Annotated in this window: 50 protein-coding genes and 1 pseudogene (1 of these 51 only partly in view); 38 read left to right on the top strand and 13 right to left on the bottom strand. The window is 68.7% G+C overall.

The window, feature by feature from the left end; all coding sequences use genetic code 11:
- From ACUDCK_RS00750 to ACUDCK_RS00740, 3 genes are all read left to right on the top strand, one after another.
- Positions 1-145, top strand: partial view of a LysE family translocator gene (locus ACUDCK_RS00750; protein WP_049070507.1) — the 3' end only. It extends 485 nt beyond the left edge of the window; the window shows 145 of its 630 coding nt (coding positions 486-630); the start codon falls outside the window, past its left edge; its stop codon occupies positions 143-145.
- A 111-nt stretch (positions 146-256) separates the two neighbouring features.
- Positions 257-1,864: a peptide chain release factor 3 gene (locus tag ACUDCK_RS00745; protein ID WP_175167279.1), complete on the top strand. Its 1,608-nt coding sequence runs from the start codon at positions 257-259 to the stop codon at positions 1,862-1,864.
- A 37-nt stretch (positions 1,865-1,901) separates the two neighbouring features.
- A complete protein-coding gene (locus ACUDCK_RS00740; RefSeq protein ID WP_006386994.1) occupies positions 1,902-2,588 on the top strand; it encodes a hypothetical protein in 687 nt (228 codons plus the stop codon).
- A gap of 84 nt (positions 2,589-2,672) precedes the next feature.
- On the opposite strand, the gene bfr is transcribed toward ACUDCK_RS00740, so the two are convergent.
- Together bfr and ACUDCK_RS00730 are read right to left on the bottom strand one after the other, a co-directional pair.
- On the bottom strand, positions 2,673-3,149 hold the full coding sequence (bfr, locus tag ACUDCK_RS00735) for a bacterioferritin (protein WP_006386993.1): 477 nt from the start codon (positions 3,147-3,149) through the stop codon (positions 2,673-2,675).
- A gap of 426 nt (positions 3,150-3,575) precedes the next feature.
- A complete protein-coding gene (locus ACUDCK_RS00730) occupies positions 3,576-4,490 on the bottom strand; it encodes a DMT family transporter (protein ID WP_175167280.1) in 915 nt (304 codons plus the stop codon).
- A 113-nt stretch (positions 4,491-4,603) separates the two neighbouring features.
- On the opposite strand from ACUDCK_RS00730, the gene ACUDCK_RS00725 reads away from it, so the two are divergent.
- Positions 4,604-5,524 (top strand): LysR substrate-binding domain-containing protein, encoded by a 921-nt coding sequence (locus ACUDCK_RS00725; protein ID WP_064522601.1) that lies wholly within the window; start codon positions 4,604-4,606, stop codon positions 5,522-5,524.
- Here ACUDCK_RS00725 and ACUDCK_RS00720 read toward each other — a convergent pair.
- Positions 5,494-5,775, bottom strand: coding sequence for a (2Fe-2S)-binding protein (locus ACUDCK_RS00720; protein WP_049070497.1), 282 nt, complete (start codon positions 5,773-5,775; stop codon positions 5,494-5,496). The genes ACUDCK_RS00725 and ACUDCK_RS00720 overlap by 31 nt on opposite strands.
- A 120-nt stretch (positions 5,776-5,895) precedes the next feature.
- Positions 5,896-7,323, bottom strand: a complete 1,428-nt coding sequence (rpoN, locus tag ACUDCK_RS00715) for an RNA polymerase factor sigma-54 (RefSeq protein WP_443609987.1) — start codon at positions 7,321-7,323, stop codon at positions 5,896-5,898.
- Between the two features lie 16 nt (positions 7,324-7,339).
- Here rpoN and ACUDCK_RS00710 point away from each other — a divergent pair, with 16 nt between their 5' ends.
- The 3 genes from ACUDCK_RS00710 to leuA all read left to right on the top strand — a co-directional run bounded on the left by ACUDCK_RS00710 (position 7,340) and on the right by leuA (position 11,260).
- On the top strand, positions 7,340-7,987 hold the full coding sequence (locus ACUDCK_RS00710) for a hypothetical protein (protein WP_054504383.1): 648 nt from the start codon (positions 7,340-7,342) through the stop codon (positions 7,985-7,987).
- A 194-nt stretch (positions 7,988-8,181) separates the two neighbouring features.
- Positions 8,182-9,159, top strand: a complete 978-nt coding sequence (locus ACUDCK_RS00705; RefSeq protein WP_064522604.1) for a tripartite tricarboxylate transporter substrate binding protein — start codon at positions 8,182-8,184, stop codon at positions 9,157-9,159.
- A 391-nt stretch (positions 9,160-9,550) separates the two neighbouring features.
- Positions 9,551-11,260 carry a 2-isopropylmalate synthase gene (gene leuA / locus ACUDCK_RS00700; protein ID WP_054504382.1) on the top strand — a complete coding sequence of 570 codons (1,710 nt, stop codon included), beginning with the start codon at positions 9,551-9,553 and terminating at the stop codon, positions 11,258-11,260.
- 161 nt (positions 11,261-11,421) lie between these two features.
- On the opposite strand, the gene ACUDCK_RS00695 is transcribed toward leuA, so the two are convergent.
- Positions 11,422-12,750, bottom strand: coding sequence for an amidase (locus ACUDCK_RS00695; RefSeq protein WP_445659284.1), 1,329 nt, complete (start codon positions 12,748-12,750; stop codon positions 11,422-11,424).
- 317 nt (positions 12,751-13,067) lie between these two features.
- Here ACUDCK_RS00695 and ACUDCK_RS00690 point away from each other — a divergent pair, with 317 nt between their 5' ends.
- The 6 genes from ACUDCK_RS00690 (at position 13,068) to ACUDCK_RS00665 (ending at position 19,109) form a co-directional block, all read left to right on the top strand.
- Positions 13,068-14,081 carry a LacI family DNA-binding transcriptional regulator gene (locus ACUDCK_RS00690; RefSeq protein ID WP_054419491.1) on the top strand — a complete coding sequence of 338 codons (1,014 nt, stop codon included), beginning with the start codon at positions 13,068-13,070 and terminating at the stop codon, positions 14,079-14,081.
- A 36-nt stretch (positions 14,082-14,117) separates the two neighbouring features.
- Positions 14,118-14,915, top strand: a complete 798-nt coding sequence (locus ACUDCK_RS00685; protein ID WP_175167282.1) for a phosphodiesterase — start codon at positions 14,118-14,120, stop codon at positions 14,913-14,915.
- Positions 14,916-15,038: 123 nt separating this feature from the next.
- A complete protein-coding gene (locus tag ACUDCK_RS00680) occupies positions 15,039-16,094 on the top strand; it encodes an ABC transporter ATP-binding protein (protein WP_175167283.1) in 1,056 nt (351 codons plus the stop codon).
- Between the two features lie 33 nt (positions 16,095-16,127).
- Positions 16,128-17,423, top strand: coding sequence for an ABC transporter substrate-binding protein (locus tag ACUDCK_RS00675; RefSeq protein ID WP_054504378.1), 1,296 nt, complete (start codon positions 16,128-16,130; stop codon positions 17,421-17,423).
- Positions 17,424-17,436: 13 nt separating this feature from the next.
- Positions 17,437-18,312 (top strand): carbohydrate ABC transporter permease, encoded by an 876-nt coding sequence (locus tag ACUDCK_RS00670; RefSeq protein WP_026384938.1) that lies wholly within the window; start codon positions 17,437-17,439, stop codon positions 18,310-18,312.
- Entirely contained in the window at positions 18,309-19,109 is an 801-nt protein-coding gene (locus ACUDCK_RS00665; RefSeq protein ID WP_006386977.1) for a carbohydrate ABC transporter permease, read from the top strand. Before ACUDCK_RS00670 ends, ACUDCK_RS00665 begins: the two co-directional genes overlap by 4 nt.
- Positions 19,110-19,173: 64 nt before the next feature.
- Here ACUDCK_RS00665 and ACUDCK_RS00660 read toward each other — a convergent pair whose 3' ends face one another.
- Together ACUDCK_RS00660 and ACUDCK_RS00655 are read right to left on the bottom strand one after the other, a co-directional pair.
- On the bottom strand, positions 19,174-19,491 hold the full coding sequence (locus tag ACUDCK_RS00660; protein WP_006386976.1) for a hypothetical protein: 318 nt from the start codon (positions 19,489-19,491) through the stop codon (positions 19,174-19,176).
- 81 nt (positions 19,492-19,572) lie between these two features.
- Positions 19,573-19,917 carry a DUF1840 domain-containing protein gene (locus ACUDCK_RS00655; protein ID WP_054433931.1) on the bottom strand — a complete coding sequence of 115 codons (345 nt, stop codon included), beginning with the start codon at positions 19,915-19,917 and terminating at the stop codon, positions 19,573-19,575.
- 308 nt (positions 19,918-20,225) lie between these two features.
- Between ACUDCK_RS00655 and argS the strand changes: the two genes are divergently transcribed.
- From argS to ACUDCK_RS00630, 5 genes are all read left to right on the top strand, one after another.
- Positions 20,226-21,926, top strand: coding sequence for an arginine--tRNA ligase (gene argS, locus ACUDCK_RS00650; protein WP_049070481.1), 1,701 nt, complete (start codon positions 20,226-20,228; stop codon positions 21,924-21,926).
- Positions 21,927-21,935: 9 nt separating this feature from the next.
- On the top strand, positions 21,936-22,652 hold the full coding sequence (locus ACUDCK_RS00645) for an SPOR domain-containing protein (protein ID WP_049070479.1): 717 nt from the start codon (positions 21,936-21,938) through the stop codon (positions 22,650-22,652).
- Between the two features lie 86 nt (positions 22,653-22,738).
- Complete coding sequence (locus ACUDCK_RS00640) at positions 22,739-23,371, top strand: thiol:disulfide interchange protein DsbA/DsbL (protein WP_054504376.1); 633 nt, start codon at positions 22,739-22,741, stop codon at positions 23,369-23,371.
- Between the two features lie 162 nt (positions 23,372-23,533).
- Positions 23,534-24,745, top strand: a complete 1,212-nt coding sequence (locus tag ACUDCK_RS00635; protein ID WP_175167284.1) for an ABC transporter substrate-binding protein — start codon at positions 23,534-23,536, stop codon at positions 24,743-24,745.
- Positions 24,724-25,683, top strand: coding sequence for a hypothetical protein (locus ACUDCK_RS00630; RefSeq protein WP_058665462.1), 960 nt, complete (start codon positions 24,724-24,726; stop codon positions 25,681-25,683). The genes ACUDCK_RS00635 and ACUDCK_RS00630 overlap by 22 nt, the downstream gene beginning before the upstream one ends.
- A gap of 4 nt (positions 25,684-25,687) precedes the next feature.
- Here ACUDCK_RS00630 and metC read toward each other — a convergent pair whose 3' ends face one another.
- Both metC and ACUDCK_RS00620 read right to left on the bottom strand, forming a co-directional pair.
- Entirely contained in the window at positions 25,688-26,881 is a 1,194-nt protein-coding gene (gene metC, locus ACUDCK_RS00625) for a cystathionine beta-lyase (RefSeq protein WP_420867709.1), read from the bottom strand.
- 81 nt (positions 26,882-26,962) lie between these two features.
- Entirely contained in the window at positions 26,963-27,661 is a 699-nt protein-coding gene (locus ACUDCK_RS00620; RefSeq protein ID WP_175167286.1) for a nitroreductase, read from the bottom strand.
- Positions 27,662-27,738: 77 nt separating this feature from the next.
- Here ACUDCK_RS00620 and ACUDCK_RS00615 point away from each other — a divergent pair, with 77 nt between their 5' ends.
- Positions 27,739-28,365, top strand: coding sequence for a LysE family translocator (locus ACUDCK_RS00615; protein ID WP_049070470.1), 627 nt, complete (start codon positions 27,739-27,741; stop codon positions 28,363-28,365).
- Positions 28,366-28,467: 102 nt separating this feature from the next.
- On the opposite strand, the gene ACUDCK_RS00610 is transcribed toward ACUDCK_RS00615, so the two are convergent.
- On the bottom strand, positions 28,468-29,535 hold the full coding sequence (locus tag ACUDCK_RS00610) for an MBL fold metallo-hydrolase (protein WP_175167287.1): 1,068 nt from the start codon (positions 29,533-29,535) through the stop codon (positions 28,468-28,470).
- Positions 29,536-29,608: 73 nt separating this feature from the next.
- Between ACUDCK_RS00610 and ACUDCK_RS00605 the strand changes: the two genes are divergently transcribed.
- Together ACUDCK_RS00605 and ACUDCK_RS00600 are read left to right on the top strand one after the other, a co-directional pair.
- Positions 29,609-29,992, top strand: coding sequence for a MerR family transcriptional regulator (locus tag ACUDCK_RS00605; RefSeq protein ID WP_049070466.1), 384 nt, complete (start codon positions 29,609-29,611; stop codon positions 29,990-29,992).
- A 10-nt stretch (positions 29,993-30,002) separates the two neighbouring features.
- Positions 30,003-30,335, top strand: coding sequence for a YnfA family protein (locus ACUDCK_RS00600; RefSeq protein ID WP_006386964.1), 333 nt, complete (start codon positions 30,003-30,005; stop codon positions 30,333-30,335).
- A gap of 169 nt (positions 30,336-30,504) precedes the next feature.
- Here the strand turns inward: ACUDCK_RS00600 and ACUDCK_RS00595 are convergent, their stop codons facing one another.
- Both ACUDCK_RS00595 and ACUDCK_RS00590 read right to left on the bottom strand, forming a co-directional pair.
- The gene (locus ACUDCK_RS00595; RefSeq protein ID WP_175167288.1) at positions 30,505-31,476 is read right to left on the bottom strand and encodes a Bug family tripartite tricarboxylate transporter substrate binding protein; all 972 of its coding nucleotides are present in this window, start codon (positions 31,474-31,476) and stop codon (positions 30,505-30,507) included.
- A gap of 46 nt (positions 31,477-31,522) precedes the next feature.
- On the bottom strand, positions 31,523-32,701 hold the full coding sequence (locus ACUDCK_RS00590) for a M20 aminoacylase family protein (protein WP_116791572.1): 1,179 nt from the start codon (positions 32,699-32,701) through the stop codon (positions 31,523-31,525).
- 245 nt (positions 32,702-32,946) lie between these two features.
- Here ACUDCK_RS00590 and ACUDCK_RS00585 point away from each other — a divergent pair, with 245 nt between their 5' ends.
- The 15 genes from ACUDCK_RS00585 (at position 32,947) to ACUDCK_RS00515 (ending at position 52,995) form a co-directional block, all read left to right on the top strand.
- Complete coding sequence (locus ACUDCK_RS00585; protein WP_006386961.1) at positions 32,947-34,125, top strand: isovaleryl-CoA dehydrogenase; 1,179 nt, start codon at positions 32,947-32,949, stop codon at positions 34,123-34,125.
- Between the two features lie 22 nt (positions 34,126-34,147).
- Positions 34,148-36,013, top strand: coding sequence for a bifunctional isocitrate dehydrogenase kinase/phosphatase (gene aceK, locus ACUDCK_RS00580; RefSeq protein WP_175167289.1), 1,866 nt, complete (start codon positions 34,148-34,150; stop codon positions 36,011-36,013).
- Positions 36,014-36,047: 34 nt separating this feature from the next.
- Positions 36,048-37,229 carry an acetyl-CoA C-acetyltransferase gene (locus ACUDCK_RS00575; RefSeq protein ID WP_064527688.1) on the top strand — a complete coding sequence of 394 codons (1,182 nt, stop codon included), beginning with the start codon at positions 36,048-36,050 and terminating at the stop codon, positions 37,227-37,229.
- A gap of 235 nt (positions 37,230-37,464) precedes the next feature.
- A complete protein-coding gene (locus tag ACUDCK_RS00570) occupies positions 37,465-39,072 on the top strand; it encodes a carboxyl transferase domain-containing protein (RefSeq protein WP_116791575.1) in 1,608 nt (535 codons plus the stop codon).
- A gap of 179 nt (positions 39,073-39,251) precedes the next feature.
- The gene (locus tag ACUDCK_RS00565; RefSeq protein ID WP_175167290.1) at positions 39,252-41,267 is read left to right on the top strand and encodes an acetyl/propionyl/methylcrotonyl-CoA carboxylase subunit alpha; all 2,016 of its coding nucleotides are present in this window, start codon (positions 39,252-39,254) and stop codon (positions 41,265-41,267) included.
- 128 nt (positions 41,268-41,395) lie between these two features.
- Positions 41,396-42,628 (top strand): MFS transporter, encoded by a 1,233-nt coding sequence (locus ACUDCK_RS00560; RefSeq protein WP_054515622.1) that lies wholly within the window; start codon positions 41,396-41,398, stop codon positions 42,626-42,628.
- Between the two features lie 126 nt (positions 42,629-42,754).
- Positions 42,755-43,525 (top strand): IclR family transcriptional regulator, encoded by a 771-nt coding sequence (locus ACUDCK_RS00555; RefSeq protein WP_020925677.1) that lies wholly within the window; start codon positions 42,755-42,757, stop codon positions 43,523-43,525.
- Positions 43,518-44,666 (top strand): thiolase family protein, encoded by a 1,149-nt coding sequence (locus tag ACUDCK_RS00550; protein ID WP_175167291.1) that lies wholly within the window; start codon positions 43,518-43,520, stop codon positions 44,664-44,666. Before ACUDCK_RS00555 ends, ACUDCK_RS00550 begins: the two co-directional genes overlap by 8 nt.
- Positions 44,663-45,004 carry a Zn-ribbon domain-containing OB-fold protein gene (locus ACUDCK_RS00545; RefSeq protein WP_175167292.1) on the top strand — a complete coding sequence of 114 codons (342 nt, stop codon included), beginning with the start codon at positions 44,663-44,665 and terminating at the stop codon, positions 45,002-45,004. The genes ACUDCK_RS00550 and ACUDCK_RS00545 overlap by 4 nt, the downstream gene beginning before the upstream one ends.
- 61 nt (positions 45,005-45,065) lie before the next feature.
- Complete coding sequence (locus tag ACUDCK_RS00540; RefSeq protein WP_175167293.1) at positions 45,066-46,037, top strand: tripartite tricarboxylate transporter substrate binding protein; 972 nt, start codon at positions 45,066-45,068, stop codon at positions 46,035-46,037.
- 38 nt (positions 46,038-46,075) lie between these two features.
- Positions 46,076-48,223: an acetate--CoA ligase family protein gene (locus ACUDCK_RS00535; protein ID WP_175167294.1), complete on the top strand. Its 2,148-nt coding sequence runs from the start codon at positions 46,076-46,078 to the stop codon at positions 48,221-48,223.
- A gap of 33 nt (positions 48,224-48,256) precedes the next feature.
- Positions 48,257-49,018 carry an SDR family NAD(P)-dependent oxidoreductase gene (locus tag ACUDCK_RS00530; protein WP_175167295.1) on the top strand — a complete coding sequence of 254 codons (762 nt, stop codon included), beginning with the start codon at positions 48,257-48,259 and terminating at the stop codon, positions 49,016-49,018.
- Positions 49,019-49,045: 27 nt separating this feature from the next.
- Positions 49,046-50,272 (top strand): acyl-CoA dehydrogenase family protein, encoded by a 1,227-nt coding sequence (locus ACUDCK_RS00525; RefSeq protein ID WP_006389424.1) that lies wholly within the window; start codon positions 49,046-49,048, stop codon positions 50,270-50,272.
- Positions 50,269-51,333, top strand: a complete 1,065-nt coding sequence (locus ACUDCK_RS00520) for a phosphotransferase family protein (RefSeq protein ID WP_175167296.1) — start codon at positions 50,269-50,271, stop codon at positions 51,331-51,333. The genes ACUDCK_RS00525 and ACUDCK_RS00520 overlap by 4 nt, the downstream gene beginning before the upstream one ends.
- Positions 51,334-51,342: 9 nt before the next feature.
- Positions 51,343-52,995: an acyl-CoA synthetase gene (locus ACUDCK_RS00515; RefSeq protein ID WP_175167297.1), complete on the top strand. Its 1,653-nt coding sequence runs from the start codon at positions 51,343-51,345 to the stop codon at positions 52,993-52,995.
- Positions 52,996-53,053: 58 nt separating this feature from the next.
- Here ACUDCK_RS00515 and ACUDCK_RS00510 read toward each other — a convergent pair whose 3' ends face one another.
- Positions 53,054-54,115: a YwqG family protein gene (locus tag ACUDCK_RS00510; protein WP_175167298.1), complete on the bottom strand. Its 1,062-nt coding sequence runs from the start codon at positions 54,113-54,115 to the stop codon at positions 53,054-53,056.
- Between the two features lie 93 nt (positions 54,116-54,208).
- Here ACUDCK_RS00510 and ACUDCK_RS00505 point away from each other — a divergent pair.
- Positions 54,209-54,499 (top strand): annotated as a pseudogene (locus tag ACUDCK_RS00505) (PLP-dependent aminotransferase family protein); the annotation flags it as partial.
- Between the two features lie 245 nt (positions 54,500-54,744).
- Entirely contained in the window at positions 54,745-55,650 is a 906-nt protein-coding gene (locus ACUDCK_RS00500) for a hypothetical protein (RefSeq protein WP_175167299.1), read from the top strand.
- Positions 55,651-55,750: the final 100 nt, after the last annotated feature.

The raw sequence follows: 55,750 nt of genomic DNA, 5'->3' as shown, positions 1-55,750 counted from the left end.
GGCGATGGGCGTGTACACGCTGCTGGCGGCGCGCGTGCTGCGCCTGCTGCGCGATGCCAAGCACATCCGCTGGATGAACCGCACCTTCGGTTCGCTGTTCATCCTGGCCGGCGTGTTCCTGGCGTCGTTCCGCCGCCATTCCTGAATTTCCACGCGCGGGGCATGCGCCAGCAACGGCGCGTGCCCCGCTTGTTTCGATGCACGATACCGGACCGCGCCGGGCTGAAGCCGCGGCGTCAGGTTGAATCCTCCGATCATGAACATCCCACAAGAAGTAGCGCGGCGCCGTACCTTCGCCATCATTTCCCACCCTGACGCGGGCAAGACCACGCTGACCGAAAAGCTGCTGCTGTTCGCAGGCGCGATCCAGATCGCCGGCAGCGTCAAGGCGCGCAAGGCCTCGCGCCACGCGTCCTCCGACTGGATGGAAATCGAAAAGCAGCGCGGCATTTCGGTGGCCTCGTCGGTGATGCAGATGGAATACCGCGACTGCGTCATCAACCTGCTCGACACCCCGGGCCACCAGGACTTCTCGGAAGACACCTACCGCGTGCTGACGGCGGTCGACGCCGCGCTGATGGTGATCGACGCGGCCAGCGGCGTCGAACCGCAGACCATCCGCCTGCTGCAGGTCTGCCGCGCGCGCAACACGCCCATCATCACGTTCATCAACAAGATGGACCGTGAAGTGCGCGAACCGCTCGAGCTGCTGTCGGAAATCGAAGGCCACCTGGGCATGGACGCCGTGCCGTTCTCGTGGCCGGTGGGCATGGGCAAGGCCTTCGGCGGCGTGTTCGATATCCGCCGCGACCGCATGCGCGTGTTCCGCCCCGGCCAGGAGCGCCGTTCGGACAACGACGACTTCATCGAAGGCCTGACCAACCCCGAGATCGCGCGCCGTTTCGGCTCGGCCTTCGACCAGGCCAGCGGCGAGATCGAGCTGATCAATGAAGCCGCGCCTGCGTTCGACCGCGACCAGTTCCTGGCGGGCAAGCAGACCCCGGTGTTCTTCGGCTCGGCCATCAACAACTTCGGCGTGCAGGAAGTACTGGACGCGCTGGTCGAGCAGGCCCCGCCTCCCGGCCCGCGCGTCGCGCTGCAACGCGAAGTGCAGCCCGAGGAACCCAAGTTCACTGGCGTCGTGTTCAAGGTGCAGGCCAACATGGATCCGGCTCACCGCGACCGCGTCGCCTTCGTGCGCGTGAGCTCCGGCCGCTTCGAGCGCGGCATGCGCCTGAAGGTCGCGCGCACCAACAAGGAAATGCGCCCCAACAACGTGGTGTCGTTCCTGTCGCAACGCCGCGAACTGCTGGACGAGGCCTATGCCGGCGACGTGATCGGTATTCCCAACCACGGCGTGCTGCAACTGGGCGACGTGCTGACCGAAGGCGAAACGCTGCAATTCACCGGCCTGCCGTTCTTCGCGCCGGAACTGTTCCAGGCCGTCGAAGTGAAGGACCCGCTGCGCACCAAGCAGTTGCGCACCGGCCTGACGCAGTTGGGTGAAGAGGGCGCCATCCAGGTGTTCCGCCCCGAGGCCGCCGGCGGCTCGCTGCTGCTGGGCGCGGTCGGACAGCTTCAGTTCGAAGTGGTGGCCCACCGCCTCAAGACCGAGTACGGCGTGGACGCCCGGATGATGCCTTCGCGCTACACAATGGCACGTTGGATTACCTCTGATAACCCCAAGGCGCTGCGCAAGTTCATGGATGCCAATGCCGCCCATATCGCCTATGATGTGGTCGATGCGGCGGCGTTTTTGATCAGTTCCCCCGCGCAGTTGCGCGTGGCCGAGGAACTGTATCCGGATGTGAAATTCCACGCCATGCGCGAGCACGGCGGCAAGGTTTTCGGAGACAAGGCGTAGACCCGTTCGGGTACCGCACGGCAGATTGAGGGTAGCAATGTCTTGGCGTTTATTATTCGCAACGCTCCTGCTGGCGCTTGGCGCGTCGGCGTGGGGCGGTATTCAATTGGGTGACTGGCTGGTGGCGCATGCGCCGCAGGCCGCGCCCGCGCCCGGCCAGGATGCGGCCGCGTCGCAGCAGCCCGTGCTCGATGCCAACGGGCGCCCCTACGTGGCGCAGCCGCCGCAGCCGCGCATCGATGGCACGCTCGGCGTGCCAGACAAGCCGGCCGACCGCGAGTGGGCCATCAATACCGTCTCGCTGTTCGACACCGTCAGCGATCCCGCCGTGAAGATCTCGCGCGAGCGCATCAGCCAGGACCAGGCCCGCGAAATCGCCGCCGCCTCGCAAGTGCCGCTGCCGCAAGGCACGTCAGACGTCAGCACGCTCGACCTGCAGGCGCCGGGCACCGGCACCGCCGTCAATGGCGGGCAGGGCCAGGCCCCGGGGCAGCAGGCGGCTGGCTATGGCAATACGCAAATGGTGCAGGCGCCGCCCCCGCCCAATTCGTCGCCCGCCCCCGGCGCGCCCGGCTGGCAGGATGCGCTCAAGCGCGAACTGGCCCACTGTGCCACGCAGGGCTTCTTCGAGCGCCCCTCGTGCTCGTGGGCGGCCCGCAACAAATACTGCGGTCCGAACCGGGCCTGGGGCACGATGGCCGAATGCCCGGCGCGGCCGCAATAAGCCGCATCGTCCGGATCGCGCCACCCGCGATCACCCAAAAAAATGGCGCCCCGAGGGGCGCCATTTTCATGCCGGGCCGATCGATCAATCGGGCACGGACATCTGGCTTTGCAGGTAGTTCTGCAGGCCGACCTTGTCGATCAGGTCGATCTGGGTTTCCAGATAGTCGATGTGCTCTTCGGTATCGTCCAGGATGTCCTGGAACAAGTCGCGCGAAACATAGTCGCGCACCGATTCGCAATAGGCGATGGCTTCCTTCACGGTGGCCTGGGCGCCTTGCTCCAGCTTCAGGTCACAGGCCAGCAGTTCCGGCACGTCCTCGCCGATCAGCAGCTTGTGCAGGTCCTGCAGGTTGGGCAGGCCGTCGAGCATGAAGATGCGCGCGATCAGGCGATCCGCATGCTTCATTTCGCCGATGGATTCTTCGTACTCGTGCTTGCCCAGCTTGTCGAAACCCCAGTGGTTCAACATGCGCGCATGCAGGAAGTATTGGTTGATCGCCGTCAGCTCGTTGGTCAGTTGCTTGTTCAGGAACTGGATGACGGTTTTGTCGCCTTTCATGATGGACTCCTTGCAGTCAGACGCGACGCGCACTGCATCGCGACAAGAAGCGCACGATGCCGCGAGTACGCAACCCCGGCAGACTAACATCGGCTGCGGGGCCGCGCCTAGCCTTGGCGCGCATTTGGTAAACCGCTTTACGAGCGCTACAAGAAAGCGACAGACGAATGAGAATGAGTATGCGTGCGCGATGTCCTGCGGGCAATGCATCGCGGTTTCGCGGGCTGGGCGGACACGAGCGGCACATTTGCCCCGGCATTTCAAGCACGCGGCATCGCGTGAATGGTGCGATAACGCCTTGAATCTATCGGACCGTTCCCACAGCGAGTCGCGTTGTGCGAACCCAACCCTGGCGACCGCATGTGCGTTGCGCGCGCAACGCACATGCGGCCATCGCAGAGCAAGGTGCGCGCGGTGTAACGGCGCCTAGGCGGCGCGCCGCGTCGCCAGCCAGATGCCGAACGCGATCGGCACGATGCCCAGCAGGTCGAGCCACGACACCGATTCACGCAGCACCACCCAGCCGAACAGCAGGCCCAGCGGCGGCATCAGGAAATGCAGCGCGCTGGCCGCGGTGGCGCTGGCGCGGCCCAGGATCATGAACCAAAGGTAGTAGCCGCCAATGGACACCGCCACGATCATGTAGGCCATGCTCCAGAACAGGCTGGCCGTCATGCGCGCGTCGCTGATGTTCTCGTGCAGCAGCGCCACCGGCATCAGCGCCACCGCCCCGGCCAGCGACTGGATGCCCGTCGCCATCCACAGGCCGGTGGTGGGCTTGAGGCGTTTGTAGAGCAAGGTACCAGCCACCAGCGCCACCAGGCCGCCCGTCACCAGCAAGGTGCCATGCAGGTCCTCCTGCATACCCGACAGGCGCGAGCGCAGCACCAGGGCCACCCCCGCCAGGCCCATGCACAGCCCGAGCATCTTGCGCCAACCCAGCCGTTCACCCAGCACGGGCCCGGCCAGCACCCCGATCAACAGCGGATTGGTGCTGATCAGCACCGCGGTGAATGCGGACGACACCGTCGTCATGCCACTCCAGCTCAGTCCCAAATAGGCCGCGTTGTTCAGCACGCCCAGCAACACCAGCGCCGCCAGGTCGCGGCCGGCGGGCCGAGCCCAACGGCCGCTGGCCGCGGCCACGCCGAGCATCAGGGCGCCGGCGATCAGGAAGCGGATGGTCAGCAGGGTCAGCGGCGGACAGTCGCGCACCGCGATCTTGGCCGCCGCGAACGCCGAGCTCCACAGGAAACAGAATGCCGCGATGGGCGCCCAGGCCACCCCCATCGGCGCGTCGGCGGGCAGGGCGGTGGCGGGCAAAGTCGATGACGCCTTCATGGCAGCAGGTCCGGGCAAAGGAAGATGAGCCCATTCTGGGCGCGGCCCTATCCATTGACAAACGCTTTATTTGGATCAAAAGTATTTGAAAAACCGATGCAAAGGCGCCTCCCATGCTCGATCTCGATCTATTGCACAGCTTTGTCTCCGTCGTCGACGCGGGCGGCTTCACCCGCGCCGGCGAACGGGTGCACCGCAGCCAGTCCACCGTGAGCCAGCAGATCCGCAAACTCGAGGAGACGCTCGAATGCACGCTGTTCGTGCGCGAAGGCCGCCAGGTCCACCTGACCGAGGACGGCGAACGCCTGCTGGGCTACGCGCGCCGCATGCTGGCGCTGTCCACCGAGGTGCGCGAAGCGGTCAGCGGCCGCAAGCGGGTGGAGGTGATCCGGCTGGGCATCCCCGACGATTTCGCGGCGGACACACTGACGGCCATCGTGGCGCAGTTCGCCCGCGCCCGGCCGGCGGTCAGGCTGTCGGTGCGCTGCGACCTGACCGTGGCCCTGACGCGCGGCCTGGAACGCGGCGACCTCGATCTGGCGTTGCTCAAGCGCGAACCCGGCGCCGGTCCGGCGCTGACGACCTGGCCGGAACACCTGCACTGGATCGCCGGCTCGCATGCGCTGCCCGCCAGCACCGAACCGGTGCCGCTGGTGGCTTTCCCGCAGGGCTGCATCTACCGCAACCGCGCCATCCACGCACTGGAACGCGCCGGACGGCGCTGGCGCATCGCTTACGAAAGTCCCAACCTGATGGGAATCCAGGCCGCGCTGGCGGGAGGATTGGGGGTGGCCTTGCTGGAACGCCGCTGCATCGCCGCCGGCCATCGGCTGGTCGACGACATGCTGCCGCCGGTGCCGCCGTCCGAACTGGCGCTATGCCTGTCGGAGCCGGCGCGCGAGCCGGTGCGCCAGTTGGCGGGGATGATCAGGGATTTTTGTGAAACGGAAACACAACGGCTTGCAGGGCTGGGCCTGCAAGCCGTGGCAGGTGGCGACGCCGCTCAGGCGACGGCGACCTGGATGACCGGATAGCTGCTGTTCGCCGCGGACGCGCCCGGCTCGGCCATGGTGGCCGGCGGGTTGACCGGAACGGCGATCGAGCGCACATCGCACACGCTGGAGCAGCGGCCGCCCGGCAGGTATTCGGCGGCGGTGGCCGCGCAGCAGCCGCAGCACGTGGCCACGCCCAGCTCGAACTGCAGGTCGGAAAGCGACGTCGCGCCCGCGTCCACGCTGGCGCGGACTTGGCGTTCGGTGATGGCATTACATACGCAAATGTACATGAGAATAATTATCGAGATTTATTCCTGCAATGGCAAGTACTCAGCGTAAATAATTTGCAACCATGCCGCCGCCTAACCCATTGAAATAAGGGACGTTTTTCCGCTGAAACGTCCCTTATTTCATCGCGCCGCGGCCTGCGCTTTGCGCAGCGCGGCCGGCGCGATCCGCAGCGCTTCGCGGTATTTCGCGACCGTACGACGGGCGATGACGATGCCCTGGTCGGCCAGCTTTTCCATGATCTGGCTGTCCGACAACGGCTTGGCGCGGTTCTCCTCGGCCACCATCTGGCGGATGAAGGTCTGCACCGCCGTGGCCGAAGTGGCGTCGCCGCCGTCGGTCGACACTCCCGCCCCGAAGAAGCGCTTGAGCTCCAGCGTGCCAAACGGAGTGAGCATGTACTTCTGTGTCGTGGCGCGCGAAATCGTGGATTCGTGCAGACCCAGTTCGCCCGCGATGTCCTTCAGGATGAGCGGCCGCATGGCCGCCGGCCCCTGGCTGAAGAAGGCGGTCTGACGGTCCACGATGGCCTGGGCCACCCGCAGGATCGTGTCGAAGCGCTGTTCGACGTTGCGGATCATCCACTTGGCCTGCTGCAGTTGCGCCTGCAGGCCGGCGTGGGCCGATTCCTTCTGGTTGCCCAACATCTGCGCGTACAAACCGTTGATCTGCAGGCGCGGCACGGCGGCGCTGTTCAGCGTCACCTGCCAGCCGCGACGGGTCTTGCGCACGATCACGTCGGGCACGGCGTAATCGGCCGCCGGCACCGTCCAGGCGCGGCCGGGCCGCGGCTCAAGCCGCAGGATCAGGGCGTGGGCGACGCGCAGGGTCGCCTCGTCGCAACCGACCGCCGCGCACAGGCGGGCATTGTTGCCGGTGGCCAGCAACGCCAGATGCTGGGCGCAGATGAGACGGGCGCAAGCCAGCGCCTTCGGGTCGGCGGCCTCCGGCAGCCGCGTCAGGTCCGGGTTGCGCAGTTGCAACAAGAGGCAGTCGGACATGTCGCGGGCGCCGATGCCGGGCGGATCGAACGACTGCAGCAGCGACAGCGCGGCGCGCAGTTCATCCAGGTCCGGCTCCATCTCGGCGGGCAGCCAGCCCAGGATTTCCTCCAGCGGCGAGCCCAGATAGCCGTTCTCGTCCAATTCGTCGATCAGCAACGCGGCCAGCGCGGCATCGCGCGGCGCCGCGCGCGTCAGCACCAGTTGGCCCAGCAGGTGTTCGCGCAGGGTATCGGGCCGGGCGGCCTCGGGGAGGCTGGAATCGTCATCGGGGTAGACCCCGCCCGAACCCGGCATTTCCTCCACCGGCGTGTCGCGTTCGGGCGCGGGCTCGTCGTCCTGCACCGACGATTCACGCTCGGATTCGGCCTGCGTTTCGGCCGATGAGGGTTCATCGTCGCGTTCCAGCAACGGATTATCGGCGAGCACCTGCGAGATTTCCGCCTCGAGGTCGAGCGTGGACAGCTGCAGCAACCGGATGGATTGCTGCAGTTGAGGGGTCAGCGTCAGATGCTGGCCGGGCCGCAGTTCTAAAATAGGACGGGTCATAGGTACAATATTTTGCATGATGAATCAGACTTCGCCCGCACGCGTTCGCCAGGATTGCCGACTTATCGGCCAGACCCTGCTCAAACTGGCGCTTCCCCGACTTCTCGTGCGCGCGATCGTGATCGCCGTTGCCGTGATCGTCTGGTATCTCGCCGCCTCCTGGATCCTGGATTTCGGCAAGCGCATCAACTACGAATTCCTGCATTCACTGGGCCAACCCACCATGGACATGGTGCAGAAGGTCAATCCATACATCTGGTGGGTCGTCGCCGGCATCTGGACCCTGATCGTCTTCTTCATCCTGCGCGCCTGGCTGTCGGCCAGCCTGGCTTCCGGCCGCGCCACCCCCGTGAGCACGGGCGTGCTGGCCGACCTGGCGCCACAGCTCTCGCAGGAGTCGCTGGGCGTACTGCGCTGGACGTGGGGCACCCGCGAGGAACCCTTCACCGTCGGCGACCTGCACCGCTCGCTGTCGGAAATCCGCCACAACCGCATCGGCAAGATCGCCATGGTGGCCGAACAGACCGACATTCTCGACGGCGCGGCCGCCAAGCCGTCGCGCGACGATCGCGATGACGGCCGCCGTAACGACGACCGCCGCGATGCCCGCGACAGCCGCGAACCCCGCTACATCGAGCCGCGCATCGGCGGCCCGGCCCGCTGAACCGGCGCGCACCGCCATCCGACCGATGATCCAGGCCGCCGCGAGGCGGCCTGGTTGTTTCAGTCCCCTGCCAGCCGGGCTCCCCTATACTGGCCCTCCAGGCTCGCGCAACCGCGGCCGCGCACCTTTAAAACCAGACCAAGCCGATTGCAGAGACCAGTCGGATGCGCGGCCAGCCCCTGGAGTTGCTTTACATGTTCCGTACCCCCGTCCGGTATGCCGCCGGCCTTCTGCTGGCCTGCTCGGCCGCCTTCGTCGCCGCCCCGGCATCCGCCGCCTGGCCCGACAAGCCCATCACGTTCGTCGCGCCCTTCAGCGCCGGCGGCGCCAACGACCTGGTCGCCCGCATCATCGCCAAGGCGGTGGGCACGACCCTGAACCAGCCCGTCATCGTCGAAAACCGTCCCGGCGCCGGCGGCGTGGTCGGCGCCGCGCACGTCGCGCGCAGCGCGGCCGACGGCTACACCTACCTGGTGGGCAGCAACGGCACCGTCACCAACAGCCTGATCCGCTCGGACCAGCCCTACAAGGACGAAGAACTGACCCCCGTCGCGCTGCTGTCGATCACGCCGTCGGTGATCGTGGCCAACCCGTCGAACCCCGCCAAGGACCTGAAGGACTTCGTCGAACGCGCCAAGCAGGCCAAGACCGACCGTATCACGTTCTCGACCGCCGGCAACGGCAGCACGCCGCATTTCGTGGCCGAGATGGTCAAGGAAGCCACCGGCCTGCCGGTCGAGCCGATCGCCTACAAGAGCGGCTCGGAAGGCGTGACCGCGGTGATCGGCAAGCAGGTCGACGCCACCTCGGAAGCCAGCATCGTCACGCTGCCGCTGGTGCAGAGCGGCAAGCTCAAGGCCCTGGCCACCACCTGGGACAAGCGCATGGCGAGCGCGCCCGACATCCCCACCACCGCAGAGTTGGGTTTCCCCGCCATCCGCATCGGCCACTGGGCCGGCCTGTACGCGCCCGCCGGCACGCCCGCCGACGTGCTCGACAAGATGAACGCGGCCGTCGAGAAATCGCTGCAGACCAAGGAAGTGCAGGACGCGCTGCGCCAGAGCAGCATCGAGCCGGGCGGCGGTTCCCGCGCCAGCTTCGTCGAGTTCGCCAAGAGCGAGCGCGAGCGCCTGGGCCAGGTGGTCAAGAACGGCCACATGCAGACGCAATAACGCGTGTGACGCCAGCCGGGGACGGATCGTCCCCGGCTTTTTTTATCGCCTTCCCGATTGCGCTGTCCGCAAAAGTATGTTTGACTAGCAACCTATGGCCGCTTACCGCACCTCCCTCGCGATTGCCACCGGACGCTCCGCCGCTCCGGTTGCCGGCCTGCGCGCTCGTACCGCCTTCATCGCGCTATCGCTATACCTACCGATCGGTTGCCGGGCCTAGTGTCCCCGTGGTAGCTCGGCAGCCACGCTTGCCACACGCGAATTCCCTTTTTCAAAACTGAATCTTGCGCCGCGCGAATGCGGCCAACCCTGGCATCAGGCCGCCATCCGGCCGCATGCCGGCCGAGGAAACCGATCCCGGGATTCACAAGAAACCGATCGAGGTGTAGTGATGATGCTTGCCAACCCCGCCGCCAAATACGTCCCCTTCACGCCGTTCGCTCGCGACTTTTCCGAGCGCACCTGGCCCAGCCGCCGCATCACGCAGCCGCCGATCTGGATGAGCACCGACCTGCGCGACGGCAACCAGGCCCTGATCGAGCCGATGAGCGTCGAGCGCAAGCTCCGCTTCTTCGAGCAACTGGTCAAGATCGGCTTCAAGGAAATCGAAGTGGGTTTCCCGTCGGCCTCGCAGACCGACTTCGATTTCGTGCGCAAACTCATCGACGAAAAGCGCATCCCCGACGACGTCACCATCATCGTGCTGACGCAGTCGCGTGAGGACCTGATCAGCCGCACGGTGGAATCGGCCGCCGGCGCCAAGCAGGCCATCGTCCACCTGTACAACGCCTGCGCCCCGGCGTTCCGCAAGGTCGTGTTCAACATGACCAAGGACGAGATCAAGAACATCGCCACGACCGGCACGCGCCTGGTCAAGCAGTACATGGCCAAGCACCCGGAAACCAAGTGGCGCTACCAGTACTCGCCCGAAGTCTTCAGCACGACCGAACCCGAATTCGCGCTGGAAGTCTCGAACGCCGTGGCCGACGTATGGGAGCCCACGCCGGACTGCAAGATGGTGCTGAACCTGCCCGCCACCATCGAAGCCACCACGCCGAACATGTACGCAGACCAGATCGAGTGGATGCACAAGAACCTGGCGCGCCGCGACAGCATCGTGCTGAGCGTGCATCCGCACAATGACCGCGGCACCGCCGTGGCCGCCGCCGAATTCGCCGTGATGGCAGGCGCCGACCGCATCGAAGGCTGCCTGTTCGGCAGCGGCGAGCGCACCGGCAACGTCGACCTGGTCACGCTGGCCCTGAACCTCTACACCCAGGGCGTGCACCCGGGCCTGGACTTCTCGGACATCGACGAAGTGCGCCGCTGCGCCGAGTACTGCAACCAGTTGCCCGTGCACCCGCGCCACCCGTATGCCGGCGACCTGGTCTTCACGGCCTTCTCCGGTTCGCACCAGGACGCCATCAAGAAGGGCTTCGCGCAGCAACAGCCCGACGCCGTGTGGGAAGTGCCGTACCTGCCGATCGACCCGGCCGACCTCGGCCGCAGCTACGACGCCGTGATCCGCGTCAACAGCCAGTCGGGCAAGGGCGGCGTGTCCTACCTGCTCGAACAGGAACACGGCCTGGTGTTGCCGCGCCGCCTGCAGATCGAATTCAGCCGCGCCATCCAGCGCGTCACCGACGAAACCGGCCGCGAAGTCACCGCCGACGACGTGCACACCATCTTCAACCGCGAGTACCTGGAGCAGAAGGCCCCGTGGAAACTGGTGCGTCACCGCATCGACGGCAATCCGGCCGCCGGCGAAGGCCAGCACTTCAGCATCGAGGCCGAGCTCGAGTACAACGGCGAACGCCGCATCGTGACGGGCAAGGGCGATGGCGCCATTTCGGCCTTCGTGGCCGCGCTGGACGTGCCCGTGCGCATCATGGACTACCACGAGCACGCCATCGGCACCGGCACCGACACCCGCGCCGCCTCCTACGTGGAACTGCGCGTGGGCGATTCGAGCACGGGCTTCGGCGTGGGCATCGACCGCGACATCGTGACGGCCTCGTTCCAGGCCGTGCTGAGCGCGGTGAACCGCCACATCAACGCCGGCGCCGTCACCACCGAACAGGAAGCCGCCGAGGCCGCGTGATCCGCCGCCAAGCCGCGGGCGTGGCGGTTACCGCCGCCGCGTCCCCCGCGCGCTTCTTACGGTGAAGCCGCTCCGCACAAACAAAGCCCGCCTTTATCCGGCGGGCTTTCTTCTTTTGCGCGACGCATTCGACCGCGCCACCACAGGCGCAGCGGGTCGGGTCAACCGCGCGGCCACATGTCGGAGGCGCCGATGTCGGGCTCGCGCGCGGCCAGCAGCCGCTCGTGGATCCAGGCGGCGATCGCCACGGTGCGGTGGTCGTCGTAGCGTTTGCCGATCAGTTGCAGGCCCACCGGCAGGCCCTGCGGGCCGGTGGCGAACGGCAGGTTCAGGCACGGCAGGCCGAACAGGGTCCAGGCGCGCGAGAACTGCGGATCGCCCGTGCCGAGGTCGGCGAACGGCGCCTCGCCGCTGGCCGCGGGCGCCAGCAGCACGTCGTACTTGTCGAACCAGCCGTCCACCCGCGCGCGCGATTCCGCGGCGCGCGCCAGATTCTTGATGTGCTCCTCGGCGGAGATCTGCGCGCCGGCCTCAAGAATCGCCTGGATCTTGGGGCTGAGCTGCGCGGCGTGTTCCAGCCGTTCGTAGGCCAGCGACTGTGAAGATTCGAACGCCATGATGTCCGCGTGCAGTTGCACCAGCATGCAATGCTCGGGCGGCAGCGGCACCTCTTCGACATGGGCGCCGGCGCGCGACAGCGTGGCGGCGGCCTGGGCGAAGGCTTCCTTGGTTTCCGACTGGGCGTGGCGCCATTGCAGGCTGCGGTACATGCCGATGCGCGGCTTGGCGTCGTAGCTCAGGTTCAGCAGGCGCGGATCGCGCATCAGGACCGAAGCGAACAGGGCCACATCCGGCACCGAGCGGGCAAAGCCGCCCACGGTGTCGAGCGATTCGGCCAGGCTCTTCACGCCGGCGCGAGGGATCGCGCCGAACGTGGGCTTGTAGCCGACGATGCCGCAATACGAAGCGGGGCGGATGATGGAACCCGCGGTCTGCGAGCCCAGCGCGAACGGCACCATGTCGTCGGCCACCGCCGCGGCCGAGCCGCTGGAGGAGCCGCCGGGCGTGTAGGCCTCGTTGCGCGGATTGCGCGTCGGGCCGGCCTGGTAGGTGGCGAATTCGGTGGTGACGGTCTTGCCGATCACGATGGCGCCGGCATGGCGGCACAGCGCCACGGCGGCCGCGTCCAGCCCGGGATGGTGGCGCTCGTAGATGGGAGACCCGTAGCGGGTGGGCAAGTCGACGGTGTCGAACAGGTCCTTGACGCCGATCGGCAGGCCATGCAGCGGGCCGCGCAGGGGGCTGCGATCCAGGGCTTCCGCGTGATCCAGGGCAGCCTGCTTTTGCAGCGCCGTCCAGGCATGGATGGTGTTTTCGCGTTGCTCGATGCGCGCAAAGCAGGCTCGCACCAATTGCACCGCGGTCAATTCGCGCCGTTGCAGCTTGCGCGCCGCTTCAAGCGCGCCAAGTCTGTTTAAGGCAGTAGACATGATCCTTTCCTCTATCCCGGTGCCGCGCGATATGCGCGGTACTGACTTCCGCACCCGGTCCCCTTGACCCTGGGGTTTGTCCCGATACGGGACGCAGCATGATGCGCGCCCGTCATGACAAACCCAGCCATTGTGCGCGCCGCGTCAATTGGGAAAACCACTGAAAAAACCAGGTTTTCACAGGGATTTCGAGGCACGCCGCGCCTTGGCCTTATGTTGTTGCGTTGTTATCAGCATAGCGCAAACGGGTGCAACACAAAGGTCATATTTGTCTTGTAAGATGAAAACGTTTTCAGCAAACCGGCAGCAATGTAGCCATGGCGTCGCGCGCATCGCCCCGCTTTTCCATCATCGAAGTGGCCCGCAAGGCGGGGGTTTCCCCCGCCACGGTTTCGCGCGCGTTCAACCAGCCCGAAATCGTTCATCCGGATACGCTGGCGCACATCCGCGCCATCGCCAAGCGCGCGGGCTTCCGGCCCAATCGCGTCGGCCGCAGCCTGCGTTCGGGCAGCACCCGCACGATCGGATTGATTCTGCCGACGCTGTCCAATCCGGTATTCGCCGAGTGCTTCGAGGGCGCCGAACGGCGCGCCCGCGAGTCCGGCTACAGCGTGATGCTGACCGCCACCGGCTATGACCCGGCGGTGGAATCGGCCGCGGTCCAGGGCCTGATCGACCACCAGGTCGACGGCCTGATCCTGACGGTGGCCGACGCGGCCCGCAGCGCCACGCTGGACGACCTGGACAGCGCCGGCATGCCCTACGTGCTGGTCTACAACGAATCCACCGACCACCCCTATGCCTCGGTCGACAATCGCGCGGCCGCCATCGACATGGTGTCGCACCTGGCGGCGCTGGGACATCGCCGCATCGCCATCGTGACCGGCCCGCTGACGGCCTCCGATCGTGCCCGCCGCCGCCTGTCGGGCGCGCGCGCCTGCGCCAAGAAGCTGGGACTGGAACCGATCCAGCACATCGCCATGGGTTCGCACACCGGCAGCGATGCCGAGGCGCTCAAGTCCGCATTGCGCGGCAAGCAGGCGCCGACGGCGCTGTTCTGCTCCAACGACCTGCTGGCCACCGCGGTGATTGCCGATCTGGTGGCGTTAGGTTTGTCGGTTCCGTCCGATATTTCCGTCTGCGGCTTCGACGGCATGCGCTTCGGCGCCTTGCTGACGCCGCCGCTGACCACGGTGGCGCAACCCAGCGACGGCATCGGCCAGGCAGCCTGCTCCAACCTGCTGGCGCAGATCCACGGCCAGCCGCCCCAATCCAATCGCCTGCCGCACTGCATCGTGGTCGGCGGCACCGCGGCGCCGGTGCGCCGCTGAACTTCATCCACAAAAATAACGATCGAGACACGCGTCATGCTCATCGCACAGATTACCGACCTGCATATGCGCACACCGGGCGACAAGGCCTACGGCATCATCGACCCGGCCGCCTTCCTCGGCCCGGCGGTGCGCGCGCTCAATGCCCTGGCGCCGCGCCCGGATTGCGTGCTGATCACCGGCGACCTGACGGACCTGGGCCGTCCGCACGAATACCAGGCGCTGCGCGACCAGCTGCAGGCGCTTGAAATTCCTTATTTCCTGCTGCCCGGCAACCACGATGACCGCGCGCAATTGCGCGCCGCCTTCCCCGACCACGGCTACCTGCAAGGCCAGGGGCCGTTCATCCAATACGCGGTGGAAACGTATCCGCTGCGCCTGCTGGCGCTGGACACGGTGGTGCCGATGAAGAGCCACGGCGAGCTGTGCGACGAACGCCTGGGCTGGCTGGCCGCGCGGCTGGCCGAGCAACCCGACCGGCCGACGCTGGTGCTGATGCATCACCCGCCGTTCCAGACCGGCATCGAGCACATGGACGACATCGGTCTGCTGGCGGGCGGCCCGGAACTTGAACGCATCGTGGCGCGCTATCCGCGCGTCGAGCGCGTGCTGTGCGGCCACCTGCACCGCACCATCTTCCGCCGCTTCGGCGGCACCATTGCCTCGACCTGTCCCGGCACCGCGCACCAATTGGCGCTGGAGCTGGGGCCCCGACCGACGCTGCAATACATCATGGAGCCGCCGGGCTACCAGTTGCACTGGTGGCACGATGGCGCGCTGGTCACCCACCACGCCGTGATTGGGGAATACCCCGGGCCATATCCCTTCGCCTGAGCCCCCGATCTCGATTACAAACACTAAGCCCTGCCATATCTCCGTCATGTTTGCGCTGCACAATGAAAAGGTTTTCATCGCACGCGCCGCAGACGGATCAGAAAACTAGATCCAAGAGACAGCATGTCATCCATCGTTCTGGATAACCTCACCAAGCAATACGGCGGCGCGGCCGCGATCCACGGCGTCAGCTTCACCGTGCCGGCCGGCAGCTTCACCGTGCTGCTGGGCCCGTCGGGCTGCGGCAAGTCGACCACCCTGCGCATGATCGCCGGGCTCGACACGCCCACGTCCGGCACCATCCGTATCGGCGACCGCGACGTCACCCACTTGCCGCCCGCCAAGCGCCGCATTTCCATGGTGTTCCAGTCGTACGCGCTGTTTCCGCATCTGTCGGTGCGCGAGAACATCCTGTTCGGCCTGAAGGTGCGCAAGGAACCGGCGCGCGACTACGACCGCCGCCTGCAGCGCGTGGCTTCGCTGCTGGGCCTGGGCCATCTGCTGGACCGCAAACCGTCGCAACTGTCGGGCGGCCAGCAGCAGCGTGTGGCGCTGGGACGCGCGGTGATTTCCGAAGCGCCGGTGTGCCTGATGGACGAGCCGCTGTCCAACCTGGACGCGCAGCTTCGCCACGAGATGCGGCGCGAGATCCGCGCCTTGCAGCAGGACCTGGGCATCACCATGGTGTACGTCACGCACGACCAGACCGAGGCCATGAGCATGGCCGACCAGGTGGTGCTGCTGCGCGGCGGCCAGATCGAACAGCACGACACGCCGGACGGCCTGTATGCCCGTCCGGCCAGCGAATTCGCGGCGCGCTTCATCGGCACGCCGCCCATGAACCTGATCAACCTGATGCCGCTCCAGGGCGCCACCGTGATCGCCGGCACCCAGAGTCCGGCCATCGCCGGCGCGCCGGAAGGCGCCGCCAAGCTGGGCGTGCGGCCCGAGCACATCCGCATCGACAACGAAGGCATCGCCGCCACCGTGGAAAGCGTGGAGTACTTCGGCGCCGATTCCATCGTGGTCTGCCGCATCGGCGATAGCGGCGGCGTGGCGGTGCGCGTGGGTGGGCACCTGCGGGCCCGCGCCGGCGAGGCGCTGCGCCTGTCGTGGCCGGCCGAACAACAGCATTTCTTTGCCGCCGACTCGGCGGTCATCGACACCGTCGGGCGCTGAAGACGCCCAATCCACAGGAAAGGAAACGCAATCATGCGACGCATCGTACTCAAGACCCTGGCCGCCAGCCTTGCCGCCGCCTGCCTGTCGCTGCCCGCGCAGGCGCAGCAAAAGCCCGTCGAAGTGGAGTTCTATTACCCGGTCGCCGTCGGCGGCCCGATCACCAAGATCGTCGATGACATGGTGACGGACTTCGAGAAGGAAAACCCCGGCATCAAGATCAAGCCGATCTACGCCGGCTCGTACCAGGACTCGATCGCCAAGGCGCTGACCGCCCTGAAGGGCGGCACGCCGCCGCAACTGGCCGTGCTGCTGTCGACCGACATGTTCACGCTGATCGACGAAGACGCCATCGTGCCGATCGACGGCCTGGCCAAGAGCGACGCCGACAAGAAATGGCTGGGCGGCTTCTACGACGCCTTCATGCAGAACAGCCGCACCGGCGGCCACACCTGGGGCGTGCCGTTCCAGCGCTCGACCATCGTGATGTACTACAACAAGGATCTGTTCAAGGCCGCCGGCCTGGATCCCGAGCGCGCGCCGGCCACCTGGGCCGAGCTGGTCGAGTACGGCAAGAAGCTGACCAAGCAGGACGCCAGCGGCAACACCACCCAGTGGGGCATCGAGATCCCGTCGGGCGGCGCTTTCGCCTACTGGCTGTTCCAGGCCCTGACCACGCCCAACGGCGCGATCCTGATGAACGAGGCCGGCAACGAGGTCTACCTGGACAAGCCCGCCGTGGTCGAGGCCGCGCAGTTCTGGCGCGACCTGTCGGCCAAGCACAAGGTCATGCCGACCGGCACGATCGACTGGGGCACCACGCCCAAGGACTTCCTGGAAAAGAAGGCCGCCATCATCTGGACCACCACCGGCAACCTGACCAACATCCGCAAGAACGCCGACTTCCCGTTCGGCGTGGCGATGATGCCGCAGCAAAAGCGCGGCGGCAGCCCGACCGGCGGCGGCAACTTCTACATCTTCAAGAGCGGCACGCCTGAACAACAGCAGGCCGCGCTCAAGTTCGCGCAGTGGGCCACCACGCCCGAGCGCGCCGCCGACTGGAGCATCGCCACCGGCTACGTGGCCGTGACGCCGGCCGCCTGGCAGACCGAGAAGATGAAGAAGTACGCGCAGGAAGTGCCGGCCGCCGCCGTGGCGCGCGACCAGTTGCAGGTGAGCGTGGCCGAATTCTCGACCCACGAGAACCAGCGCGTCACCAAGACCCTGAACGACGCCCTGCAGGCGGCGCTGACGGGGTCGAAGACGCCGCAGCAGGCGCTGACCGACGCCCAGCGCGAAGCCGACCGCATACTGCGTTCCTACAAGTAAATCCGCAAGCACGATGAGCCGCTCCTTGAATGCGCTTTATGGCTGGCTGCTGTTGCTGCCAGCCATCGTGCTGCTCGCCGCGTTCACGCATTACCCGGCGCTGGCGACGCTCTGGCACAGTTTCTATTCCACCCCCAAGGGCGCGCGCCCGGCCCGCTTCGTCGGGCTGGACAACTACGCCGTCATGCGCGACGACCCGGTGTTCTGGCAATCGCTCTGGAACAACCTGTGGTTCGCCCTGGGCACCATCCCGACCTCGATCGGCATCGCGCTGGTCATGGCGCTGTGGGTCAACCGCAACCTGCGCGGGCGCGGTTTCCTGCGCATGGCGTACTTCACGCCGACGGTGCTGCCTATGGTGGCGGTGGCCAATATCTGGCTGTTCTTCTACACCCCGCAGTACGGCCTGATCGCGCAGGTGATGCAATTGTTCGGCTCGCCCGGTCCCAACTGGCTCGGCAACCGCGAAACCGCGCTGCCGGCGCTGATGCTGGTGACGGTGTGGAAGGAATCCGGCTTCTTCATGATCTTCTACCTGGCCGCGTTGCAGACGGTGTCGCCGTCGCTGCGCGAGGCGGCGATGCTGGAAGGGGCCTCGCGCTGGCAGTACTTCCGGCGCGTGCTGTGGCCGCTGTTGATGCCGACCACGCTGTTCGTGCTGATCAATGCGTTGATCAACGCCTTCCGGCTGGTGGACCACGTGGTGGTCATGACCCGCGGCGGGCCCGACAACGCCAGCACGCTGCTGCTGTACTACATCTACCAGGTCGGCTTCAGCTTCTGGGACACCGCCTACGCCGCGACGCTGACCGTCGTGCTGCTGGTGGTGCTGGCGCTGACGGCGCTGGTCAAGTTCCGCTGGCTGGACCGCAGGACGCACTACCAATGAAAGACAAGCTCGATACCCTGGGCGCGTGGGCGCTTGGCCTGTTGTGGATCCTGCCGCTGGCGTACGCCGTGTGGGCCGCGTTCCACCCGCCGGCCTACGCCACCCGCTTCGACCTGTTCGCGCCCCTCACGCTCGACAACTTCGCGCGGGCCTGGCAGGCCGCGCCGTTCCCGCGCTACTTCGCCAACACGTTTTTGCTGGTGACGATGGTGCTGGCGGCGCAACTGGTGCTGTCGACCCTGGCCGGCTACGCCTTCGCGCGCTTCGAGTTCCGCGGGCGCGACTTCGTCTTCATGCTGGTGCTGCTGCAACTGATGATCATGCCGGACGTGCTGCTGGTGGAGAACTACCGCTCCATGAGCCAGCTCGGCATCCGCGACACGGTGTTCGCCATCGGCCTGCCGTACTTCGCCTCGGCCTTCGGCATCTTCCTGCTGCGCCAGACCTTCAAGACGGTGCCGCGCGAATTGGAGGAGGCCGCGCGCATGGAAGGCGCCAACGCGCTGCAGGTGCTGTGGAAGGTCTACGTGCCGCTGGCCAAGCCGATCTACGTGGCCTACGGGCTGGTGTCGGTCAGCCACCACTGGAACAACTTCCTGTGGCCGCTGATCATCACCAACTCGGTGGAATCGCGGCCGCTGACGGTGGGCCTGCAGGTGTTCTCGTCGACCGACCAGGGCATCGACTGGTCGGTGATCACCGCCGCCACGCTGATGTCGGCGGCGCCGCTGCTGATTGCCTTCCTGCTGTTCCAGCGCCAGTTCGTGCAATCGTTCATGCGCGCCGGCATCCGCTGAGCCTTCCCTGGAAAGCAAAAGACCCCGCGCTGTGCGGGGTCTTTTCGTTGACGCGGCCAGGCGGTCAGTAGCCGACCGTCAGGCCGGGCAGGTCCACCGTGATGCGCGGGCGTTCCAGCGCCAGCGCCAGGTGCTCGGCGAACTCGCGGGCTTCCTTGGCGTCGGTGGACAGGATGTCGTAGCCGAGCGCGTCGGCCACGCCCAGCACCTTGTCCAGCAGCAGCACCTTGCCGCTGGGGCGCAGGGGTTCACAGCCCAGGGTTTCCCAGGCGCCGTCGAACCAGTCGCGGGCGTCGTTCTGGCGCTGCGGGCTGGGTTCGACGTTGGCCGACAGGTCCAGCGAGCGCCGGGTGTCGAAAACGATGGTGATGTCGCTGCGCATGGCGGGGATTCCTTGAAATGGCGTCAGCCGCAAAGGGTAGGCAAAAAACGCCGGGCAGATTGTCCGTCCGGCGACATTGGCTTACCAGCCGCGGGAGACTTCCCAGGTGACCTCGGCGCCGGCGGCCTGCGACTGGCGCATCATGTCCAGCAGCGGGAAGGCGCGCTCCTTCAGGCCGACCGCGCGCGCCATGGGCGCCACCGCCGGCTTGTCCTCGTCTTCCTCGTCCTCGGCGGGATTGCCCTGGGATTCTTCAATGGCCCGTTCGATACCCTGGATGGCCGGACCGAGCTGGTCGACGGTGAACACGCCGCGCTCGGGGATCTTGTCGCCAAAGGACTTGCCCGCGGCTTGCAGCAGGACGCCGGCGTGGTCGGTGAGCATCAGGACTTCGGCCACGACCTTGGAGTGAAACGTAATCAGCATATTCCGGTCTCCTACGGATTGAATACCCTCAATACACTACCGCAACACCCTGGGGATGCCAACTGGCGCCCCCGGGCGAGGGTCGGCGGGCGGCCCGGCCGGCCGCGCCCCCGCGCGGTAACGGCCGCCAAATCAAGCTATGATTCAGGAGATTCCCGTGACGGCAGGATCCGCGGCGGCCGAGAATCCGGCGCCTCGCGCGGTCATGCCCCCGAGGCCCGCCAGCCGGCCGATCCCGCCCGCTGGCGCCGCGCGCGAGCCCACGGCCCGCCGCCCTCGTCACCCACCCAGAACTTCTCCAGACGCCCATGCTCCCCGAGCAACAAAAACAGCTTATCTCCCTGATCCAGGCCGCCGTCGCGCAGAGCCTGCCCGACGCCCAGGCCGATGCGGCCCGAGCCAACGTGCTGCTGGAGCGCCCCAAGGTCGCCGCCCACGGCGACGTCGCCACCAACGTGGCCATGCAGCTGGCCAAGCCGGCCAAGCGCAATCCGCGTGAACTGGCCCAGGCCATCGTCGAGGCCCTGCTGGCCCTGCCGGGCGCCCGCGACCTGGTCGAAAGCGCGGAAATCGCCGGTCCCGGCTTCATCAACCTGCGCGTCACCGCCGCCGCCCGCCAGGCCGTCATCACGGCCGTGGCCGAACAGGGCGAGGCCTTCGGCCGCGCCGCCCGCAGCGGCGAGAAGATCCTGGTGGAATTCGTGTCCGCCAACCCCACCGGCCCGCTGCACGTCGGCCACGCCCGCCAGGCCGCCCTGGGCGATGCCCTGTGCCGCCTGTACGACGCCATCGGCTGGGATGTGACCCGCGAGTTCTATTACAACGACGCCGGCAACCAGATCGAGAACCTGGCCATCAGCGTGCAGGCGCGCGCCCGCGGCCTGACGACCGACTCGCCCGAGTGGCCCGCCGACGGCTACAAGGGCGACTACATCCTGGACATCGCCCGCGACTTCCAGGCCGGCAAGACCATCCAGGCCTCGGACGGCGAGCCCGTCACCGCCACCGGCAACATCGACAGCCTGGAAGACATCCGCGCCTTCGCCGTGGCCTACCTGCGCCGCGAGCAGGACCTGGACCTGCAGGCGTTCGGGCTGAAGTTCGACAACTATTACCTGGAAAGCTCGCTGTACACCTCGGGCCGGGTCGAGGCCACCGTCAAGGCGCTGATCGCCGGCGGCCATACCTATGAAGAAGGCGGCGCGCTGTGGCTGCGCACCACCGAGCTGGGCACGGGCGACGACAAAGACCGCGTCATGCGCAAGAGCGAGGGTGGCTACACCTATTTCGTGCCGGACGTGGCCTACCACAAGGCCAAGTGGGAACGCGGTTTCCACCGCGCCGTGAACATCCAGGGCAGCGACCACCACGGCACCGTGGCGCGCGTGCGCGCCGGCCTGCAGGCGCTGGAAGAGGGCATTCCCAAGGACTACCCGTCCTACGTGCTGCACAAGATGGTCAAGGTGATGCGCGGCGGCCAGGAGGTCAAGATCTCCAAGCGCGCCGGCAGCTACGTCACCATGCGCGACCTGATCGACTGGGTCGGCCGCGACGCCGTGCGCTACTTCCTGATCCAGCGCCGCGCCGACACCGAATTCGTGTTCGACGTCGACCTGGCCCTGTCCAAGAGCGACGAGAACCCGGTCTATTACATCCAGTACGCCCACGCGCGCATCTGCTCGGTGATCAACAACGCCGGCATGCCCGCGGCCGACGTGGCCGCTGCCGACGCCTCCCTGCTGACCGCCCCCAGCGAATTCGCGCTGATGCAGCGCCTGGCCGAGTTCCCCCACGTGGTGGCGCTGGCCGCCCAGGAACTGGCCCCGCACCACATCGCCTTCTGGCTGCGCGACTGCGCCGCGGACTTCCACGGCTGGTACAACGCCGAGCGCGTGCTGGTCGACGACACCGCGCTCAAGCTGGCGCGCCTGCGCCTGGCCGCGACCACGCGCCAGGTGCTGGCCAACGGCCTGGCGCTGTTGGGCGTGTCCGCCCCCGAGCGGATGTAACATCGGTACATGGCCACCAAGCGCAAACCCACCCGCCGGTCCGGCGAAAGCGGCAGCACCCTGTACGGGGCGCTGGCCGGATTGCTCCTCGGCTTGATCGTCGCCGCCGTCGTGGCGTTCTACGTCACCAAGGCGCCCGTGCCCTTTGTCGATCGCGCCACCCGCCAGGGCGACGCCGGCAAGCTGCCCGATCCGCGCCAGGCGCCGGATCCCAACGCCGGCCTGTACGGCCGCGACGGCGCGGCGGGCTCCCCGCCCACCGGCCCGACCGCCACGGCGCCCGCGCCGCTGCCGGGCGCGGGCGGCACCGCGCCGGCGGGCAAGTCGGACGACCTGGGCGCGCTGATCGCCACCCTGCCGACCTCCAACAACACGCCCGCGGCCGCCCCCGCGCCGGCCGCCAGCGCGCCGCCCACGCCCATCGCCAAGGTGGCGCCGACCCCGGCCCCCGCAGCCAAGGCGCCGGTCGCCAGCGCCGCCCCGACCGCGTCGGCCAATGGCTCGTACTACCTGCAGGCTGGCGCCTTCCGGGGCCAGGACGACGCCGAATCGCTCAAGGCCCGCATCATCCTGCTGGGCCTGCCGGTGGCGGTGCAGAAAGCCGAGGTCAACGGCAAGCCGATCAACCGCGTGCGCGTCGGTCCGTTCGCCCGCCTGGACGACATGAACCGCGCCCGCGGCCGCCTGGGCGAAAACAAGATCGAAACGGCGGTGGTGCGCCAGTAACACGGCGCCCGCATCATGGTTTTTGATTGAACTAATCCGGGCCTGGCCCTGTCTGTAACCTCTTTGTTCAGGAACCTCACCCCATCATGCTGTCCCCCAAGCTCATCCGCATCCTGGCAGCCGCCGCGCTGACCGCCACCGCGTTCTTCAGCCCGGTCAGCCACGCCCAGGGCACCCAGGCCTATGTGCCGATCAATCCGCCGCTGCCGTCGGATACCCCGGGCAAGATCGAGGTCCTGGAATTCTTCGCCTACACCTGCCCGCACTGCGCCGCCATGGAACCCATGGTCGAGGACTGGGCCAAGACCAAGCCCGACGACGTCGTGCTCAAGCAGGTGCCGATCGCCTTCAACGCCGGCATGAAGCCGCTGCAACAGCTCTACTACACCCTGGTGGCCCTGGATCGCCCGGACCTGCACGCCAAGGTCTTCACCGCCATCCACGGCGAGCACAAGCGCCTGATCGACAAGAAGGCCATGGGCGAGTGGGCCGCCGCGCAGGGCGTGGACCGCGCCAAGTTCGACTCGGTGTTCGATTCGTTCAGCGTGCAGACCCAGGTCCAGCGCGCCAACCAGTTGGCCGAAGCCTATCGCATCGAAGGCACGCCGTCGTTCGCCGTCGGCGGCAAGTTCATGACCTCGCCGGTCATGGCGGGCAACAGCTACGAAGGCGCCCTGAAGGAAGTGAACCAACTGATCCCGATGGCCCGCGGCAAGTGACCCGCGCCTGAACCGCGTTCATGACGACGCCCCGAGCCGACCGGCCGGGGCGTTTTTCATGGGGTCATCCCCAAGGCGCGCGGATGCGGCAAAGCGCCCGCCGCGATATACACTTTCTCCCATAATTATTCGCCGCCACGCGCGGCCTACAAGGGGTGGAAGATGAGACAGCAATTCCTGCGCCGCGCGGCGCTAGGCGTGAGCCTGGCGCTGGCCGGCCTTTCAGCGCAAGCCAATGACGCCGACGGCGTGAAGATCGGCGTCCTGACCGACATGGCCGGCGTCACCGCCGATGCCACCGGGCGCGGCTCGGTCGAGGCCGCGCGCCTGGCGATCGAGGAACTGGGCGGCAGCGTGCTGGGCAAGCCCGTGGCGCTGGTATCGGGCGACCACCAGCACCGGCCCGACATCGGCAGCGGCATGGTGCGCAAGTGGTACGACACCGATGGCGTCGACGTGGTGGTGGACGTGCCCAATTCCTCGGTGGCGCTGGCGGTGCAGGGCATCGCGCGCGAAAAGAAAAAGCTGGTGCTGTTCTCCAGCCCCGGCACCACCGCGCTGACGCAGGCGCAATGCTCGCCCTATGGCGTGCAATGGACCTACACCACCTACGCGCTGTCGCGCGGCACCGCCACCGCCGTGGTCAAGGAAGGCAACAAGCGCTGGTTCATCCTGGCGTCCGATTACGCCTTCGGCAAGCAGCTGGCCGCCGACACCGAGACCGTGGTCAAGGCCAACGGCGGCGAAGTGGTGGGCACGGTGTTCCACCCGCTCAACGCCTCGGACTTCGCCTCGTTCCTGCTGCAGGCGCAGGCCTCCAAGGCGCAGATCATCGCCGTCGCCAACGCTGGCGGCGACACCATCTCGGCGATCAAGCAGGCGGCCGAATTCGGCATCGCCAGCGGCGGCCAGAAGCTGGCGGCAATGCTGTTGCTGCTGACCGACGTGCACAGCCTGGGATTGCAGGCCGCGCAGCACACCTACCTGACGGTGCCGTCCTATTGGGACATGAACGACGGCACGCGCGCCTTCAGCAAGAAGTTCGAAGCCCGCCTGGGCCGCCCGCCCACCTTCCTGCAGGCCGGCGTGTACAGCTCGCTGCGCCACTACCTGCGCGCGGTGCAGGCGGCCGGCACCACCGATTCGGACGCGGTGATGGCGAAGATGAAGTCGATGCCGATCGACGACCCGTTCAGCCTGAACGCGCACATTCGCGAAGACGGCCTGGTGGTGCGCGACATGATGCTGGCGCAGGTGAAATCGCCCGACCAGTCCAAGGCGCCCTGGGACTACTACAACATCGTGCGCACCATTCCCGGCGACTCGCTCGCCTGGCCCCTGTCGGAAAGCCAATGTCCGCTGGTCAAGAAGTAGGCCCCCTGGCGCTGGCCGATTTCGGCAGCTTCTACGCGGGCGGGCGGCAGGCGCATATCAGCGGCCGCCCGGTGCGCGAGATCGCCTTCACCAAGACCGCCTCGCTGACGTACGACCCCAACGGGCTGTACCACGTCGAACAGGCGTACGTGCAGTACTTCATCCCGGCCGAACGCCGCCATCCGCTGCCGCTGGTGCTGCTGCACGGCGGCGGCATGACCGGCGCGATGTGGGAACAGACGCCGGACGGCCGGCATGGCTGGCTGCAGCATTTCCTGCGGCAGGGCCACGCGGTCTACGTGGTCGACAACGTCGAGCGCGGCCGCGCCGGCTGGACGCCGTTCGAGGAGGTCTGGCCGGATGCGCCCATCGTGCGCAACGCCGAGGAAAGCTGGTCGCTGTTCCGCTTGGGCCGCGCCGAGGACTACGCGCAGCGCCGCGCCTTCGACGGCCAGCGCTTTCCGCTGGCGGCCTTCGACGATTTCATCCGCCACGCCGTGCCGCGCTGGCTGGGCAACAACGATGCGGCGCTGGCGGGCTTGTGCGCCGCGCTGGAACGCATCGGCCCGTGCCTGGTGCTGGCGCACAGCCATGGCGGCGAAGTGGCCTACCGCGCGCTGCAGGCGCGGCCGGCGCTGGTGCGCGGCGTCATCGGCATCGAACCGTCGGGGTTCTCGCAGGAGGTGGACCCGGCCGCGGTGGCGGGCAAGCCGTTCCTGTTCGTCTATGGCGACTATCTCGACGCCACGCCGCTATGGGCCAGGCTGGATGCGGCCGGGCAGGCCTACGCCGACCAGTTGGCGGCGCAGGGCGGCCGCGTCACCGGCTGGCGCCTGGCCGACATGGGCATCCGCGGCAATTCGCACATGCCGATGATGGACGACAACAGCGACGACATCGCCGCGCGCATCGGCGCGTGGATCCGCGCCAACGCCTGAAACGTCAGCCCTTGACCGCCGCGGCCTTTTCCAGCGCCTGGGTCAGGTCGGCGATGATGTCCTGCGGCGACTCCAGGCCGATGTGCAGGCGCACCAGCGCGTTGTCGCCCTCGCCCCAATAGCGATGGTGCGACAGGTCCTTGGGCGACACCAGTTGCACCAGGCTTTCGTAGCCGCCCCACGAGAAACCGATGCCGAACAGTTCCAGTTCGTCCACGAACACCCGCGCGGCCGCCGGCGACAAGCGCAGCTCGACCGACAGCATGCCGTTCGAACCGGTGCAGTCGCGCTGCCACAGCGCGTGGCCCGGGTCCTGCGGCCAGGCCGGATGGAACAGGCGCACGGTCTCGGGGCGCTGCTTGAAGAATTCGCAGACCTCCAGCGCGTGGCGCGCGTGCTGCGCCATGCGGATCGGCATGGTGCGCACGCCGCGCAGCGCCAGCCAGGCGTCGTCGGCGCTGATGGAATAACCCATCGCGTACTGGGTGCGATTCAGCTTCTTGGCAATCGCCTCGTCATTGGTGACGACCGCGCCCAGCATCAGGTCGGAATGGCCGCCCACGTACTTGGTGCCGGCGATGACCGACACCTGCGCGCCCAGCGTCAGCGGCCGGTAGATGTAGCCCGAGCCCCAGGTGTTGTCGGTGGCCAGCACCAGGCCGTGGCGCTGCGCAATGGCCGCCATGGCGCCCATGTCGAGCATCTCGAACAGCAGCGAGCCGGGCGATTCCAAGTACAGCAGCCTGGTGTTGGGCTGCACCAGCGCGTCCAGGTCTTCGCCGGAGGCGAAGTAGGTGACGGCGATGTTCATGCGCTTGAGCACGGCATCGTCCAGCTCGCGCATCGGGCCGTAGACGCAATCGGAGATCAGCGCGTGGTCGCCGGCCGAACATAGCGCCAGCATCACCATCGTCATGGCCGACAGGCCCGACGGCGCCAGGTAGGCGTGCGTGCCGCCTTCGAGCTGCGCGAAAACCTGCTCCAGCGCCGCGTGCGTGTCCATGCCCATGCGGCCATAGGTGGTGGCGCGGCCGCCGGCGGCCTTGCTGCGCTGGGCCTTTTCCAGGGCCGCCAGGTTCTCGAAGCGCACCGTGCTGGCCCGCATCGGCGGCAGCGGCACCGGGGCCGTGCCCGTCTCGGGGTTGAACGGGGCGGTGCCCGCGTGCTGCAGAACCGTATCGATGTGTTTGGTAGCCATCTTCAAGAGGGAATGCGTGCGTATTGGGAGAACCCGAACCGTAGCAGGAACGCGCGCGGCTGTCGCGCCCCCGGTCCGGTGTCAGTCGATCCAGCGCACCGCCGCGTCCAGGTCGGCGCGGCTGGTGCGATAGCTGTTGGCCGGATGCGCGGTATCGGCATAGCCGAACGAAATAGCGCAGACCACGCGCCGCTCGGGGCCGATGTCGAGCTGTTCGCGCAGCACCTCGGGATACATCGCCAGCGAGGCCTGGGCCACCGTGGCCACGCCGTTGGCCTGCGCCGCCAGCAGGAAATTGGCGACATAGCCGCCGCAGTCGATGGCGCCGTATTCGCCCAGCGCCTCGTCGGTGGTGATGATGGCCACGTGCGGCGCGTCGAACAACTGGAAGTTGCGCAGTTCCTGCCGCCGGTAGGCCTCGCGGTCGCCGCGCGCCACGCCCACGGCCCCATACAACTGGAAGCCCGACTCGCGGCGCCGCGCCAGGTAGTCGCCCCGGTACTCGCGCGGAAACGGGAAGTCGGGCGTGAAGCCCGCTTGCCCGGCGCGTTCCACAAGCGCCCGGCTCAGGCGCCGCGCGCCGTCGCCCGAGGCCACCGTCACCTGCCACGGCTGGCAGTTGCACCAGGACGCGGTGCGCTGCGCCAGCGTCAGGATGCGCTCGATGGTGGCGCGCGGCACCGGCTCGGGCAGGAAGGCGCGGCAACTGTGACGCGCGCGCAGCCAGTCTTCGAGCGCGGCGTCGGGACGCGCGGCGGCGGATTCGGGTACGGCGGACATGGTGTCTCCTTGGTTTCCTCGTATGATGCCACTTGATTGCCGGCGCGCAAGGCGCCGCCCGACCCGTGCGAGACCCCATGCTGCCCCTCGATTCCCTGATCGCGTTCTTCGGCATTGCCGTATTGCTGGCCCTCACGCCCGGGCCCGACAACCTGTTCGTGCTGATGCAATCGGCCATCTGGGGCCGCAAGGCCGGGCTGTTCGTGGTGCTGGGGCTGTGCACCGGGCTGCTGGGCCACACCGCCGCCGTGGCGCTGGGGCTGGCCGCCGTGTTCGCGGCTTCCCCTGTGGCCTTCACGGCGCTGAAACTGGCGGGCGCGGCGTATCTGGCCTACCTGGCGTGGCAGATCCTGCGGGCGCCGGTGCATGCCGAGGACGGCCAGCGGCCCGAGCCGATGAAGACCTCCGCGCTGTACCGGCGCGGCATCGTCATGAACCTGACCAATCCCAAGGTGCTGCTGTTCTTCTTCGCCTTCCTGCCGCAGTTCACCTCGCCCAAACTGGGTTCGGTGGGCTGGCAGACGGTGCAACTGGGCGCGGTGTTCATGCTGGCCACGCTGCTGGTGTTCGGCGCCATCGCCTTCTTCTCGGGCGCATTCGGCGAACTGCTGCAGCGCTCGGTCACGGCCAAGCGCTGGCTCAACCGCGTCGCGGCGCTGGTGTTCGTGGGGCTGGCCGTGCGGCTGGCGACGGCCACGCGCTAAGGCCGCCGGCCGGCGCGAGCCTGGCAAGGGCCGCCCCGGCGCAGCCACGCGCGCCGGATCGCGCCCGCGGGACGCCGCCGCGCAACGTGACTGGGAGCGGCGTCAGGCTGCCTTGAAGCGCACGATGCCGTCCGCGCCTTGGCTGCGCGTCAGCTTGCCTTCGAAATACAGCGCATGCAGGTGCGCCAGCGCCTCGCCCATGGCAAAGGTGAGCTGGTGCAGGTCGAGCTTGCGCTTGAACAGCACCGGCACGATGTCCGAGGTCGATTGCGGTCCGGCCTTACAGGCTTCCAGCACCTCGGCCAGGCGGTCGCGATGGTGCTCGTGCTGCTGCGCGATGCGTTCGTGCAGGCCCTTGAACGGCCGGCCATGCGACGGCAGCACCAGCGTGTCGCGCGGCACGTCGGCGTAGCCGTCGAGCGAGCGCAGGTACAGCGGCAGCGGATTGGCGTCGGGCTCGTAGTCGAACACACTGACGTTGGTGGAGATGCGCGGCAGCACCATGTCGCCGGAGATCAGCACGCCCAGGTCGGGCGAATGCAGCGAGGCGTGCTCGGGCGCGTGGCCGTAGCCGACGATGACGCGCCAGTCGTGCGCGCCGATGCGCACCGCGTCGCCATGCATGATGCGGGTGTAGCGCGACGGCACGGCCGGCACCAGGTTGGGAAAGTAGTTGGCGCGCTGGCGGATCTGCTCCTGCGCGTCCGGATCGGTCAGGCCGTGGCGGGCGAAGTGGTCGACCGCCGACTGGCCGCCGGGACCGGCGCCGGCGTCATTGCGGCGCGACGACCACAGCGACGCGACCATGAAGTCGGTCATGGTCATCCACAGCCGCGCGTCCCAGCGTTCACAGAGCCAGTAGGCCAGGCCGATGTGGTCCGGGTGCATGTGGGTGACGATGACGCGCAGCACCGGCAGGCCGTCCAGTTCGTTCTCGAACACCTGTTCCCACAGCGTCTTGACCTCGTCGCGCGAGATGCCGCAGTCGACGATGGTCCAGCCGTCGCGACCATCGATGCGATCGCGCAGCAGCCAGAGATTGATATGATCCAGCGCGAACGGCAGCGGCATGCGGATCCACTTGACGCCCTCGGCCACCTGGTGGGCGCGGCCGGCTTCGGGCTGGAAATCGGCCCAGGGATACTGCAGCTTCTGTTCGTTGGGGTTCATTGCCTCGCTCTCCACGCTTGACGATCGCGTCAAGTCATCATAATTTACGTTTACGTAAACTGCCACACGTCGCATGTCCCCGTCAACCTGGACCATCTCCGAGCTCGCCCGCGAGTTCGACGTCACGCCCCGCACGATCCGCTTCTATGAAGACCAGGGGATCGTCAGCCCGGCGCGCGAGGGCCGCAACCGCATCTTCGGGCCGCGCGATCGCACGCGCCTGAAGCTGGCCCTGCGCGGCAAGCGCCTGGGCCTGCAGTTGTCGGAGATCCTGACGCTGATCGACATGTACGACGGCCCTGGCGACACCGAGGTGCAGTTGCGCCAGTACCTGGCGGTGCTGGCCCAGCACCGCGCCACGCTGGAACAGCAGCGCCGCGACATCGAGGATACGCTGCAGGAAATCGCGGTGCAGGAACGCCAGTGCCGCGAGCTGCTGGCGCAGCAACGAGCCTGAAGCGCCTGCCATGGCGATGCTGCAAACTTTCGCGCTGTTCGTCCTGACGGCGCTGGCCGAGATCATCGGCTGCTACCTGCCTTACCTGTGGTTGCGCCGCGGTCATTCCATCTGGCTGCTGGCGCCGGCCGCCGTCAGCCTGGCCCTGTTCGCCTGGCTGTTGACGCTGCACCCGACCGCGTCGGGGCGCGTGTATGCGGCCTATGGCGGCGTGTACATCGGCATGGCGCTGCTGTGGCTATGGGCGGTCGATGGCGTGCGGCCCAGCGTCAGCGATTATGTCGGCGTGGGGCTTTGCCTGGCCGGCATGCTGGTGATCATGTTCGGGCCCAAGACGGCCTGACCGATTGCCGCGAAGGCGCGTGGGCGCACGACGGGCCAGCGCACGTTGGCGGGTCCGACTCACGCGGCGCGACGCCGGCCCGCCTCCCCGAAAATGAAAAAGCGCGCTCCCCGTGGAGCGCGCTTTGCATTGCTCGCGCGGCAGCCCGGCGGGGACACGCGCCCCGACGTCATTCCGCCTTGATGTTGCCTTCCTTGATGATGCGGGCGTTGTTGGCGAACTCGGCCTGCACCTGCTTGGCGAAGGCGTCGCCGGACGCGGTGCCCGGCTGCAGGTAGGACTTGGCCAGCAGGTCCTTGAACTCGGCGCTGGCCACGGCCTTGGTCAGCGCGGCCTGCAGCGGACCCGACACCGCCGGCGGCAGATTGGCCGGCGCGAAGATGCCGAAGTTCGAGTAGTACTGCGCCTGCGGCAGCTTCAGTTCGGCCATGGTGGGCACGTCGGGCCAGGCGGCCAGGCGCTCGGGCGCCATCACCGCCAGCGGTTTGAGCGCGCCGCTGGCCACGTGCGGCAGCACCACGTCGGTGTTGACCACCAGCAGTTCGACCACGCCGCCCAGGCCGTCGGTCAGCGCCTGACTGTTGCCGCGGTAGGGCACGTGCAGCATCCTGGTGCCGGTCTGCGTGGTCAGCGCCGCCATGCCGATGTGGGCCACGGTGCCCTGGCCCGGCGTGCCGTAGCGCACGCCGTCCGGGTGCGACTTGGCGTAGTCGATCAGGCCGGCGAAGTCCTTCACCGGCAGGGCCTTGGTGGCGACGATGGCCACGGGCGCCACGGCCACACTGGCCACCGGCGTCAGGTCCTTCATCGGGTCGTAGTTGGTCTTGGCCAGGTGCGGGAAGATGGTCAGCGGGCTGGTGGAAGCCAGCAGCAGGGTGGCGCCGTCCGGCTGGGCGCGCGCCACGAAGTCGGTGCCGACCGAGGCGCCCGCGCCGGGCTTGTTTTCGACGATGACGGTGGCGTTGGCCTCCTTGCGCAGCACGTCGCCCAGGCGGCGCCCGATCGCGTCGGCGCTGCCGCCGGCGGTGTAGGGCACGACCAGGGTGATAGGCTTGGCGGGCCAGCCCTGCGCCAGCGCGGCGCCGCCCGTCATGATCGCCAGGGCCGCCCCCGCGGCCGTGAACAGCATCTTCTTTTTCATAGCTTCCTTGTGGTGTTGCGTAGCACTGCGTCAGGTAATGCTTGAATCAGCCAGCCAGGTAGCGCTGCGTCAGCCGCACCCAGTAGCTCGCGCCCGGCGCGATCAGGGCGTCGTTGAAGTCATAGCTGGTGTTGTGCAGCATGCACGGGCCCAGGCCGTGGCCGGCCATGCGATGATCGCCGTCGCCGTTGCCCAGGAACACGTAGCAGCCGGGCTTGGCCTGCAGCAGGAAAGCGAAGTCCTCCGAGGCCATCACCGGCTCGATCACGCGGGCGTGATCGGCGCCAGCCACCTCGCGCATGACCTGCATGCAGAACTCGGTCTCGGCCGGCGTGTTGATCAGCGCCGGATAGCGGCGCTCGAAATAGACCTCGGCCTCGCAGCCATGGGCGGCGGCGATGCTGCCGGCGATCTCATGCATGCGGCGCTCGATCAGGTCGACCACGTCGGTGCTGTAGGCGCGCACCGAGCCGCCCAGCCAGGCGCTGCCCGGGATCACGTTGATGACGCTGCCGCCGGCCTGCACCTGGGTGATGGACAGCACGGCGGCGTCCAGCGGGCGCTTGCTGCGGGTCAGGATGGTCTGCAGCGACTGGCCGATGGCGAACAGCGCCGGCACCGGGTCGGCGCAGTCGTGCGGCGCGGCGGCATGGCCGCCCTTACCGCGCACGGTGATCTTGAAGCCGTTGGCGGACGCCATCATCGGCCCGGCGCAGACGCCGAACGAGCCGGCCTCCAGGCCGGGCCAGTTGTGCATGCCGAACACGGCCTCGCAGGGGAAGCGCTCGAACAGGCCGTCCTGGATCATGGCGCGGCCGCCGGCGCCGCCTTCCTCGGCCGGCTGGAAACAGAAATAGACGGTGCCGTCGAAGCCGCCTTCCTGTTGCAGGTGGCGCGCGGCGGCCAGCAGCATGGCGGTGTGGCCGTCATGGCCGCAGCCATGCATCTTGCCGTCGTGGCGCGAACGGTGTTCGAACTGGTTCTCTTCCTGCATCGGCAGGGCGTCCATGTCGGCGCGCAACATGATGGCGCGGTCGGAAGTGCCGCGCTTGATGACGCCGACCACGCCGGTCCTGGCGATGCCGGTGTGGGTCTCGATGCCCCAGCCGCGCAGGGCGTCGGCCACCACCTTGGCGGTGCGGTGCTCCTCGTAGCAGAGCTCGGGATGGGCGTGCAGGTCGCGCCGCAGCGCCACGATATCGTCAAGATTGGCCAGGTCGGACACCGCTGACTCCGTAACAAAATTTGAAGTTTCAAGGACCCGGGGAATAGTACCCAGGGCGCTTCCCGGGAACGCAAACATTTGCCTAGGGAAAACCCGACTCATATTTACGTTTACGTAAACGTAATATTTGCGCTGCATCATTGCGTAGCCAGCGTCGATCAGCGCATCATGGGGCCACGCGGCGAGATCCGGCGCGATCGCAGGCGCCCATAAGAATGTAAGTACCCACTATCACGGAGACAGCGATGAACCTTCCTGGCCTGAACTTCGATCTGGGCGAAGACCTGGACATGCTGCGCGACGCCGTGCGCACTTTCGCGCAGGCCGAGATCGCGCCGCGCGCGGCCGAAGTCGACCGCAGCGACCAGTTCCCCATGGACCTCTGGCGCAAGTTTGGCGACCTGGGCGTGCTGGGCATGACGGCCAGCGAGGAATACGGCGGCGCCAACATGGGCTACCTGGCCCACATGGTGGCGATGGAGGAAATCTCCCGCGCCAGCGCCTCGATCGGCCTGTCCTACGGCGCCCACTCCAACCTGTGCGTCAACCAGATCAACCGCAACGGCACCCCGGCCCAGAAGGCCAAGTACCTGCCCAAGCTGATTTCCGGCGAGCACGTCGGCGCGCTGGCCATGAGCGAACCGGGCGCCGGCTCGGACGTGGTCAGCATGAAGCTGCGCGCCGACAAGAAGGGCGACCGCTACGTGCTCAACGGCTCCAAGATGTGGATCACCAACGGCCCCGACGCCGACACCCTGGTGGTCTACGCCAAGACCGACCCCGAGGCGCACCAGCGCGGCATCACCGCGTTCCTGGTGGAAAAGGGCTTCAAGGGTTTCTCGGTGGCGCAGAAGCTGGACAAGCTCGGCATGCGCGGCAGCCACACCGGCGAACTGGTGTTCCAGGACTGCGAGATCCCCGAGGAAAACGTGCTGGGCCAGGTCAACGGCGGCGTCAAGGTGCTGATGAGCGGCCTGGACTACGAGCGCGCCGTGCTGTCGGGCGGCCCGGTCGGCATCATGCAGGCCGTGATGGACGTGGTGGTGCCGTACATCCATGACCGCAAGCAGTTCGGCCAGGCCATCGGCGAATTCCAGTTGATCCAGGGCAAGGTGGCGGACCTGTACACCACGCTGCAGGCCAGCCGCGCCTTCTGCTACCAGGTCGGCAAGAACCTCGACCGCCTGGGCGCCGAGCACGTGCGCCAGGTGCGCAAGGACTGCGCCGCGCTGATCCTGTACACCGCCGAGAAGGCCACCTGGATGGCCGGCGAGGGCGTGCAGATCCTGGGCGGCAATGGCTACATCAATGAGTACCCGGTGGGCCGCCTGTGGCGCGACGCCAAGCTGTACGAAATCGGCGCCGGCACCAGCGAGATCCGCCGCATGCTGATCGGCCGCGAGCTGTTCGCCGAGACGGCCTGAGTCCCCCCGGAAGTCGTTTGCCATGATCCGCACGTCCGACGTCCAGCACATCGAGCAGGCGCCCGTCCGGGGCCCCTCGCCGCTGGACGTCGCGCGCCGCATCCTGGCCGGCTTCGACCGCCACTACGCGCTGTTCCGCTACAGCGCGCAGCGCGCCAAGGCGCTGTTCGAATCGGGCGACTGGCACGGCATCCAGCACCTGTCGCGCGAGCGCATCGAGTACTACGACATGCGGGTGCGCGAATGCGCCAGCCAGCTCGAAGGCGTGCTGCGCGGCCGGCCCGAGGGCGCCGTCGGCGCCCATGCCCCCAATGGCGCGAACGGCGCCGCGGGCGCCGCGCTGACGGATGCGCAGACCGCCTACTGGCAGCAGATCAAGCAGGAATTCGTCGGCCTGCTGGGCGAGCACCGCCAGCCCGAATGCGCCGAGACCTTCTTCAACTCGGTGTCATGCCGGCTGCTGCACCGCGACTATTTCCACAACGATTTCCTGTTCGTGCGGCCGGCCGTGGCCACCGACTACCTGGACAGCCGCATGCCGTCGTACCGGGTCTACTACCCGGTGACCGAGGGCCTGCACAAAAGCCTCATCCGCATGGTGGCCGACTTCGGCCTGGCGCTGCCGTTCGAGGACCTGCCGCGCGACACCCGCCTGCTGGCGCGCGCCGCCATCGGCCAACTGCGCCGGCAGTTGCCGCGCCACGTCGGCCGTCGCATCGCCAGCGACTGCCAGGTGCATGCGCTGGGTTCGCTGTTCTTTCGCAACAAGGGCGCCTACATCGTCGGCCGCCTGATCAACCAGGGCACCGCCTACCCCTTCGCCGTGGCGCTCACGCGCAACCCGGCCGGGCAGGTGAACCTGGACGCGCTGCTGCTGGGCGCGGACGACCTGAGCACGCTGTTCAGCTTCACGCGCGCGTATTTCCTGGTGGACATGGAGACGCCCGCCGCGGTGGTCAACTTCCTGGCCAGCCTGTTGCCGCGCAAGCCCAAGGCCGAGCTGTATACCATGATCGGCCTGCAGAAGCAGGGCAAGACGCTGTTCTACCGCGATTTCCTGCACCACCTGGCGCATTCGCGCGACGCCTTCGACATCGCGCCCGGCATCAAGGGCATGGTGATGTGCGTGTTCACGCTGCCGTCCTATCCCTATGTGTTCAAGCTGATCAAGGACCGCATCGATAAGGACGGCATGGACCACGCCACCGTGCGGCGCAAGTACCAGATGGTCAAGCTGCACGACCGCGTCGGCCGCATGGCCGACACCTGGGAATACTCGCAGGTGGCGCTGCCGCGCGCCCGCTTCGCGCCCCGGCTGCTGGACGAACTGCGGCGCCTGGTGCCCAGTCTGATCGAGGAAACCGGGGACACGGTGGTCATCCGCCACGTCTACATCGAGCGGCGCATGACGCCGCTGAACCTGTACCTGAGCCAGGCGCCCGATGCGCTGCTGGAGCCGGCCGTGCGCGAATACGGCGACGCCATCCGCCAGTTGGCCGCCGCCAATATCTTCCCCGGCGACATGCTCTACAAGAACTTCGGCGTGACGCGGCTGGGCCGGGTCGTGTTCTACGACTACGACGAAATCCAGCGCATGACCGAAATGAATTTCCGACGGATTCCGCCCGCCCCCAATGAAGAGGCGGAAATGGCGTCGGAGCCTTGGTACGCGGTCGGACCGAACGACGTCTTCCCCGAGGAGTTCGGCCGTTTCCTGCTGGGCGACGCGCGCGTACGCGGCGCCTTTCTGCGCCACCACGCCGACCTGCTGGAACCGGAATGGTGGCAGGCCTGTCGCGCCCACGTGGCGCAAGGCCGGATCGAAGAATTTTTCCCTTACGATACGGACAGGCGCCTGCGCCCGGCACCCGCCGGCGCGGCCTCGTAAGCAGACGCTGTCCCGACCCTCACAGGAGCTAGTCATGTCAGATCCCATCGTTATCGTTTCCGTCGCCCGCACGCCCATGGGCGGCATGCTCGGCAGCCTGTCCGGCCTGGCCGCGCACGAACTCGGCTCGATCGCCATCAAGGCCGCCGTCGAGCGCGCCGGCGTCAAGCCGGAGCAGATCGAAGAAGTCATCATGGGCAACGTGCTGCAGGCCGGCCAGGGCCAGGCGCCCGCGCGCCAGGCCGCGCTGGGCGCGGGCCTGCCGCTGGGCGTGGCGTGCACCACCATCCACAAGGTGTGCGGTTCGGGCCTGAAGGCCGCCATGTTCGGCCACGACCTGCTGGCCGCGGGCTCGGCCAACATCGTCGTCGCCGGCGGCCAGGAAAGCATGAGCAACGCGCCCTACCTGCTGCTCAAGGGCCGCCAGGGCTACCGCTACGGCCACAACACCGTGTACGACCACATGGCGCTGGACGGCCTGGAAGACGCCTACGACAAGGGCAAGGCCATGGGCGTGTTCGCCGAGGACTGCGCCGCCAAGTATTCGTTCACCCGCGAGCAGCAGGATGCGTTCTCGCTGGAATCGCTGCGCCGCGCCCGCGCCGCCACCGAGGACGGCAGCTTCAAGTGGGAAATCACCCCGGTCACGGTCGCCGGCCGCAAGGGCGACACCGTGATCGACACCGACGAAGCCCCCACCAAGGCCATGCCGGAAAAGATCCCGACGCTCAAGCCCGCGTTCAAGAAGGACGGCACCGTCACCGCCGCCAACTCGTCGTCGATCTCCGATGGCGCCGCCGCCATGGTGCTGATGCGCGCCTCCACCGCCGAGAAGCTCGGTGTCAAGCCGCTGGCCCGCATCGTGGCGCACAGCCAGCACTCGCAGGAACCGAACTGGTTCACCACCGCCCCCGTCGGCGCCTTGAAGAACCTGTTCGCCAAGACCGGCTGGAAGGCCGAGGACGTGGACCTGTACGAGATCAACGAAGCCTTCGCGGTGGTCACCATGGCCGCCATGGCCGACTTCAAGCTGCCGCATGAAAAGGTCAACATCCACGGCGGCGCCACCGCCCTGGGCCACCCCATCGGCGCCTCCGGCGCGCGCCTGATGACCACGCTGATCGGCGCGCTGCGCAAGACCGGCGGCAAGCGCGGCGTGGCCACGCTGTGCATCGGCGGCGGCGAAGCCGTGGCGATGGCGATCGAGATGGTCTAAATCCGCATGTTCGGGAAGCGGGCCTCGGCCCGCTTCCCGAACCGGATTCCGCTGCGCCTTTCCTGCATGGCATTGTCCGCGACGGGTCGGTCGCGGGCCGTGCGGGAGAGGCGCAACGAAATCCGGACAAGCAACAAAAATCATCGACAACCATGCCCGGCCCACCGGGCGGCGAGACAAACCGCTCGATTCCGAGCGCCTTCAACATCCCAATCAGCAGGACGGGTGGTACCCCATGCCCATCATCGAATCCCGCATCAATCCGCGGTCGCAGGACTACACCGACAACGCGCGCGCCATGCAGGCGCAACTGGACGACCTGAGCCGGCAACTGGCGCAGACCGCCCTGGGCGGCAGCGAATCGTCGCGCGCCAAGCACGTGGCGCGCGGCAAGCTGCTGCCGCGCGACCGCGTCGAGAACCTGATTGATCCGGGATCGCCGTTCCTGGAACTGTCGCCGATGGCGGCGCATGGCATGTACGACGGCGACGCGCCGGGCGCGGGCGTCATCACCGGCATCGGCCGCATTGCCGGCACCGAATGTGTCATCGTCTGCAACGACGCCACCGTCAAGGGCGGCACCTACTATCCGATGACGGTCAAGAAGCACCTACGCGCGCAGGAGATCGCCGCGCAGAACCGGCTGCCGTGCGTGTACCTGGTCGATTCCGGCGGCGCCAATCTGCCGCAGCAGGACGAGGTCTTTCCGGACCGCGAACACTTCGGCCGCATCTTCTACAACCAGGCGCAGATGTCGGCGCAGGGCATCGCGCAGATCGCGGTGGTGATGGGGTCCTGCACCGCCGGTGGCGCCTACGTGCCCGCCATGAGCGACGAGTCCATCATCGTCAAGAACCAGGGCACCATCTTCCTGGGCGGCCCGCCGCTGGTGAAGGCCGCCACCGGCGAGGAAGTCAGCGCCGAGGACCTGGGCGGCGGCGACGTGCACACGCGCCTGTCGGGCGTGGCCGACCACCTGGCCGCCAACGACATGCACGCGCTGCAACTGGCGCGCGGCGCCGTGGCGCGCCTGAACCGCAAGAAGCCGGCGCCGCTGGCCACCGTGCCGGTGCGCGAACCGCGCTACGACCCGGCCGAGCTGAACGGCATCATCCCCGCCGACACGCGCAAGCCGTATGACGTGCGCGAGGTCATCGCGCGCATCGTCGACGGCTCCGAGTTCGACGAATTCAAGGCGCGCTTCGGCCCCACGCTGGTGACGGGCTTTGCCCACATCCACGGCATGCCGGTGGGCATCGTCGCCAACAACGGCATCCTGTTCTCGGAATCGGCGCAGAAGGGCGCGCACTTCATCGAGCTGTGCGCGCAGCGCAAGATCCCGCTGGTGTTCCTGCAGAACATCACCGGCTTCATGGTCGGCCGCAAGTACGAAAACGAAGGCATCGCGCGCCACGGCGCCAAGATGGTGACGGCCGTGGCCACCGCCAACGTGCCCAAGTTCACCGTGCTGATCGGCGGCTCGTTCGGCGCCGGCAACTACGGCATGTGCGGCCGCGCCTACTCGCCGCGCCTATTGTTCATGTGGCCCAACGCGCGCATCTCGGTGATGGGCGGCGAGCAGGCCGCCAGCGTGCTGGCCACGGTCAAGCGCGACGGCATCGAGGCGCGCGGCGGCCAGTGGTCGGCGGCCGAGGAAGACGCCTTCAAGGCGCCGATCCGCGAGCAGTACGAACGCGAGGGCCATCCGTACTACGCCACCGCGCGGTTGTGGGACGACGGCATCATCGCGCCGGCCGACACGCGCCGCGTGCTGGGGCTGGCGCTGTCGGCGGCGCTGAACGCGCCGATCGAAGACACGCGCTTCGGCGTCTTCCGGATGTAGAAGAAAGCCCACCCCCTACGCGCTGCGCGCGCCCCCTCAAGGGGGCGACACCGGCGGACCGGCGAAGCCGGATCCGCGGTGTCCCCGATAAGGTCGGCGTGATGCGACGTGTGAGGGTTTTGGATGCAACGCGCTCCGCTGCAACGTAGTCAACGAATCATCCCAGTCTGGATAACGCCATGTTCGATACCCTGCTGATTGCCAACCGCGGCGAGATCGCCTGCCGCGTCGCCGCCACCGCCCGCCGCCTGGGCATCCGCACCGTCGCCGTCTATTCCGACGCCGACGCCGACGCCCGCCACGTCGCCGCCTGCGACATCGCGGTGCACATCGGCGGCCCCGAGCCGCGCGCCAGCTACCTGCGCGCCGACGCCATCCTGCAAGCCGCGCGCGATACCGGCGCCCAAGCCATCCACCCCGGCTACGGCTTCCTGTCGGAAAACGAAGCCTTCGCCGAAGCCGCCGAACAGGCCGGCATCGCCTTCGTCGGCCCGCCGGCCTCGGCCATCGCCGCCATGGGCAGCAAGTCCGCCGCCAAGTCGCTGATGGAGAAGGCCGGCGTGCCGCTGGTGCCCGGCTACCACGGCGACAACCAGGACCCGCAATTCCTCAAGGAACAGGCCGACGCCATCGGCTACCCGGTGCTGATCAAGGCCAGCGCCGGCGGCGGCGGCAAGGGCATGCGCGTGGTCGAATCGACGGGCGCGTTCCTCGATGCGCTGGCCTCGTGCCAGCGCGAGGCCGCCTCCAGCTTCGGCGACGACCGCGTGCTGATCGAACGCTATCTGCAGAAGCCGCGCCATATCGAGATCCAGGTGTTCGCCGACACCCATGGCAACTGCGTCTACCTGTTCGAGCGCGACTGCTCGGTGCAGCGCCGCCACCAGAAGGTGATCGAGGAAGCGCCCGCGCCCGGCATGACCGAGGAACGCCGCCGCGCCATGGGCGAAGCCGCCGTGGCCGCCGCGCGCGCGGTGGGCTACGTGGGCGCCGGCACGGTGGAATTCATCGCCGAGCCCGACGGCCGCTTCTACTTCATGGAAATGAACACGCGCCTGCAGGTCGAGCACCCCGTCACCGAGATGATCACCGGCCACGACCTGGTCGAATGGCAGTTGCGCGTGGCCGCCGGCCAGCCGCTGCCGGCGCGCCAGGAAGACCTGCGCATCCACGGCCACGCCATCGAGGCCCGCATCTACGCCGAGAACCCCGAGAAAGGCTTCCTGCCGTCGATCGGCACGCTGGCCTACCTGGGCCTGCCGGCCCACGTCGCCTTCGCCAACGGCGATATCCGCGTCGATGGCGGGGTGCGCACCGGCGACACCATCACGCCGTTCTACGACCCCATGATCGCCAAGCTGATCGTGCACGGCGCCGACCGCGACCAGGCCCGCGCCCGCATGCTGCAAGCGCTGGCGCAGACCCAGGCGGTGGGGGTGCAGACCAACGTCGCCTTCCTGTCGCGCCTGATGCGCGACAGCGCCTTCGCCGCCGCCGACCTCGACACCGGCCTGATCGAGCGCCAGCGCGCCACGCTGCTGCCCGAGCCGACGCCGGCCGACGCCGCCACGCTGGCGCTGGCCACGGCCGCCGTGCTGGCCAGCCAGGGCCAGGCGCAATCGGCGCCGCATGCCGCCGCGCCGGCCGATCCGTGGGACACGCGCGACGGCTGGCGCCTGGGCGGCCGCTACCAGCGCACGCTGCAATGGATCGACAATGGCGAGACCCGTCACGTCACCGTCGCGCGCCAGGGCGCCGACTGGCTGCTGGACAGCGGCGACGGCGCCCGGCCCTTCGCCTGGCGCGCCGAGGACCGCGACGGCCCGGCCCGCGTGCTGCGCATCACCCTGGACGGCCGCGAACGCGCCGGCACCGTGGTGCTGCACGCCGACAAGGCCCACGTCTTCGGCGACGGCGGCGCGCGCGTGCTGGACCTGTACGACCCGCTGGCGCACGCCCAGGACACCCAGGGCGACCACGGCGGCGGCCTGACCGCCCCCATGCCGGGCAAGATCATCTCCATCGCCGTCAAGGCCGGCGACAGCGTCGCCAAGGGCCAGCCGCTGCTGGTGATGGAGGCGATGAAGATGGAGCACACCATCTCCGCGCCGGCCGACGGCAAGGTCGAGGAACTGTTCTACGCGGTGGGCGACCAGGTCACGGAAGGCGCGGAACTGGTGTCGATCGGCGCCTGAAGCGGCCGCCCCCCCCCGGCGGCGCGCAAGACCCCACGGCCGGCGGGCGCTTTAGTTTGGCGTCAGCCGGCTGTTTATAGAATGCGCATTCCGGCGCCGTCCGCGCGCCTGCCGCGCGTTCCGCCCCGATGCCCGCCCCCGACTCGCCCAGTCCGCTTTACCGACCCGCCTTCCTGCACTTCCTGTTCGCGCGCATCGGCGCGTCGCTGGCCTTCCAGATCGTCTCGGTGGCGGTGGGCTGGCAGATCTACGCGCTGTCGGGCAGCGCGCTCGACCTGGGCCTGATCGGTCTGGCGCAGTTCCTGCCGATGGCGGCGCTGACGCTGGTGGTGGGCCACGTGGCCGACCGCTACGACCGCCGCAAGATCGTCGCCATCTGCATGGCGGTCGAGACCCTGGCCACGCTGCTGCTGGCGATCGCGGCGCTGCATGGCGTCGGCGGCAAGACGCTGATCTACGCCACCCTCATCATCATGAGCTCGGCGCGCGCCTTCGAGGCGCCCACGCTGACCACGCTGATTCCCGCCATCGTGCCGCGCGAATGGCTGCCGCGCGCCACCGCGCTGTCGTCCTCCGGCGGCCAGATCGCGCAGATCGCCGGCCCGGCGCTGGGCGGCATCGGCTATGGCCTGGGGGCAGGGTGGATCTACTGCGTGGCGGCGGCGCTGTACCTGTGCGGCTTCGCCTGCATCGCCAGCATGTCGATCGACCGCGCCCCGCCGCGCAGGGAGCCGACCACCTGGCGCACGCTGTTCGCGGGCATCACCTTCATCTTCCAGCGCCGCATTCTGCTGGGCACGCTGTCGCTGGACCTGTTCGCGGTGCTGCTGGGCGGCGCCACGGCGCTGCTGCCGATCTTCGCCAAGGACATTCTCAACGCCGGTCCGTGGGCCCTGGGCGCGCTGCGCGCCGCGCCGGCCTGTGGCGCCATGCTGATGTCGCTGACGCTGGCGCGGCTGAGCCTGGGCGAGCACGTCGGCCGCCTGCTGTTCGGCGCGCTGATCCTGTTCGGCCTGGCCACCACCGTGTTCGGCCTGTCGACCTCGATCCCGCTCTCGGTGGGCGCGCTGGTGGTGCTGGGCGCGGCCGACGCCATCAGCGTGGTGGTGCGCTCGTCGCTGGTGCAGTTGAACACGCCCGACCACATGCTGGGCCGCGTCAGCGCGGTCAACACGCTGTTCGTCGGCGCCTCGAACCAGTTGGGGGAATTCGAGTCCGGCGTGATGGCGGCGCTGCTGGGCGCGGTGCCGGCGGTGGTGGTGGGCGGCCTGGGCACGATTGCGGTGGCGGGGCTGTGGATGCACTGGTTCCCGGAGCTGCGCAGGCTGCGTTCGCTGCATCCCGAAACCGAACCGGCCTGACGCTGCCTGCAGCGCCCGGCAAACCGCGATTGTTGCTGGGCGAAATTTTGTTGCGACGCAACTTTACCCTCGCGGCCGGCCTGCCTATCTTGTGACCATGTTCAGCCAACGGGTCCTGCCGCTGCCATGTCTACACCGGATACCAGCCTTGTTTCCGCGACGAAAAAGGTCTGCCGCGTCCTCGCCAGCCTGTCGAACCGGCGCGTCCAGCGCCTGACCGACATCGCCCAGGCAGCGCAGTTGGACGTGTCCACCGCGCTGCGCATCCTGAAGGACCTGGAGGCCGAGGGTTTCGTGGAGCGAGACCCGGTCAGCAAGCACTACATGCTCGGTCCGCAGGTCTATGCCATGCACCATGCCATGGTCGACGGCCTCGATCTGCGCGCCCTGGCGCGGCCAGCGCTGATCCGCCTGGCGCGCAAGTTCGGCGACACCGTCATCCTGTCGATGCCGACCGGCTGGGAATCGGTCTGCCTGGACCTGTGCTTCGGCGACTATCCGATCCGCGCCAACTACCTGGAGGTCGGCAGCCGCCGTCCGCTTGGCATCGGCGCCGGCAGCCTGGCGCTGCTGGCGGCCATGGACGAGAACGAAACCCAGGCGGTGCTGCCGCCGGTGCACCAGCGGTTGCAGGAACGCTACCCGCGCTATCCCGTGCGGCTGCTGGAACAGATGACGGCGCGCGCCCGCGAGCTCGGCCACGCCATGCTGCTGGACGTGGTGGTGGAAAAGATGGGGGGCCTGGGCGTGGCCGTACGCGGCCCCAGCGGCCGCGCCATCGCCGCGCTGAGCGTGGCCGCCTTGAGCGAGCGGGTCGAATCGCGCGAACAGGAACTGGCCCAGGCGCTGGCGGCCGAAGCCCGCGCCATCGAACGCGCCTGGATGCCCCATGCCTGATCTTCACCACGCCTGCCTGCTGGCCGCGGCCACCACGCGCTTCGGCCGCCACGAGGGCCGCTCGGCCCTGGACCTGATGGCCGAGGCCGCCAACGCCGCGCTGGCGCAGTCCGGCCTGCGGCGCGCCGATATCGACGGCGTGCTGTGCGGCTACGCCACCACCTTTCCGCACTTGATGCTGGCCACGCTGCTCAGCGAAAAGCTGGGCCTGGACCCGCGCTACGCCCACGGCATGCAGATGGGCGGCGCCACCGGCGCGGCCATGGTGATGCTGGCGCGCGAACTGGTGCGCGCCGGCCGCTGCCGCCGCGTGCTGGTGGTGGCGGGCGAGAACCGCCTGACCGGCCAGGCCGTCGACGCCTCCATCCAGACACTGGCGCAGGTTGGCGAAGCCGATACCGAGGTGCCCAACGGCGCGTCGGTGCCAGCCTATTACGCGCTGCTGGCCTCCGCCTACATGCACCAGACCGGCACCCGCCGCGAGGACCTGGCCGAGCTCGCCGCGTTGATGCGCCGCCACGCCGCCAGCCACCCCCATGCGCACCTGAACGAAGCCATCAGCGTGGACCAGGTGCTGGCGTCCCGGCCCATCGCCACGCCGCTGCACCTGCTGGACTGCTGCCCGATTTCCGACGGCGCGGTGGCGCTGGTGGTCGGCGCCGACGAAGGGCCGGTGCGCATCAGCGGCGCGGGGCAGGCGCATCGCCACCAGCACCTGTCGGCGCTGCGCGACATTCTCGACACCGGCGCGGCGCGCGCGCTCGGGCAGGCCTATGCCGACGCCGGCATCGGCCCGGACCAGGTCGACTACCTGGGCATCTACGACTCCTTCACCATCACGTTGGCCATGCTGCTGGAAGAACTGGGCTTCGCGCCGCGCGGCGGCGCGGCGGATCGCGCACGGCGCGGCGACTTCGACGCGGCCGGGCCGCTGCCGCTCAACACCCATGGGGGCCTGCTGTCGTTCGGGCATTCCGGCGTGGCCGGCGGCATGGCGCACGTGGCCGAGGCCTGGACGCAGTTGGCGGGCCAGGCCGGATCGCGGCAGGCGGGCGCGCCGCGCTGCGCGCTGGTGCATGCGGACGGCGGCGTGCTGTCCGCCCACGTCAGCCTGGTGCTGCAGGCGGAGGGCCATCGATGAACACCCGCGATCCGCTGGAATTGCAGCGCTGCGAGGATTGCGGCGCCTGGTGGGCGCTGCGCCCCTACGCCTGCGCCCATTGCGGCGGCAGCAACCTGCCATGGCGGCGCAGCAGCGGCGCGGGCGTAGTGCTGGCGCGCACCGAGATCCACCGCGCGCCCGACGCCTTCTGGCGCGCGCACGTGCCCTACGTGCTGGTGCTGGTGCGCCTGGAAGAGGGCGCGGTGCTGATGGGCCATGCCGACGCCGGCATTGCCATCGGCCAGCAGGTCATGGGCCGCGCGATCACGATCGACGGCCGCGCATTGCTCGGTTTCGAGGCGCGCCGGCCGCCTTGAAGCGCCGCCGGCAACACCATCCCCAGCAAAACAACATATCCGCACGACGGAGGAGACAATCATGCGCGCAATCGCAGCATGCCGCACGGCCCTGGCCGCGCTTTCCCTGGTGGCAGCCGCCGCCTCGGCCGCCCAGGACTGGCCGACCAAACCCATCACCCTGGTGGTGCCGTACCCGCCGGGCGGGCCCACCGACATCGTGGCCCGCGTGGTCGCGCAGGGCCTGGGCGACGAACTCAAGCAGACCATCATCGTCGACAACCGCTCCGGCGCCGGCGGCAACATCGGCGCCGACATGGTGGCCAAGGCCGCGCCCGACGGCTACACGCTGCTGCTGGCGACCACGGCCCACGCCATCAACATGTCGCTGTTCAAGAACCTGAACTACGACACCCGCAAGAGCTTCGCGCCCGTGTCGCTGCTGACCAGCGGCCCGCTGGTGATCGTGACGCGGCCGGACCTGCCCGCCGGCAACGTGCGCGAGCTGATCGCGCTGGCCAAGTCCACGCCGGGCAAGCTGACCTTCGCCTCGTCGGGCAACGGCCAGTCCACCCACCTGGCGGCCGAACTGTTCGGCGCCATGGCCGGCGTGCGCATGGTGCACGTGCCCTATCGCGGCAGCGCGCCGGCCCTGACAGACGTGATGGGCGGCCAGGCCGACATCATGTTCGACACCATGCTGTCGTCGATGCCCTACGTGAACGGCGGCAAGCTCAAGGCGCTGGCCGTGACCGGCGCAGCGCGCTCGCCCGCCGCGCCCAACGTGCCCACCGTGGCCGAGGCCGGGCTGCCGGGCTACGAAGCCACCGCCTGGAACGGGCTGCTGGCCCCGGCCGGCACGCCGGCATCGGTGGTGGACCGATTGAACGGCGCCCTGCAGAAGGTGCTGGGCCGCGCCGACATCCAGCAGAAATTCGCCGCCCAGGGCTTCGCCCCGGCATGGAAGACGCCCGCCGACACGGCGCGCTTCCTCGAAGTCGAGGTCGATAAATGGGCTGGCGTGGTCAAGACTTCCGGCGCCACGGTCAATTGACCGCGCGCGGCCGCCTTCATCCTACCCAGGGGAGTTTCATGGCTTCTGTACCCATCGGCGACGCCAGCCTCGCGCGCCTGCTCGATCCGGCCTCGATCGCGATCGTCGGCGCCTCCGACAATCCCGACAAGATCGGCGGCCGGCCGATCCACTACATGCGGCGCCACGGCTATGCGGGCACGCTGTACCCGATCAACCCGCAACGCGCCGAAGTCCAGGGCGAACGCGCCTGGCCCAGCCTGGCCGCGTTGCCCGCCGCGCCGGACCTGGCGATCGTGGCGGTGGCGGGCGAGCAGGCGTTGCGGGCGGTGGATGACTGCGCCGCGCTGGGCGTGGCGGCGGCCATCGTCATCTCGGCCGGCTTCTCGGAAACCGGTGAAGCCGGGCGCGCCCTGCAGGATGCGATGACGGCGCGCGCCCGCGCCGCCGGCATGCGCATCGTCGGCCCCAACTCGCAGGGCCTGGCCAACTTCGGCAACGGCGCCATCGCCAGCTTCTCCACCATGTTCCTGGAGGTGGCGCCGGGCGACGGGCCGGTGGCGGTCATCAGCCAGAGCGGCGGCATGTGCGCCATGGTCTACGGCCTGCTACGCCAGCGCGGCATCGGCGTGCGCCACGTGCATGCCACCGGTAACGAGGCCGACGTGTCGGTCGCCGAACTGGCCTGCGCGACGCTGCGCGATCCGGAAGTCGGCTGCGTGCTGCTGTACCTGGAATCGCTGCGCGAGGCAGGGCCGCTGGCCGAGGCGGCCGCGCTGGCGCGGGCGCGCGGCGTGCCGCTGATCGTGGTCAAGTCGGGCCGCTCCGAGGCCGGCGCGCGCGCCGCGGCCTCGCATACCGGCGCGCTGGCCAATGAGGACCGCGCGGTGGATGCGTTCTTCGAACACCACGGCATCCTGCGCGCGCGCGATCCGCAGGAACTGGTGCGCTACGCCGAACTGGCCCTGCGCAGCCCCTTGCCGCAAGGCCCGCGCGTGGTGGTGGTCAGCAACTCCGGCGCCAGCTGCGTGCTGGCCTCGGACGCGGCCGCCGAGCGCGGCCTGGAGATCGCGCCGCTGGCCGACGCCACCCAGCAGGCGCTGGCCGAGCGTCTGCCCGGCTATGCCACCACCGTCAACCCCGTGGACATCACCGCCGCGCTGCTGTCGAACAACGGCCTGTTCGGGCAAGTGCTGCCCGTAATCGGCGCCGACCCGGCGGCCGACATGTTCCTGCTCGATATTCCAGTGGCGGGGCGCGGCTACGACGTGGCCTCGTTCGCGGCGGATGCGGCCGGCTTCGCGCAAACCGCCTCCAAACCGGTCGTGGTGGTGGCGTGGCAGGACAACGTGGCCAGCGCATTCCGCGCGCGCGGCCTGCCCGTTTACGCCGACGAGATCCAGGCGATGGATGCCTTGTCGGCGCTGTTGCGCCTGCGGCGGTTGCGCGAACGCGGCCGCATGGCGTCGCCGCCAGCATCGCAAGGCATTGTGGCGGCCGATCCGGCGCCCGAAGCGGCCGGCGGCTTCCTGTCCGAGGCGGCCAGCCTTGCGCTGCTGGCCGATAACGGGCTGGCGGTAATCGAACACGCCGTCTGCCGCACGGCCGACGAGGCCATTGCCGCGTGGCGCCGCATCGGCGCGCCGGTGGCATTGAAGGCCTGCTCGGCGCAACTGCCGCACAAGTCCGAGCACGGGCTGGTGGCGCTGGGCCTGAACGACGAGGCCTCGCTGCGCACGGCTTTTGCCCATCAAGCCCAAACCTTGGGTAAGCTGGACGTGCGCGATGGCGCCTGGCTCGTCGCGCGGATGCAGCGCGGCCTGCAAGAATGCGCGCTGGGCGCGCGCGTTGATCCGGTGCTGGGGCCGGTCGTCATGATCGGCAGCGGCGGCAAATACGTCGAGGCGCTGCGCGACGTGGCGGTGCTGATGCCGCCGTTCGATGCCGCGCAGGTGATCGAGAAGCTGCGCGGCCTGCGCATCGGCACGCTGCTGCAAGGGGTGCGCGGCGATCCGCCGGCCGACGTGCAGGCCCTGGCGCAACAGGCGGTGGCGCTGGGCCGCTACGCCCTGGCGGCCGGTCCGCGCCTGGCGTCGGTCGACATCAACCCGGTGATGGTCGGCGCCGTGGGACAGGGCGCGGTGGCGGTGGATGCGCTGGTGGAACTCAACGCCGCGCGCCAGCCCGCCGCCAGCGAGGCGGCGTAATGCCGCCGGCACACAAACAAAGGAGACGCACCGATGTTTGAAGACCTGAAATCCAAGACCGCGCTGGTCACCGGCGCCTACAGCGGACTGGGCCGCCACTTCGCGCTGCGGCTGGCCGAGGCCGGCGCGCGCGTGGCGCTGTGCGGGCGCCGGACCGAACTGGGCGAAACCCTGGCAACGGAGATCCGCGCGCAGGGCGGCCAGGCCTGGGTCGCGGGCATGGATGTCACCCAACCCGACAGCGTGCTGGCGGCATTCACCCAGGTCGAGCAGGCGCTCGGCCCGGTCGACATCGTCGTCAACAACGCCGGCATCGCCATGACTCGCCCCGCGCTCGACATCAGCGAGGACGAGTGGACCGGCCTGATCGATGTCAACCTGAACGGCGCGTGGCGGGTGGCGCAGTGCGCCGCGCGCCACTTCCACGGCCACGGCCGGCCCGGCGCCATCATCAACATCGCCTCGATCCTGGGCCAGCGCGTGGCCTCGCACGTGGCCGCCTACACCGCCGCCAAGGCCGGCCTGCTGCACCTGACCCGCGCCCTGGCGCTGGAATGGGCGCGCCACGGCATCCGCGTGAACGCGCTGGCGCCCGGCTACATCGGCACCGACCTGAATCGCGACTTCTTCGCCACGCCCGCCGGCGAGGCCCTGGTCAAGCGCATCCCGCAGCGCCGCCTGGGCCGCCCGCAGGACCTGGACTGCCCCTTGCTGCTGCTGGCCTCCGATGCCTCCGCCTACATGACCGGCGCGGTCATCGACGTGGACGGCGGCCACCTGGCCAGCTCGCTCTGAACCCGCATCCCATCCGGAGACCCCGCCATGGATTTTTCGCTGCCCCCCGAACTCGAAGACTACCGCCAGCGCGTGCGCGCCTTCGTCGACCGCGAGCTGATTCCGCTGGAAGCCGACCGCGCCAACTACGACGACCACGAGAACATCGACGCCGCCCTGCTGGACCGCGTGCGCGCCAAGGCCCGCGAGGCCGGCCTGTGGGCCCTGCAGATGCCGCGCAAGCGCGGCGGCCAGGGCCTGCCGATGGTGGGCCTGGCCGCCTGCTACGAAGAGATGAACCGCTCCATCTTCGGCCCGGCCGCCTTCAACGCCGCCGCCCCCGACGACGGCAACATGCGCGTGCTGGCGCAGGTGGCGCGGCCCGACCAGCAGGACCGCTGGCTGCAACCCATCATCGACGGCAAGGTGCGCTCGTCCTTCGTGATGACCGAACCCAGCCCCGGCAGCGGCTCGGACCCGTCAATGATGCGCACCACCGCCACCCGCCAGGGCGACAAATGGCTGATCCATGGCCGCAAGTGGTTCATCACCGGCGCCGGCGCCGCGCAGCATTTCATCCTGATCGCGCGCACTTCGGACGACGCCCGCAAGGGCCTGTCGGCCTTCCTGTTCGACGCCGACCAGCCCGGCTGGCGCATTGTCCGCCGCATCCCCATCATGGGCCCGGAAGAACACGGCGGCCATTGCGAGCTGGAATTCGACGGCCTGGAAATCCCCGACGAGAACCGCCTGATGGAAGTGGGCGACGGCCTCAAGCTGACGCAGATCCGCCTGGGTCCGGCGCGCCTGACGCACTGCATGCGCTGGCTGGGCCTCGCGCGGCGCGCCATGGCGGTGGCGGTGGACTACGTCGGCGAACGCAGCAGCTTTGGCCAGAAGCTGGCCGACCGCGAGGGGGTGCAATGGCTGCTGGGCGACGCCGCCATGCAGATCGAGATCGGCCGACTGCTCACCATGCGCGCCGCCGCGCGGCTGGATCAGGGCGACTTCGCGCGCAAGGAAATCTCCATGGCCAAGATCGTGGTGTCGGAAACCCTGCACAAGGTGGTCGACACCGCGCTGCAGTTGAACGGCGCGCGCGGCTATTCCAAAGACACGCCGCTGGAATGGATCTACCGCTACGCGCGCCAGGCGCGGCTGGTGGACGGCGCCTCCGAAGTGCACAAGATGGTGCTGGCGCGTTACCTGATGGACCAGGGCGATGCGTTCTGGCAGTGGGACGACGCGGACGCGCCGCGCAAGGCGCTGGTATGAGCGCGCCCGATCACGCCACCAACGCCGCCCCCGATTGGCTGCCCGCGCTGGCCGCCTACCTGTCGGCGCAGGGCCTGGGCAACGCCAGCGGCCTGCGCGCGCGGGCATTGACGGGCGGCCAGTCCAATCCGACCTACCTGCTGGAAGATGACAGCGGTGCGCGCGTGCTGCGCAAGCAGCCGCCCGGCACGCTGCTGCCCTCGGCCCACGCCATCGACCGCGAGTACCGTGTCATGGCCGCGCTGGCCGGCACCGCCGTGCCCGTGCCGGCCATGCTGCACTACTGCGCCGATCCCGCCATCGTCGGCACGCCGTTCTACCTGATGAGCTATGCGCGCGGCCGCGTCTTCATGGACCCGGCGCTGCCGGGCCTGGCCCCCGCCGAGCGCGCCGCGTTGTATGCCGAGACCGGCCGCGTGCTGGCCGCGCTGCACGCGGTGGAACCGGCCGCCGTCGGGCTCGCGGACTACGGCAAGGCCGGCGACTACTTCGCGCGCCAGGTGGCGCGCTGGACCCGCCAGTACCGCGACACCGAAACCACGTCCATCCCCGCCATGGACGCGCTGATCGACTGGCTGCCGCAGCATCTGCCGCATGACGACCAGACCCGCCTGGTGCACGGCGACTACCGCATCGACAACCTGGTATTCGCGCCCGACGCACCGCGCGCCATCGCGCTGCTGGACTGGGAGCTGTCGACCCTGGGCCATCCGCTGGCGGACCTGGCCTATCACTGCATGTGCTGGCGCATCCCGCCGTCCCTGTGGCGCGGCATCGCCGGCCTGGACCTGGCGGCGCTGGGCATCCCCGACGAAGCGCAGTTCGTGCGCGCCTATTGCGAGACGCGCGGCATCGCGCCGCCGCCCAACTGGGATTTCTACCTGGCCTACAGCTTCTTTCGCATCGCCGCCATTCTGCAGGGCGTGTACGCGCGCGCCCGCGCCGGCAACGCCGCCGCCACCGATGCGCTGGAGATGGGCGCGCGCGTCGAACCGCTGGCCGCGCTCGGCTGGCAGGCCGCGCAACGCGAATCCGCACGCCTGGCCACCGCAGGCCACTAGGAGCGCATCATGACCGCATCGCCATCCGCGTCCGACGACACACTGCCCCGCAACGCCGCCAACCACCAGCCCCTGACGCCGCTGGGTTTCCTGGCGTGGGCGGCGGCCGTCTACCCGGAACGCGCCGCGCTGCTGCACGGCAGCCATAGCCAGAGCTGGCGCGCCACCTACGACCGTTGCCGCCAGATGGCGGCGGCGCTGGCCGCCTGGGGCGTGCGCCGGGGCGACGTGGTGGCGGTGCTCGCGCCCAACACGCCGGCCCTGTACGAAGCGCACTTCGGCGTGCCGATGGCCGGCGCGGTGCTGAACGCGCTCAACACCCGGCTCGACGCGCGCACGCTGGCGTTCATTCTGCAACACGGCGGCGCCACCGTGCTGCTGTACGACAGCGAATACGCGCCGCTGGTGCGCGAGGTGCTGGGCCACCTGCGCACACCGCCGCGCACCGTGCGCATCGAAGACAGCGAATACACCGGCTCGCACGGCGACCTGGGCGATGCGGAGTACGAAGCCTGGCTCGCCGCGCAACCGGCCGACGCGCCCTGGGAAGGGCCGCGGGACGAATGGGACAACCTCTGCCTGAACTACACCTCGGGCACCACCGGCAACCCCAAGGGCGTGCTCTATCACCATCGCGGCGCCTACCTGAACGCCACCGGCAACGTGCTGGCCTGCGGCATGCCGCCGCACGCCGTCTACCTGTGGACGCTGCCCATGTTCCACTGCAACGGCTGGTGCTTCCCGTGGACCCTGGCGGCGCTGGCGGGCACCAACGTCTGCCTGCGGCGCGTGGAGCCGGCGGCCATCTTCGAGGCCATCCGCCGCCATCGGGTCGGCTTCTTCTGCGCCGCCCCGGTGGTGCTGAACATGCTGGTCAACGCCCCTGCCAACGTCCGCCACCGCGCCACGCATCGCGTGCAGGCCATGACCGGCGGCGCCGCGCCCCCCGCCGCGATCATCGAAGCGATGGAGCAACTGGGCGTGGGCGTCACCCACCTGTACGGACTGACCGAAACCTACGGCCCGTCGATCGGCTGCGCCTGGCACGACGAATGGGACGACCTGCCGCTGGCCGAGCGCGCCGCGCTCAAGGCCCGCATCGGCGTGCGCAAGCTCAACGTCGAAGCGGTTCAGGTGATGGACGCCGCCATGCGGCCGGTGCCGGCCGACGGCGCCACGCTGGGCGAGATCATGCTGCGCGGCAATACGTTAATGAAGGGCTATCTGCACAACCCCGACGCCACCGCCGACGCCTTCGCCGGCGGCTGGTTCCATTCCGGCGACCTGGCCGTGGTGCATGCCGACGGCTACATCGAGATCAAGGACCGCGCCAAGGACATCATCATCTCGGGCGGCGAAAACATCTCGACCGTGGAAATCGAAAGCGTGCTGTACCGCCACCCGGACGTGCTGGAAGCCGCCGTGGTGGCGCGTCCCGACGCGGTGTGGGGCGAAACGCCGTGCGCCTTCGTCACGCTGAAAGAGGGCGCGTCGCGCAGCGCCGACGACCTGATCGCCTACTGCCGCGAACACCTGGCGCGCTTCAAGACGCCGCGCACCGTGGTGTTCGGCGCCCTGCCCAAGACCTCCACCGGCAAGATCCAGAAGTTCGTGCTGCGCGAGCAGGCGGCGGCGTTGGATGACGGCGAGCCTCCCGCATGACGCACAGGGCCGGGCGGTTCACGCCCGCCCGGCGCGATAGCGGCTCGCCGGCGACGCGTCAGTCGCATTGATACGTGACGCGCGCCAGATCGAAGCGGCGCGCCGCGATATCCTGCTCGCGCATCAGCACGTAATAGGCGCCCGGCTGCGGAATGCCGGCGTGCGGGTCGGCGCCGATCTGCAACACCAGCCGCCAGTCCCTCGCCCCCGGCAACAGGGCCTGCGCGGCCTCGCTGCGCCAGACCGCGCTGCCGCCGCAATCCAGGCCGTGCGACACCAGTTGGCAAGTGGCCTGCATGCCATTCTGCAACGACTGTGGATAGCCGCCGAGCTGATGGTTGTCGCGGCCATCCATGTCCGGCGTGCCAAACCGCGACCGCCAATCCTGGTAGTTTTCGTAGGCCTCGTCGTCCTCCAGGGCAAACGCATCCCAGCCCGCGTCATCGACACCGATCGGCGTCAGCACCGTGCGGGCCGAGACCGGCGCCGCGCGGAACACGCAGGTCCATTCGTCGTCCGACAGCGAGGCCAGCGCATGCGGCACCGGCGCCCGTTCCAGCCCCGCCGCGGGCGTGGTGTCCCACAGCACGCGCCAACCCACCGAAGCCGCCGGCGTGAAGCTCTCGGCCTGTTCCAGGAAATCGTAGAACACCAGCAGCCGGCCCTCGCGCGGCAGCGCGGCGTCGAATCCCGCTTCCCGCGACAACGCGGCCAGATCGAACTGCCCAAGGAACGTCAGCGGAAACGCCGTTTCCACCGCATCCGCCCGGGCGCGGGCATCCGCGCTGAAACGCTCGCCTTGCGCCGGCGTCATCCACGATCCTTTTTTCTTCGAATCCGCCAGCAGGCGCTCGGCCTCCTTGCGATGGCCGGCGGCGCGCTCGTTCGCGTCTGGATAGGCCGGCCGCGTCGGCCAGGCCATGCCACGCGGCAGGTCCGGGCGCCCGCCGATCTTGCTGGCGCCCAGGGGGATCGCGTCCTCCTCGCGGGCGGTGGTCGCCAGCACCAGCGCGGGACGCGCCTGTTCCAGCAGTCTGGAGATCACGCTGGCTGGCAGATCGGTGGCGTCGAGCGAACGGCGCAGGGCGTCCTGGTCCGAAGGCAACGGGGTGAAGTCCATGACGGCAATCCTCCTGGGGCGCGGCGCGCTGGCGAAAGTGCGGCGGGCGTCGCCGCATAAAGCGCCATTCTAGGACGGCGACATGAGGTACCCCGCGATGCCGCCCAGCGCCAACGCATTGCCGCGCAGGTCCTGGGCCTGCTGCATCCGGTCGTCCACCCGTCGTCATACTTCGTCTGGCTGCCGCTGGCGCCGGAAGTGCGCGCCGATGCCATCGCCATGGCGCTGATGCGCGAACGCATCGCCGTCTCCACGGCTCATCCCTTCGCCGTCTCACACGTGCCGCACGCGATCCGGCTGGCGCTGGGCTCGGTGGACCTGGACGCCTTGCGGCGCGCATTGGAAGCGGTGGCGCGGGTGGTGGCGGACCAGACGGACAGGTAGGGCGGGCAGGCCTGCGCAACGCGCAAGGGCGATTCGCCATCCTCGGCGGGAATGCCGGGCGGCCGCCTTGCCGGATGCGCCCACTGTTGCTTTTCCGCCCGCGCCATCGACGCGCCTGCGCGCAGGCCTTGCAGTCGGACACAATTGGCAAATTGCTGTCCGACGCCAGCCCCGGCCGGCCACTAAGATGGCGCCGCATCATGCGCCACGTGCGCTTACCGAAGACCGATGAGAACAAGTCCGACATGAAAACGCGTCTGAACGTCCGCCCGTCCCCCCGCCCGCTGCTGCGCGCCACGCTCGCCGGCCTGTTTGCCGCCACGCTGGCCGCGTTCGCCAGCCCGGGCGCCCTGGCGGCCAACGCCGCCGAGCCGGCCGCTCCCAAGCCCGCCGCCGCCCAGGCCACCGCCGTCACCCCGCCCGATGCCCCCACGGTGATGTACGCCATCTACCAGATCGACGGCAAGGGCGCCGACTCGTACGAAGTGGCCAACGGCAGCGTCGCCACCTACTGGTTCGGCCACGCCTTCGAACTGAACGGCACGCAATACTTCACCGGCTTCACCTGGGACACCCGCGAAAAATACGGCAAGCCCGGCGAAGACGAAGCCGGCCCCGAGACCCAGGTCAACCTGGCCGAAGCCACCTTTACCCTGACCGGCTCCACCGCCGAACGCCCCTGGAAGTTCCGCGGCATGGAGCACACCATCGGCATGTTCGGCGCCTACGAACGGGCCGAAGCCGTCGACACTAGCCGCAAGCCGCTCGACTACCGCACCCCGGAAGGCAAGCTGCTGCTGGCCGTGCCGACCCAGGGCTTTGACAACGGCACCAGCTTCGAAGGCTACGCCCTGTTCGTCTTCAATCCCGGCCCGCGCGACGAGCTCAAGGACAAGGTCTGGACCTACCTGGGCAGCATTCTCACCGGCGACGACAACAGCGCCGCCTGCGCCGACGGCGACGTCATGCCCTGCGTCGCCAAGACCGGCAAGCTGACCTTCACCGCGCAGAACGGCAGCGACATGCCGCGCCTGACCGTCACCCCCAGCGGCACCGAAATCTCCGGCCCGGGCAAGACCCGCAAACTGGGCCCCGCCGACGCGGTCAGCTACGTCTACGACGAAGCCGGCAAGAAGTACACCGAGAAGTAAACGATGACGCGGCAGGCGCGCCGGCCCGCGCCGCCGCCCGCCCAACCCGTCCCGCGACTGCCGCTACACTGACAGGTCATGCAGACCCTCTTCACGGAGC

Source organism: Achromobacter sp. CF-sbj1-Ac2-l (assembly GCF_052698165.1).
Note: the sequence above shows the minus strand (reverse complement) of the source record. Positions and strands in the feature narration are given on the sequence as shown.

Excerpts from the sequence above, each read along its gene's own strand:
- ACUDCK_RS00745 (WP_175167279.1), top strand. The coding sequence starts at position 257 with ATGAACATCCCACAAGAAGTAGCGCGGCGCCGTACCTTCGCCATCATT.
- ACUDCK_RS00740 (WP_006386994.1), top strand. The coding sequence starts at position 1,902 with ATGTCTTGGCGTTTATTATTCGCAACGCTCCTGCTGGCGCTTGGCGCG.
- bfr (WP_006386993.1), bottom strand. The coding sequence starts at position 3,149 with ATGAAAGGCGACAAAACCGTCATCCAGTTCCTGAACAAGCAACTGACC.
- ACUDCK_RS00730 (WP_175167280.1), bottom strand. The coding sequence starts at position 4,490 with ATGAAGGCGTCATCGACTTTGCCCGCCACCGCCCTGCCCGCCGACGCG.
- ACUDCK_RS00725 (WP_064522601.1), top strand. The coding sequence starts at position 4,604 with ATGCTCGATCTCGATCTATTGCACAGCTTTGTCTCCGTCGTCGACGCG.
- ACUDCK_RS00720 (WP_049070497.1), bottom strand. The coding sequence starts at position 5,775 with ATGTACATTTGCGTATGTAATGCCATCACCGAACGCCAAGTCCGCGCC.
- rpoN (WP_443609987.1), bottom strand. The coding sequence starts at position 7,323 with ATGACCCGTCCTATTTTAGAACTGCGGCCCGGCCAGCATCTGACGCTG.
- ACUDCK_RS00710 (WP_054504383.1), top strand. The coding sequence starts at position 7,340 with ATGATGAATCAGACTTCGCCCGCACGCGTTCGCCAGGATTGCCGACTT.
- ACUDCK_RS00705 (WP_064522604.1), top strand. The coding sequence starts at position 8,182 with ATGTTCCGTACCCCCGTCCGGTATGCCGCCGGCCTTCTGCTGGCCTGC.
- leuA (WP_054504382.1), top strand. The coding sequence starts at position 9,551 with ATGATGCTTGCCAACCCCGCCGCCAAATACGTCCCCTTCACGCCGTTC.
- ACUDCK_RS00695 (WP_445659284.1), bottom strand. The coding sequence starts at position 12,750 with ATGTCTACTGCCTTAAACAGACTTGGCGCGCTTGAAGCGGCGCGCAAG.
- ACUDCK_RS00690 (WP_054419491.1), top strand. The coding sequence starts at position 13,068 with ATGGCGTCGCGCGCATCGCCCCGCTTTTCCATCATCGAAGTGGCCCGC.
- ACUDCK_RS00685 (WP_175167282.1), top strand. The coding sequence starts at position 14,118 with ATGCTCATCGCACAGATTACCGACCTGCATATGCGCACACCGGGCGAC.
- ACUDCK_RS00680 (WP_175167283.1), top strand. The coding sequence starts at position 15,039 with ATGTCATCCATCGTTCTGGATAACCTCACCAAGCAATACGGCGGCGCG.
- ACUDCK_RS00675 (WP_054504378.1), top strand. The coding sequence starts at position 16,128 with ATGCGACGCATCGTACTCAAGACCCTGGCCGCCAGCCTTGCCGCCGCC.
- ACUDCK_RS00670 (WP_026384938.1), top strand. The coding sequence starts at position 17,437 with ATGAGCCGCTCCTTGAATGCGCTTTATGGCTGGCTGCTGTTGCTGCCA.
- ACUDCK_RS00665 (WP_006386977.1), top strand. The coding sequence starts at position 18,309 with ATGAAAGACAAGCTCGATACCCTGGGCGCGTGGGCGCTTGGCCTGTTG.
- ACUDCK_RS00660 (WP_006386976.1), bottom strand. The coding sequence starts at position 19,491 with ATGCGCAGCGACATCACCATCGTTTTCGACACCCGGCGCTCGCTGGAC.
- ACUDCK_RS00655 (WP_054433931.1), bottom strand. The coding sequence starts at position 19,917 with ATGCTGATTACGTTTCACTCCAAGGTCGTGGCCGAAGTCCTGATGCTC.
- argS (WP_049070481.1), top strand. The coding sequence starts at position 20,226 with ATGCTCCCCGAGCAACAAAAACAGCTTATCTCCCTGATCCAGGCCGCC.
- ACUDCK_RS00645 (WP_049070479.1), top strand. The coding sequence starts at position 21,936 with ATGGCCACCAAGCGCAAACCCACCCGCCGGTCCGGCGAAAGCGGCAGC.
- ACUDCK_RS00640 (WP_054504376.1), top strand. The coding sequence starts at position 22,739 with ATGCTGTCCCCCAAGCTCATCCGCATCCTGGCAGCCGCCGCGCTGACC.
- ACUDCK_RS00635 (WP_175167284.1), top strand. The coding sequence starts at position 23,534 with ATGAGACAGCAATTCCTGCGCCGCGCGGCGCTAGGCGTGAGCCTGGCG.
- ACUDCK_RS00630 (WP_058665462.1), top strand. The coding sequence starts at position 24,724 with ATGTCCGCTGGTCAAGAAGTAGGCCCCCTGGCGCTGGCCGATTTCGGC.
- metC (WP_420867709.1), bottom strand. The coding sequence starts at position 26,881 with ATGGCTACCAAACACATCGATACGGTTCTGCAGCACGCGGGCACCGCC.
- ACUDCK_RS00620 (WP_175167286.1), bottom strand. The coding sequence starts at position 27,661 with ATGTCCGCCGTACCCGAATCCGCCGCCGCGCGTCCCGACGCCGCGCTC.
- ACUDCK_RS00615 (WP_049070470.1), top strand. The coding sequence starts at position 27,739 with ATGCTGCCCCTCGATTCCCTGATCGCGTTCTTCGGCATTGCCGTATTG.
- ACUDCK_RS00610 (WP_175167287.1), bottom strand. The coding sequence starts at position 29,535 with ATGAACCCCAACGAACAGAAGCTGCAGTATCCCTGGGCCGATTTCCAG.
- ACUDCK_RS00605 (WP_049070466.1), top strand. The coding sequence starts at position 29,609 with ATGTCCCCGTCAACCTGGACCATCTCCGAGCTCGCCCGCGAGTTCGAC.
- ACUDCK_RS00600 (WP_006386964.1), top strand. The coding sequence starts at position 30,003 with ATGGCGATGCTGCAAACTTTCGCGCTGTTCGTCCTGACGGCGCTGGCC.
- ACUDCK_RS00595 (WP_175167288.1), bottom strand. The coding sequence starts at position 31,476 with ATGAAAAAGAAGATGCTGTTCACGGCCGCGGGGGCGGCCCTGGCGATC.
- ACUDCK_RS00585 (WP_006386961.1), top strand. The coding sequence starts at position 32,947 with ATGAACCTTCCTGGCCTGAACTTCGATCTGGGCGAAGACCTGGACATG.
- aceK (WP_175167289.1), top strand. The coding sequence starts at position 34,148 with ATGATCCGCACGTCCGACGTCCAGCACATCGAGCAGGCGCCCGTCCGG.
- ACUDCK_RS00575 (WP_064527688.1), top strand. The coding sequence starts at position 36,048 with ATGTCAGATCCCATCGTTATCGTTTCCGTCGCCCGCACGCCCATGGGC.
- ACUDCK_RS00570 (WP_116791575.1), top strand. The coding sequence starts at position 37,465 with ATGCCCATCATCGAATCCCGCATCAATCCGCGGTCGCAGGACTACACC.
- ACUDCK_RS00565 (WP_175167290.1), top strand. The coding sequence starts at position 39,252 with ATGTTCGATACCCTGCTGATTGCCAACCGCGGCGAGATCGCCTGCCGC.
- ACUDCK_RS00560 (WP_054515622.1), top strand. The coding sequence starts at position 41,396 with ATGCCCGCCCCCGACTCGCCCAGTCCGCTTTACCGACCCGCCTTCCTG.
- ACUDCK_RS00555 (WP_020925677.1), top strand. The coding sequence starts at position 42,755 with ATGTCTACACCGGATACCAGCCTTGTTTCCGCGACGAAAAAGGTCTGC.
- ACUDCK_RS00550 (WP_175167291.1), top strand. The coding sequence starts at position 43,518 with ATGCCTGATCTTCACCACGCCTGCCTGCTGGCCGCGGCCACCACGCGC.
- ACUDCK_RS00545 (WP_175167292.1), top strand. The coding sequence starts at position 44,663 with ATGAACACCCGCGATCCGCTGGAATTGCAGCGCTGCGAGGATTGCGGC.
- ACUDCK_RS00540 (WP_175167293.1), top strand. The coding sequence starts at position 45,066 with ATGCGCGCAATCGCAGCATGCCGCACGGCCCTGGCCGCGCTTTCCCTG.
- ACUDCK_RS00535 (WP_175167294.1), top strand. The coding sequence starts at position 46,076 with ATGGCTTCTGTACCCATCGGCGACGCCAGCCTCGCGCGCCTGCTCGAT.
- ACUDCK_RS00530 (WP_175167295.1), top strand. The coding sequence starts at position 48,257 with ATGTTTGAAGACCTGAAATCCAAGACCGCGCTGGTCACCGGCGCCTAC.
- ACUDCK_RS00525 (WP_006389424.1), top strand. The coding sequence starts at position 49,046 with ATGGATTTTTCGCTGCCCCCCGAACTCGAAGACTACCGCCAGCGCGTG.
- ACUDCK_RS00520 (WP_175167296.1), top strand. The coding sequence starts at position 50,269 with ATGAGCGCGCCCGATCACGCCACCAACGCCGCCCCCGATTGGCTGCCC.
- ACUDCK_RS00515 (WP_175167297.1), top strand. The coding sequence starts at position 51,343 with ATGACCGCATCGCCATCCGCGTCCGACGACACACTGCCCCGCAACGCC.
- ACUDCK_RS00510 (WP_175167298.1), bottom strand. The coding sequence starts at position 54,115 with ATGGACTTCACCCCGTTGCCTTCGGACCAGGACGCCCTGCGCCGTTCG.
- ACUDCK_RS00500 (WP_175167299.1), top strand. The coding sequence starts at position 54,745 with ATGAAAACGCGTCTGAACGTCCGCCCGTCCCCCCGCCCGCTGCTGCGC.